Below are 55,785 nucleotides of genomic sequence, written 5' to 3'. Positions count from 1 at the left end.
GGGTGGCGGGGACGAAGCTCGCGGTCACGGCCAGCGGCGGCAGCACCACGCGCAGCACCAGCACCAGCCACCCGACGACCAGCGCGGCGCCGGTGTACCCGGTGCCGTCGCGCACCGCGACGACCAGGTGGACCACGGCGAGGGCCTCCGCGAGGAACGCGCCGCCGCACAGCGCGACGCGCGCCGCGTGCCTGCCGAACAGGAACGAGAGCGCGCCCCACAGGACCAGCACCACGAAGCACAGCATCAGGAACAGGTCGAACGCGGACCAGCCGGCGTCGGCCTCGCCCGCGACGAGGTCGCGGGCCAGCGTGCCCACCGGCCAGGTCAGCGAGGCGAGCAGCCACAGGACGAACGCGACGACCACCGCCCCGGGACGGCCGGCGCCCGTGACGGTCGTCTGCACCGGGTTCATCGGCGCCGGGTACGGCATCGCGCCGGGCGGGTGCGGGCCGCGCCCGCCGGCCGGGTGGTCGACCGGGCGCAGCGGGTTCTGGCCGTACGGGTCGAACGGGGGTCGTGTCACCTGCTGCCTCCCGCGGCGACGTACCGGTTGGCCGCGGGCAGGAACATCAGCACGACGGCGGCGAGGGTGAGCAGCACCGTCAGCACCACGGCGAACAGGCCGACACCGCGAACGCCGCCCCAGAGGTCGTCCGTCGCGAACACGGAGAACCAGACGAGGCAGTACAGGGCGGCCGGCGCGGTGAGCAGGGTCAGGAAGATCCGCGCCCAGGCCCGGCCCAGCCGCAGGTTGAGGGCGCCGACGAGGTAGGGCGCGGCGGCCACGACGAAGCCGACGACCGTCATCGCCACCGTGATGCGGAACAGCAGACCGGCCGCGGCCACCTCCTCCGGCGTGAGCCCCTCACCGGCCTGCACGGCGGTCGTGAACGCGTCGTCGCGCAGCAGCATCATCACCGGCACGGTCAGCACGCTCAGGACGAGGGCGGCGATCCAGCACCAGAACGAGGCGACGAGCTCGGCCGGGCGAGCGGGGGGCGGCCCGCCGGACCACGCGTCGCCCGGCATGGGGGCGTGCCAGCCCAGCGGGGTGCTCACCGGCACGACGTCGTACTGCTGACCGTGCGGGTGGTACTGCGACATGCCGGTCTCCCAGGTCGTGGTTCAGGAGTCTCGTCGGTGGAGGTCGTGATCGGCGTGGTTCCCGGCGCGGCCAGCACGAGCACGGACTCCTGGAGCACGACCTCTTCGTGATGAGCTGGCACCACTGTGCCGCACTCGACCCCGTGCGCGGCGCGGATCGACGCACGTCGCGTCCGGCGCACCGCGCGCGGCGGGGGCGCGGTGCGGGGAACGGGCGTCAGTCTCGGCGCTGAGCCGCGGTGAAGTACTGGTTGGCGCCGGGGAGGAACAGCAGCACGGTCGCGACGATCCCGACGAGGGCCACGAGCAGTCCGAGGATCGACACGCCGACGAGCTGGAACAGCAGGCTCGCACCGGTGAGCAAGGCCAGGACGACGCGGGCCCAGTTGCGTCCGGCGCGGGCCTTGAACGCGAACAGCACGTACAGGGCCGCCACGACGAGGCTGACCGCGACGGCGGCGAGCAGCGTCGTCAGCACCAGCGAGTCGACGTGCTCCTGGCCGAGCGAGGCGCCCTCCGGGGTGGAGCGCACCTGGTCCACGACGGCGTCCCGCTGGGTCAGGACCAGCAGCGCGCTGATGGTGGAGAGCACGGCGCCGGCGATCCACAGCCAGAACGACGCCCGCACCTCCTTCGGCGGCGGCCCGGCGGGGCCGTCGCCCGAGGCGCGCAGCTCCGACTCGTTCAGCGGGGGCGCGGCGAACGGTCCGGCGTCGGAGGGCGGCGGCGGAGGCGCCGGGGGGAAGGACCGCTGCGGCTGGTCCGGTTCAGGAGGTGTGGTCATCCCCCGCACGCTAGAACCGGGCACCGGGGCTGTCCACCGCGAACCGGACGCCGGTGCCACGTCCCGGTGGTGGACGGAGCCGCCCACCACCGGTCGCGATCAGCTGGCCTTGAAGAACCTGCTGGACTCCGGCTTGAACATGAACACGATCGCGCCGACGATCACGACGGCGCCCGCGAGACCCAGCAGCGCCTGGAGCACACCCAGGAAGCCGATGCTCAGCAGCACCGAGATGCCCAGCACGCTGAACAGGACGGACAGCGCGCCGAGGACGGTCAGCACGATGCGGGCCCAGTTCGCCCCCTTGCGCATCTGGAGCACGACCACGACCCAGAGGGCCACGATCACGAGGGAGAAGATGATGCTGCCGTAGCCGGGGGCCGCGCTCTCGGCGATCTCGGGCGGGAGGCCGCTGTCCTTGACGTACTGGTCGACGACCGCCTGCTGGGTGACGAAGCCGAGGAGGTTCGCCACGACGCTGAGGCCCGCCGCGATCAGCCACAGCAGGTACGCCGTGTCCACCGCCTTGGGCCGCTCGGCGGAGCGCAGTTCGCTCTCGTTCAGCGGGGGTGCCTGGTTGTAGTGGGGTTCGTTCGGGTTGCTCATGCGCGGAACGTAAACAGCCGAGGTCAGGCTGTCGACCGAGTTACACGATCCGTTAGCTACCGTTGGCTACGACGCGATCACCGAGAGACGGATCACGAAAGTGACCGTTGACGGAAGGGGTGAACAGCAGCGTCAGCGCGGTGGCGTCGACGAGTGCCGTGACGACCAGAAAGGCCAGGTCCACGCGGTTGACGACCAGTCCGGCCGCTGCGGAGAGCCCGGCCGCCAGCAGTACGAAACGGGTCAGGGTGAACAGCAGGCCAACTCCGCCCACGACGGCCAGCACGACCCGCGCCCACCGCCGTCCGCGCACGGCGAACGCGCCCGGCACCGCGTAGAGCGCGACGAGCCCGGCGGCGAGGACGAGCCCGAACAGCACGCTCGCCGACACCGCCGAGTCCACCTCGGCCTGCCCCAGCCACGGCTGCACCTCGCGCACCCGCTCCGCCAGCATCCGCCGGTCCGCGAGCTGGAGCACGAACCGCGTCGCCCCCAGCACCGCGCCGGCGGTCCACAGCCACCGCGACAGCACCAGCGGCCGGGGCGGGGCGCTCAGTCCCGGTCGAGCCACCCGGCGACCTCGGTCGCCCAGTACGTCAGCACGACGTCGGCACCCGCGCGGCGGATCGAGGTGAGCGTCTCCAGGATCGCGCGGTCCCGGTCGATCCAGCCGTTGCGGGCCGCCGCCTCGACCATCGAGTACTCGCCGGACACCTGGTAGGCCGCGACGGGCACGTCGGAGATCTCGGCGACCGCGCGCAGCACGTCGAGGTAGGCCAGGGCGGGCTTCACCATCACGGCGTCGGCGCCCTCGGCGAGGTCGAGCACGACCTCCCGCAGCGCCTCGCGGCCGTTGCCCGGGTCCTGCTGGTAGGTCTTGCGGTCACCGCTGAGCTGGGACTCGACGGCGTCGCGGAACGGGCCGAAGAACGCGGAGGCGTACTTCGCCGAGTAGGCGATCAGCGAGGTGTCGGTGAACCCGGCCTCGTCCAGCGCGGAGCGCAGGACGCCGATCTGGCCGTCCATCATGCCGCTGGGGCCGAGCGCGTGGGCTCCGGCGCGGGCCTGCGCCACCGCCATCTCCGCGTAGACCTCCAGCGTGGCGTCGTTGTCGACGGTGCCGTCGGCCGCCAGCACGCCGCAGTGGCCGTGGTCGGTGAACTCGTCGAGGCACGTGTCGGCCATCAGGACGGTGCTGTCGCCCAGCTCGGAGCGCAGGTCGGCCAGCGCGGCGTTGAGGACGCCGTCGGGGTCGACCGCGCCGGAGCCGACCGCGTCGCGCCGCTGGGGCACGCCGAAGAGCATCAGACCGCCCACACCGGCCCGCACGGCCTCCTCGGCCGCCCTGCGCAGGGAGTCGCGGGTGTGGTGGTGCACGCCCGGCATGGAGGAGATCTCCACGGGGGACGTCGCGCCCTCCTTGACGAACACCGGCAGCACGAGCTGACGCGGGCGGATGGTGGTCTCGCTCACCAGCCTGCGCATCGCGGGGGTGGTGCGCAGCCGCCGGGGGCGGTGGGACGGGAACACGGCGTGCTCTCCTCTGCAGAAGAAGAAACCCCCGTTCACGGGTGCGGTCGGCGTACGACCGCACCCGTGGACGGGGGTACCGACATCAGGACCGGCGCAGGCGCTTCGTCTTGCGCGGCGGCGGCAGCGCACCCTCGGCGCGCAGGCGGGCCGCGTGCTGGGCGAGCGCGTCCACCAGGGCGGGCACGTTGGCGTCCTCCGGCTGCACGTCCACGCGCAGGCCGAACTCGCGCGCGGTCTCCGCGGTCTGCGGGCCGATGCAGGCGACCAGCGTGCGGGCGTGCGGCTTGCCGGCGATGCCGACGAGGTTCCGCACGGTCGACGACGAGGTGAAGCACACCGCGTCGAAACCGCCCGACTTGATCATCTCGCGGGTGTCGGCGGGCGGCGGCGCGGCCCGCACGGTGCGGTACGCCGTCACGTCGTCGATCTCCCAGCCCCGGTCGCGCAGACCGGCGGCGAGGGTCTCCGTGGCGATGTCCGCCCGCGGGAGCAGGACGCGGTCGACCGGGTCGAGGATGTCGTCGTAGGGCGGGAAGTCCGCGAGGAGACCCTCGCTGGACTGCTCGCCGGACGGCACCAGCTCGGGGATGATCCCGAACGAGCGGACCTTGGCCGCCGTGCTCTCGCCGACGCAGGCGATCTTCACGCCGGAGAACGCGCGGGCGTCCAGGCCGAACTCGCGGAACTTCTCCCACACGGCGCGCACCGCGTTGGTGGAGGTGAACACCACCCACTGGTAGCGGCCGTCGACCAGGCCCTTGACCGAGCGCTCCATCTGCGCGGGGCTGCGGGGCGGCTCGACCGAGATGGTCGGGACCTCCACCGGGATCGCCCCGTGCGAGTGCAGGCGGTCGCTCATCGCGCCGGCCTGCTCCTTGGTGCGCGGCACCAGGACCCGCCAGCCGTAGAGCGCCCGCGACTCCCACCAGGAGAGCTTCGAGCGACCGGCCACGGCCGCGCCCACGGTGACGACGAGCGGGCCCGACAGCTCGCCCGCGTCGGCCGCCAGCGACGCGAGCGTCGTGTCGATCGTGCGCTGGCTGAAGCCGGTGCCGTCCGCGGTCACCGCGACGGGCGTCTGCGGTGCGAGGCCGTGCTCGACGAGCGAGGACGCCGCCTCGGCGAGGTGGCTGCCGGACGCGTGCAGCACCAGCGTGCCGGGCGCGGCGGCGAGGCCGGCCCAGTCCACGGTGCCGCGGACGTCGACCTCGGTGTGCACGGCGCCGAGCGCGACGCCCGCGTAGGCGGGCACCGCCGTTCCGGCGGGTACTCCCGGGACGACGTCGAACGCGATGCTGGTGCGGGAGACGGCCTGCGCCTCCTTCACCACCGCGTCCAGCGTCAGCGGGTCTCCGGCGACGAGTCTGACCACGGTGTGGCCGTTCTTCGCCTCGGCGACCAGGTCCTTGGCGACGTCGGCGGGTTCGCCGACGGCCGGGCGGATCTCGACGCCCTCGGGGACCGTGGCGACGACGTCGGCCGGTACGTCCGGGTCCGTCACCACGAGTTCAGCCCTGGAGAGCAAGTCGTGGGCCCGGACTGTGAGAAGCCCGGTGTCGCCGGGGCCGGAGCCCACGAAGGCGATGCGTCCGGGGGTCTTGCGTGCGCGGGTCATCAGGGCACTCCCCATCACTTACGCCTCTGGGCCGCTGAGCACGGCGGCCCCGAGGTCGAGCAACTCGGCGGCCAGCGCGCGACCGAGTTGCTCTGCTGCGGTCAAGTCACCGGTGGCGGACGCTCGGAGAATCGCGTTCTCCGGAGTCGCCGCGACCCCGCGCAACGACAGTCGGAACACGACGTCGTCTCCGTCGAGGTCTTCCACCACATCGGCCAGCGCGCCGACCGGCGCGCTGCAACCAGCTTCGAGCGCGGCCAGCATCGCTCGTTCGGCGGTCACGGCGGCCCTGCTGGCCGAATCGTCCAGTGTGGACTGAAGAAGGTGCTCGGTGTCGACGTCGTCGACCCGGCACTCGATTGCGAGCGCGCCCTGGGCGGGCGCGGGGAGCATCTGGATGGGGTCGATGGTCTCGGTGATCTCCGAGACCCTGCCCAGTCGTGCGATGCCCGCACGGGCCAGCACGACGGCGTCCAGCTCGCCGTCGGCCACCTTGCGGATGCGGGAGTCCACGTTGCCGCGCAGCGGCACGATCGTCAGGCCCAGCCCCAGCGCCTCCAGCTGCGCCGCACGCCGGGGCGACCCGGTGCCGACGGTCGAGCCGGAGGGCAGCTCGCCCAGCGTGAGGCCGTCGCGCGCCACGAGCGCGTCGCGCGGGTCCTCCCGCTGCGGCACGGCGGCCAGCACGAGGCGCGGGTCGGGCGCGGTGGGCAGGTCCTTGTAGGAGTGCACCGCCACGTCCACCTCGCCGTCGGCCAGCGCGTCGCGCAGCGCGGAGGTGAAGACCCCGACACCGATCTCCGCGATGGGCGCCGACGAGCGGTCACCCGGCGTGGACACCGTGACGATCTCCACCCGGGCGCCCGCGCGTTCCAGCGCGTCGGCGATCAACCCCGTCTGAGCGAGCGCCAGCGCGCTGCCCCTCGTACCGATCCTCAGGATGCGGTTCACCGCTTCTCACCGTCCACAACGGACTTGTCGTCGCGCGCCGACGGCGCGCGACCGGGTTGGCTGACCGCGGACGGTGCCTGCGGGTCGAGCCCGAACAGCTCGCGGAGGGCCTCCGCGTAGCCGGAACCACCGGGGGAGGACGCCAGCTCCTTCACCCGCACGGTGGGCGTGTGCAGCAGCTTGTCCACCACCCGGCGAACGGTCTTGGCGAGCTCGCCGCGCACGGCGCCGTCGAGCTCGGGCAGCCGGGAGTCCAGGCGCAGCAGCTCGGCGTCGACCACCTCGGCGGCGCGCTTGCGCAGCGCGGTCACGGTGGGCGTCACCTCGGCGGAGCGCTGGCTCGCCAGGTACTCGCGGACCTCCTCGGCCACGATCTCGGCGGCGCGCGCGGCGTCCTGGCCGGTCGGGGCGTCGGTGAGGCGCTGCTGGAGGGTCTCCAGGTCCACGACCCGCACGCCGGGCAGCTCGGCCGCGGCGGGGTCGACGTCCTTGGGCAGACCCAGGTCGCACACGACGAGCGGGCGGCCGGGGTCGCGGTCGGCCAGCGCGGAGGTGAGCAGGTCAGCGCCGACGACGGTGTCGACCGAGCCGGTGCACGCGAACACCACGTCGGCGTCGGCCAGCTCGGAGCGCAGCTCCACGAGGGCGACGGAGGACGCGGACACGCCCTCGGCGCGCAGCGCGGCGGCCAGCCGCTCGCCGTTGGCCGCGGTGCGGTTGGCGATCACGACCTCGCCGATGCCCGCGCGGCGCAGGTGGGCGGCGGCGAGGCCGCCCATCGACCCGGCGCCGACCAGCAGCGCGCGGCGACCGGCGAGGCCGCCCAGCGCCTGCTCGGCGTCGGCCAGCGCCTCGGACACGACGGACGCGCCGGCGTGGTCGATGCCGGTGTCGGTGTGCACGCGCTTGCCGACGCGCAGCGCGTTCTGCGCCAGCTCGTGCAGCGTGCGGCCCGCGGTGCCCGCCTCGTCGGCGGTGCCGTAGGCCGACCGGAGCTGGCCGAGGATCTGGGACTCGCCGACGACCATCGAGTCCAGGCCGCCGGCGACGGAGAACAGGTGCTCCACGGCCGCGGCGGCGTAGTGCACGTACAGGTGGTCGAAGAGGTCGGCGGGCTCGACGCCGGCGTGCTCGGCGAGCACGTCCACCACCTCGTTCACCCCGCCGTGGAACGTCTCGACGACGGCGTAGACCTCGACCCGGTTGCAGGTCGACAGGACCAGGGCCTCGGAGACGCCGTCGGAACCCAGGAGGCGGTCGAGCACCTTGCCGAGCTGGGACTCGGCGACGGTCACCCGTTCGAGGACGGGGACGGGTGTGGTTCGGTGGGAGAGGCCGACCGCGAGCACGCTCATGCCGTCACCACGTCTCCGCGAACCGTCCGGTTCGCGGTCCGTTCGATCCGCGCACTCACGGGCGAATCACCACGCCTTCCACGCCCACTCCGTTGACCATGCCGTTGGCGGCCTGCTCGGCAGATGCCTCGTCAGCCCTGCGGGCGACGTGGAAGGACAAGATCTGCATCTCGACCGCCAAGTCGACCTTGCGCACCTCGACGTGGTCCGGAACCTGGAGCACGACGGGTGCGAAGTTCAGAATGCACTGGACTCCGGCGGATACCAAACGGTCGCAGACGGCCTGCGCCGCGGGCGGCGGTGTCGCGATGACGCCGATCGACACCTCGCGCGAGGCGCAGACCTGCTCGATCTCGTCGATGTGGCTGACGGGAATGCCTCCCACGGGCACTCCGGTGAGGTCGTCGTCCACGTCGAACAGGGCGACGACCGGAAAGCCGCGGCTCGGAAAACCGCCGTAGTTGGCCAGCGCGTGACCAAGATTACCGATTCCGACGACCGCGACGCTGTGCTTGCGGGTCAGGCCGAGGATGCGCTCGATGTGGCTCACGAGCACCTCGACGTCGTAGCCGACGCCGCGCGTGCCGTAGGAGCCGATGTAGGAGAGGTCCTTGCGGAGCTTCGCCGAGTTGACCCCGGCGGCGGCGGACAGCTCCTCGCTGGAGATGGTGGTCACGCCCCCGTCGACCATGCCGGAGAGGACCCGCAGGTAGACGGCGAGCCGTGCGACGGCGGCCTCGGGGATGGCGCGGGCCCGCTCGCGCACCGCGGGGCCGTCGAGGTCCGGCGCGGCAGTCGCCGGGGTGGTGGTCACGACCTCGTCACCCGCGCCCCGCTTGACCGCCACGCTGGTACTCCTCACCGACCACGAGATGCGAGCGCTGGACCGCCGGGTGGTGCACCCCGTTCCCGGGGTGGAGCACGTCCGCTTCCGGCGCAGTGACGATTCCACCGTACCGCTTGTGAACGTGTGCACAAAGTCGGAAGACGACGACGCGGGACCGCGCGGCGAGGTGACCTGGTCACCTCGCCGCGCGGTGGTCCTCGCGGTCGTTCGGAGCGCGGAAGGTCAGGCAGCGGGCGGCGTCAGCACCGTGTCCAGCACGAACACGGTCGCGTTCTTGGTCGGGACGTTGCCGCAGAGCACCTTCGCGCCGTTGACCGTCATGTTCTCGCCGGAGCCCTCGATCGTGAGGTCCTGGTCGGTCAGCGACTTCACGGTTCCGGCGGACTCCAGGCCCGCGGCGTCGTAGCGCTTGCCCACGACGTGGTACTGCAGGATCGGGCCGAGGGTGGCCGCGTCACCGGCCAGCTCGGCGAACTTCGCCTCGCCGAGCGCCTCGAACGCCGGGTCGGCGGGGGCGAAGACGGTGATGGCGGGCGCGGAGTTCAGGGTGTCGCCCAGGTTCGCGGCGCCGACGGCGGCCGTGAGCTTGGTGAGCAGGGGGTTGTTGCTCGCGGCGGTGGCCACCGGGTCGGTGACCATGCCCTGCAGGGAGCCCTTGTCGCTCGGGTCCTGCGGGACGGAGGCGCAGCCGGAGCCGAAGACGTCGGTCGTCTGGGTCACGCCGTCGCTCGCGCCGCTGCTGCTGGGCGCGGCGGAGGTCGAGGAGCCGGTCGTCGGAGCGGAGGCCATCATCGACGAGGCGACGCCCGACGCGGCGGTCGATGCCGTGTCACCGCCGCCGCAGGCGCTGAGCGACAGGGTGGCGGCGGCGAGTGCACCGATGGTGGCGATCTGGGTCTTCCTCACGCGGATCACTCCTCTGCGTTCCCGGTGGGGCCGGGTCCTTCGATTGCTTCGTCTTACACTGAGACCTTCGAAGGCGGCCGGTTCGCGGTTCGCATTTCACGCGATCGAGTTGCTCACTTCTTCGTGAAGAAGATCGAGTGCCAGCCGGTGGCGCCGTCCGGGACCGGGTCGAGGCGCTCCTGCGGCTGGGTGAACCCGGTCTTGTCCGTCGCGCGGCACTCCACGGTGTGCCCACCGGGCGCCAGGTCCAGCTCGACGCGCCACATGCGCCAGGTGGAGTCGTTCACCTCGGCGGAGAGCCGCGCGTCCTGCCACGGACCGCCGTCGACGCGCACCTCGACCTTCGCGATCCCGCGCGGCTGGGCGTAGGCCGTGCCGGTGACGACCGTCCTGCCCGGTCCGACCGTGGACAGTCCGATCGGCGAGTCGACGCGGGACTGCGTCTTGATCGGCCCGCGCACGCCCCAGCCGCGCTCGATCCAGTACGGCCTCCTCGCGGCGAAGGTCGTCAGTTCGAGGTCGACGACCCACTTCGTCGCCGAGACGTAGCCGAACTGACCGGGCACGACCATCCGCACCGGGAAGCCGTGCTCGACCGGCAGCGGCTCGCCGTTCATGCCCAGGGCGAGCAGCGCGCCGGTGTCCTCGGCCAGCACCACGTCGGTGGGCGTGCCGGCGGTCCAGCCGTCGACGCTGGTGCTGAAGAGCTGGTCGGCTCCCGGCCGGACCCCCGCCTCCATCAGCACGTCCCGCAGCGGCACGCCGACGAAGTTCGCGGTGGAGACGTACGGGCCGCCGACCTCGTTGGAGACGCAGGTCATGGTGATCGTGCGCTCCACGAGGTCGCGGTCGCGCAGGTCGGCGTAGCGCAGGGTCAGCTCCCGGTCGACCATGCCGTGCACCCGCAGCGACCAGTCCTCGGCGCGCAGCCGGGGCACGGTGAGCGCGGTGTCCACGCGGTAGAAGTCCCGGTTCTGCGTGAGGAACGTCGGCGTGCCCTCGGCGGCGAAGTCGGCCCCGGCGGGCACGGCGGGCGCCCTCGTCGCGGGCGTCAGGTCGCCGACGGCCCGGCGCGAGCCCTCGACGTCCGCGCTGCCCGCCAGGAGCTGACCGGCTCCCCCGGCGATCCCGGCGCTCGCGGCGACCGCGCCGGAGGCGACGAGGAACGAGCGCCGCGACGGCCCGCCGGTGGGCGACGGCTCGTCCGCGCCGGCCGCCGCCAGCGCCTTCGCGTGCAGCAGGCGGAACACCGCGACCCCGACGACGAGGCTCACGACGGGCGCGAAGACCCCGAGACGGCCCACGTCGGGCCGGGCGAGCACCGCGGCCACGCCGACGAGGCCCAGCACGACGGCGAACGCGGAGCCGGGCAGCGCGCCGCGCCGCGACAGCACGCCGGCCAGCACGGCGAGCAGCAGCAGCACGACCGCCATGCCGCCGAGGAGGACCAGCTTGTCCGCGGTCCCGAACGTGCGGATCGCGAAGTCCTTCACCGGCGCAGGGGTGAGGTCGACCGCCGTGCTGCCGACTGCCAGGTACGGCGAGGCGGACGGTCCGACGACGCCGGCCACCAGGTGACCGGCCCCGAGCGCCGCCAGCACACCCAGCACACCGATCAGTCCCGCGACGGGCACGCTGATCGACGGTCGTCCCGGCTTCGTGGCGTCCATGCTCGGCATTCGGCTCCCAGCGCTCGGCGGTTCGCACCGCGGGTCCGAGTCAGGCGAGGGCGGCCCTCAGCCGGGGCTCCTCGACCTCCCAGTAGCCGTGCTCGGTCCCGTCGACCAGGATCACCGGGACCCGGTCGCCGTACTCGGCCCGCCACTCGGGATCGGTGTCGACGTCCTCGACGGACCAGGTCGCGCCCAGTTCTCCGCAGACGCGCTCCACGTCGGCCTCCGCCCGCTCGCAGGCGTGGCAGTCGACCCGGCTCATGACGGTCACGTGATGTCCCACCCGACCATCCTGCACCGGTCGCGCCGCGCTCTCAGGTCAGGGGGCCGCGCAGGCGGGAGCGGACCAGCTTGCCGGTCGGGGTGTGCGGCAGCGCGTCGGCGAACTCGACCACCGCGGGCACCTTGAAGCGGGCGAGGCGGGCGGCGCAGTGCCGCACGACCTCGTCGGGCGTCAGCTCCGCGCCCTCCGCGAGCACGAGCACCGCCTTCACGGTCTCGCCGGTGCGCTCGTCCGGCACGCCCACCGCGGCGGCCTCCGCGACCTCGTCCAGCTCGCAGAGCACCCGCTCGACCTCGTGCGGGTAGACGTTGAAGCCGTTGACGATGATCAGGTCGCCGGCCCGGTCGACCAGGTGCAGGTCGCCGTCCGCGTCGAGGTAGCCGACGTCGCCGGTGCGGAACCAGCCGTCGGCGGCCGGGCCGTGCGCTCCGTCGGGCCAGTAGCCGCTGAACAGGTTCGCCCCGCGCACGGAGACCAGGCCGGTGCCCGGCTCGTCCTCCTGCAGGTCCAGCGGCGACCCGTCGCTGTCCACGAGGCGCAGCTCGACGCCGGGCAGCGGGCTGCCGACCGATCCGGGCTTGGCCAGGCCGCCGACCAGGGTGGACGTCAGCACGGGGCCCGTCTCGGTGAGGCCGTAGCCCTCGTACACGGGCAGGCCGACGCCGCGCCGCACGCCGTCGAGCACACCGGCGGCGAGCGGGGCCGCGCCGGAGGTGAACAGCCGCACGCTGGCCAGCCCCTCGCGCAACCGGTCCTGCGGCAGGGCCAGCAGCGCCCGGTACACGGGCGGCACGCCGACGACCGTGGTCACCCGGTGCCGCCGCACGGCGGCCAGCGCCGTCTCGGCGTCGAAGCGCTCCAGCAGCACGCCGGTGGCCCCGGCCCCGGCGACCTGGAACAGGCCGGGCCCGAGGCCGTAGACGTGGAACAGCGGCAGGGCCAGCAGCACCCGGTCCCCCGCGGCGACCGGGGCGGGCCGCAGCGCGGCGCACTGGGCGACGTTGGCGAGCAGCGCCCGGTGCGACAGCATCGCGCCGCGCGGGACGCCGGACGTGCCGGAGGTGTAGCCGAGCACGGCGACGTCCTCGCCGGACCCGACGGCCGCGAACTCCCCGGCCGCGGTCGCGTCCGGGTCGGGGGCGTCCAGCACCCGCACGCCCGTCGCGCCCTCGCCGTCGCCGACGAGCAGCGTCGCGCCGCTGTCGCCGAGCACGCGCTCCAGCTCGCGCGGCGGCTGGCCGGGGCCGAGCGGCACGGCCACGGCGCCCGCGCGCAGCGCGCCGAACACCGCGACGCAGAAGGCCGCGCCGGTGGGCAGCCGCACGACGACCCGGTCGCCGCGGCTCAGCCCGGCGGCGACGAGCCGCGCCGCCTCCGCGTCCACGGCTCCGTCGACCTGCCGCCACGTCCAGGACGCGCCGGTGGCCGCGTCGATCAGGGCGACGTGCTGCGGATCTCCGGCCGCCGAGGTCCGCACGAGGTCGGCGACGTTGCGGGCGGGGGACTCGTGCACCGACACCGTGACCTCCTGGCAGCGACTGCGATCTTCCGGGCAGTCTGTCACGGCGAGGGTCCCCGCCCACAGGGGTCCGCCCGCGCGGCGCGCACTACCTACTACGGAGTAACAACACGTATGCTGCCCTTCCGGTGACTCTGTGGAGGTGCCGCCGCCCGATGACCGCCAGAGCACGCCCCAGCACCGCTCGGACGTTCCGCGTCGCGCGGGGCGGCGCGGACGCTCCCGCCGACGACCGACCCGTCGCCGAGCCGTGGGACCTGGTCCGAGCCGCCCAGGAGGGCGACTCGGACGCGTTCGGCGAGCTCTACGACCGCTACGTCGACGTGGTGTTCCGGTTCGTGCTGTTCCGCGTGAACGACCGCTCGCTCGCCGAGGACGTCACCAGCGAGACGTTCCTGCGGGCGCTGCGCGGCATCGGCTCCATCAGCTACCAGGGCCGCGACGTGGGCGCGTGGTTCGTGACGATCGCCCGCAACATCGTCTTCGACCACGTGAAGTCCAGCCGCTACCGCCTGGAGGTCACGACCCCCGAGCTGGCCGACAACCGCGAGGTGACCGACGGCCCCGAGCAGGAGGTCATGACCGAGGCGACGAACGCCGAGCTCATGCGCTGCATCCAGCAGCTCGGCGACGACCAGCGCGAGTGCATCGTCTTCCGCTTCCTCCAGGGCCTGTCCGTGGCGGAGACGGCCGCCCTCATGGGCCGCAACGAGGGAGCCGTGAAGGCCCTCCAGCACCGCGCGGTGCGCCGCCTGGGGCAGCTGCTGCCGAGCTGGCTGCGCTGAACTCACCCGGAATCACGTGCCACGCCGTAACCCGGCGGCCCCCGCGTTCGTTGACGTGGTCGAGAACCGGTCGAGGTTGGTAGTGGGACGGTGGACAGAGGCACCACGCCGAGAGGGCGTCAGAGGGAGCGCGAGGCGTTCGCCCGCGCGGTCGAGTCGCGCCAGGGAGGCGACTCGACCGACCCCGCGACGCCGGGCGGGCTGGCCGGCGACCTCGCCGTCGTGGCCCTGCTGCGGCGCGCGGCCCCCCTCAGCGGCCCCACCGGCGAGGAGCGCGACCGCATCCGCCAGCGCGTCCTGCACGCTCCGGGAGGCGGCACCACCCCGCCACCGGCGCGCACCAGCGCCCGCGGCCGCCTGCTCGTGGCGCTGGCCGCGGCACTGTGCCTGGTGTTCGCCCTCGCCGGGATGTCCCTGCTGCTCAGCCGCGGCGCGCTGCCGGGAGACGCGCTCTACGCGGTGAAGCGCAACGCCGAGTCGGCGTCCCTCGGCCTGACCTTCGGCGAGCGGGAGCGGGCGCTCAAGCACCTGGGGTTCGCGGCGGCGCGGCTGGCCGAGATGGAGACGATGACCGACCGCTTCCGCGAGTCCGGCGGAGGCCCGGCCGGCGGTTACCTCACCGCGCTCACCGACTTCGACGCCGACACCGCCGAGGGCGCGCGGCGGCTCGCGACGGTCGGCGTGAACTCCGACGCGGCGGCGCTGACGCTGCTCGCCGACTGGGCGCGGTCGCACGGGCAGCGGCTGTCCGCGCTGCGGCCCCGGACGCCGTCGCCGGTCGTCGAGCGCGCCGGGACGAGCCTGGACCTGCTGGACCGGGTCCGGCAGCGCGCCGACGAGCTGCTGGCGCGGTCCGCCTGCCTGCCCGTCACGTCCGGCTCGGCCGACGAGGTCGGTCCGGTGCCCGCGCGGGAGTGCGCGCGGGCACCGGTGGTGCCGAACTCCTCCACGGGCGCGCTGACGCCCGCCCCGACGGTGCTCCCCGGTCCGCCCGCACCCACCGACGAACCCACCGACGAGCCCGGCGGCGGGTCGGCGCGGCAGCTCCCGGCTCCCCCGGTCGCGCCGGTCCCCCCGGCGACGAGCGACCGGCCCTCCGCGCCGCCCCCGTCCGGCACGCCGGCCCCCGCGCCGCCGCCGCCGACGACCACCGCACCGCCCGTGCCGACCCCGCCGCTGCCCCTGCCGCTGCCGTTGCCGCTGCCCCTGCCGCTGCCCCTGCCCGGTGTCGAGGTGCCCGCACCGGCCCCCGCCCTGCCCGGCATCGGTACCGGTGGCTGATCGCTACCCTTGGGCCTCGGGCTCGTCGCGGATCGGGAGGGCTGGCGTGGCACGCAGGCGTGAGGTGGAGAGCTCCGCGGAGCGCGAGCGGCTCGCCGCACTCGCGGGCGAGGCGTCGGCCAGTGCCGCGCTCGCTCTCCCGCCCGGCCCCGAGCCGTCGGCCACCGTGGCGACGGACCTCACCGCCGCGGCGTTCTTCGACGTCGACAACACGATGATGATGGGCGCGTCGATCTTCCACTTCGCCCGCGGGCTCGCCGCGCGCAAGTACTTCAAGAACTCCGACCTCGCCGGGTTCGCCTGGCAGCAGATCAAGTTCCGAGTCGGCGGCCGGGAGGACCCGCAGAGCGTCGCGGCCAGCCGCGAGCAGGCCCTGTCGTTCGTCGCGGGCCGCAGCGTCGCCGAGATCATCACCCTGGGCGAGGAGATCTACGACGAGCTGATGGCCGACAAGATCTGGACGGGCACGCAGGCGCTGGCGCAGATGCACCTCGACGCCGGGCAGCGGGTGTGGCTGGTGACGGCCACGCCCGTGGAGCTGGCCCAGATCATCGCCCGCAGGCTCGGCCTCACCGGCGCGCTGGGCACCGTGTCCGAGAGCGTCGACGGCGTCTACACGGGCCGTCTCGTGGGCGACCTGCTGCACGGCAGGGCCAAGGCCCACGCGGTGCGCGCCCTGGCGGCCAAGGAGGGCCTCAACCTGCGGCGCTGCACGGCCTACTCGGACTCGGCGAACGACGTGCCGATGCTGTCGGTCGTCGGCACGGCGGTGGCCGTGAACCCCGACTCCGGGCTGCGCGAGACGGCCCGCAGGAAGGGCTGGGACGTGCGTGACTTCCGCACCGGCCGCAAGGCGGCCAGGATCGGCGTCCCCTCCGTGCTCGGCGCGGGCGCGGTGGCCGGGGCCGTCGTGGCGGGCCTGCACCACCGCCGCCGCTCCTGACCACCCCCTAGCCCAGGAAGACGTTCTTCCGCTGCGTCAGCAGCCGGTAGAGGGTCTGCTGGACGGTCTCCCGCACCTGGTCGGTCAGGTTGAACACCAGCATCGGGTCGTCCGCGGCGTGCTCGCCGTGCACGTCGGTGCGGATCGGCTCGCCGAACTCGATGTACCACTTCGACGGCAGCGGCACCGCGCCGAGCGGCCCCAGCAGCGGGAAGAACGGCGTCACCGGGAAGTACGGGAACCCGAACAGCCGGGCGAGCGCCTTCACGTCGCCGATCATCGGGTAGATCTCCTCCGCCCCGACGATCGAGCACGGGACGATCGGCACACCGGTGTTCAGCGCGGCCGAGACGAAGCCGCCGCGGCCGAAGCGCTGGAGCTTGTAGCGGTCCTTGAACGGCTTGCCGACGCCCTTGAAGCCCTCCGGCCACACCCCGACCAGCTCACCGGAGCGCAGCAGCCGCTCGGCGTCGGGGTTGCAGGCGAGCGTCTGCCCCGACTTGCGGGCCAGCGCGCCCAGCACGGGCGTGCGGAACACCAGGTCGGCGCCGAGCATCCGCAGGTGCCGCTGCGCCGGGTGCTCGTTGCGCACGGCGTAGGCGGTCATCACGGCGTCCAGGGGCAGCGTCCCCGAGTGGTTGGCCACCAGCAGCGCGCCGCCCTCGGCCGGGATGTTGTGCATCCCGATCGTCTCGACCCTGAACCACTTCTCGTAGAGGGCGCGGAACGGCGGCATGAGGACGTGATCGGTCAGGTCCTCGTCGAAGCCGAACTCGTCGACCCGGTAGTCACCGGCGATCCTGCGGCGCAGGAACGCCGTGAAGTCCGCGAGGCGCCGCTCCCGGTCCGACTCGTGCTCCGCCTCCCCGGCGTCCGGCACGGCGGCCAGGTCCTCCGCCTCCGCGGCGGGACGGGTCGTGCGCTCACGGCCCGCGCCGTGCAGCGGGATCACACGTGCTCCTGCCAAGTCGTCCATCTCCCGGGGGTCAGCGGAACCTGGCGGCGACGTCGAGGACTCCCCGCTCGACGGCGGCCACCCGCTCCGGGTCGACGAGCGGGCGCAGCCCGCGACCGCTCACGTAGTCGTCGAACGCCTGCTGGGTGGTCCAGCGGGGCGTGAAACCGAACTCGCGCTTGAGCAGGGTCGTGTCGACCACCCTGCCCCAGTTCAGAAATCTCATCTGATCGGGTGAGAAGTCGACGAGCCGCGCGCCGCGGAAGAGCCGCCCGACCGTCGGCACGGCCTGGCTGGGCACCGGCAGCACCAACCGGCCCGCGCGGCGGATCGCCTGCGACAGCAGCAGCACCCCGTCACCGCCGACGTTGAACACGCCGGGCAGGTCGTGGGTGGCCGCGCGCTCCAGGACCGCCAGCGCGTCCTCGGAGTGCAGGAGCTGCACGCGGGCGTCGTAGCCGAGCACGGTGGGCACGACCGGCAGGGCGAAGTACCTGGTCAGCACGGTGTCGATGCGCGGACCGATGAAGTTCGTGAACCGCAGCGTCGTCACGGCGACGTCCGGGCGGCGACGGCCGAACCCGCGCACGTAGCCCTCGACCTCGACGGCGTCCTTCGCGTAGCCGCTCGACGGCAGGTCCTTCGGGCCCATGTCCTCGGTGAACACCGCGGGGTCGCGCGAGCTGGACCCGTACACGGCGCTGGTGGACTTCACGACGAGCTTGCGCACCCGCGGCGACTTCTGGCACGCGGCCAGCAGCTGCATCGTGCCGATGACGTTCATCTCCTTCATCGCCGTCCTGCCGGTGGGACCGGGCGGGTTGGCGGTGACGGAGGCGTGCACGACGGTGTCGACTCCCGCGCCGCTGATGATCTTCGCGATGAGCGGGTTGCGGATGTCCGCGCGGACGAACTCCGCCCGGCCCATGCGCCGCAGCAGGTCGCGCGACGGCGGCACCGTGTCGACGCCGAGCACGCGCTCGACGTTCGGGTCGGCGGCGAAGCGAGCGGCGAGGTGACCGCCGAGGAAGCGGCTCACCCCGGTGACGAGAACGACCTCGGGCGCCATGCGACTCCACATCCGAACCAGCGGGCGAATCCGACGATGCTACAAGCCGGACCGTGGGCGCGATCACCTCGGAACGCGGCCCCGACGCAGGTCACGCGGACACCGGCGGGTTGTCACCCGTTCAGCCCCGCGAGATCTCGCCGTCTGCGAACGTACTCCCGGGGAGCGGGGTGCCGCTCGACGAGCGGCCCCCGCAACCGCGACCGCCGCCGTCCCGGCGGACCGGGGCGGCGGCGGTGCAGCGCGTGTGAGAACCCGCGTGGTTACTTGCCGCGCTTGCGACGCTGCACGCGGGTCTTGCGCAGCAGCTTGCGGTGCTTCTTCTTCGACATGCGCTTGCGGCGCTTCTTGATGACCGAGCCCATGCGGGTTCCTTAGCTCTAGACGTTGGTGGTTCACGCTCTCGTGCGGCGGCACCGGCAGAGTCGCGAACCCCCTGGCTGCAGGGCGCGCGGGTACCACGCACGAACGGCCTACGACTTTACCCCGCAGGCCGAGCGGAGCCGCCCCCGCCCCTCGCCACCGGCTCTAACCGGCGTCGAAGTAGGCGTTCTCCAGGTAGGCGTGCACGGCCTTCTCGGGCACCCGGAACGACTTGCCGACCCGCACCGCGGGCAGCTCGCCGGAGTGCACCAACCGGTACACCGTCATCTTCGACACGCGCATCATGGCCGCCACCTCGGCGACCGTCAGGAACTGCACCTGAGTGAGGCCCGTTCGATCGTTCTCCTTCGCAGACATGCATCACCGCGTCCTTCGACACGTGTCGTGCCGTCGGCTTCCCCACCGACGGTTCGACACGCACGTGCTACCTCTGAGAGTAGCGGGACAGGTGGTGCGACTGCGACGGCCGAGTTCGCCGGGTGCGCCTGATGGCCGTGCCGTATCACCCGATCGCGAGAGGCGGAGGAGGCGCTGCGTGATCAGTCCGTCCGGTGGGCCGCGCCCAGCTCCACCGAACGGTCCCGAGCCGCCTCGATCGCCGCGAGCAGGGCGGCGCGGACACCGTGCTTCTCCAGCTCGCGGATCGCCATGATCGTCGTCCCGGCGGGCGACGTGACGGCCTCGCGCAGGATCACCGGGTGCTGACCGCCCTCGTCGAGCATCGACGCGGCACCGACCGCGGACTGGATGATGAGCTGCCCCGCGAGGTCGCGCGGGATGCCGAGCAGGATGCCCGCGTCGATCATCGCCTCGACGAGGTAGAAGAAGTACGCGGGCCCGGAGCCGGAGAGCGCCGTGACGGCGTCCTGCTGCGACTCGGGCACCCGCGCCACCTTGCCGACGGTGGACAGCAGCTCCTCGACCAGCGCCAGGTGCTCGGCACCGGCGTGCGCGCCGGCGGAGATCGCGCTCATCGCCCTGCCGACGACCATCGGGGTGTTCGGCATGACCCGCACGACGGGCGTCCCCGGCGGCAACCGCCGCTCGAACAGCGCGGTGGGCAACCCGGCGCAGAGCGACACGACCAGCGTCCGGGACTCGATCACCGGAGCGAGCTGGTCGAGCACGGGCTCGATGTCCTGGGGCTTGACGGCGACGACGAGCACGTCGGCGAGGTGAGCGGCCTCGGCGACGTCGACCCCCCGCACCCCGTACCGGGCGGTCAGGGAAGCGGCGTGCTCGGGGTGCTTCTCGGTGAAGACGAGGTCGGAGGCGTCCCGCCCACCCTGCAACAGCCCGGAGAGCAGAGCCTCCCCGATCTTCCCGGCCCCGATGACAGCGATGGTCGTCATGGAGGAGATGAAAGCAGTGGCGCACGAGCTCAGCACGCCCACCCCGGTGCTGAGCCCCGCACCCGGCCCGCCGGGAGCCCGCCGGGGGGAGGGCTCAGCCCGCGCCCACCAGCGCCAGCTGACGGGCCTGGCACACCAGCCGTCCCGACGAGTCCATCACCACGGCGTCCTCGTCGAACCACTGGCCGTGCACCGCGCTGCACGTCACCCGCACGCGCAGCCAGCCGGGCGCCGGACGGGAGCGGAGCAGGGCGGTGAGCTGGACCGTGGGCGACCAGCCGAAGCGGCCCAGGTTGAACGTCACCGGCATGGAGATGTCCCCGGCCACCAGCGCGAAGTACGGGTCTGGGCGTTCGCCGTGCGGACGCGCCCACAGCCTCAGCACCAGCGGCTCGGTGGTGCTGCCGGTGAGGAACCCGGCGCCCGCGCGGTCGAGCCGCACCTCGCAGGCGGTGCCGATCTTGTAGATCACGTTGGAGCCGGACTGGAGCGACGCCAGGTCCACGGAGTCCGCCGGCGGCTCGGCCGGCATCTCGGGCAGGTCGGCGTAGTCGGCGGCCGCGTCCGGGATGCGTCCGGCGGTCACCGAGCCCTCCACGCAGACCTGGCCGCGCTGCTCGATGGTCACGGTCACGACGGTGGCGGTGCGTCCGGCCTTGCGGACGTCGGTGCGCAGCAGCACCGGCCCCACCTCGGGGGCGCGCAGGAACTGGGCGCTCACGGAGAGCGGGCCGAGCCCGTCACCGGCGGCCTGCGCGGCGGCGCGGGCCAGCAGCGCGATCAGGAATCCGCCGTGGGGCTTCGGACCGACGGTCCACGCGGCGGGCAGGGACGCGGTGAAGGTGCCGTCGCCGAGCGGGCGCACGGCGTTGGCCTGGGAGAAGGGCAGCAAGGGGTTCCTCTGACGTGCCGTCATGAGCGGGTGGCCAGTGCGCGGAGGAAGAACGCGGAGTTGGCCGGCCGCTCCGCGAGCCTCCGCATCAGGTAGCCGTACCACTGGCGTCCGTACGGGACGTACACGCGCACGACGTGCCCCTGCGCGGCGAGCCGGGTCTGCTCGACGGGCCTGATGCCGTACAGCATCTGGTGCTCGTAGGTGCCCGGTTCGCGGCCGTACCAGCGGGCGCGCTCGCCGACGATCTCGACGAGCCGGGGGTCGTGCGTGGCGAACATCGGGTAGCCGTCGCCCGCGAGCAGCGCGTTGACGCAGCGCACGTAGTTCAGGTCGACCTCGTGGGGACTCGCGAACGCGACGTCGGCCGGTTCGGCGTAGGCACCCTTGCACAGCCGAACCCGCGAACCCGGCCCGGCGAGGGCGAGGCAGTCGTCCCCGGTGCGCCGCAGGTACGCCTGGAGCACCGCGCCGACCGAGGGCCACGTGCGGCGCAGCTCGGCGAGGACGCGCAGCGTGGAGTCGGTGGTGGTGTGGTCCTCCATGTCGAGGGTGACCGTCGTGCCGCACTGCTCGGCGGCGGCGCAGATGCGGGAGGCGCCGGTGAGGGCGGCGTCCTCGCCGAGCGCCTGCCCCACGGCGGAGAGCTTCACGCTGACCTCGGCGTGCCGCGCCAGGCCCTCGGCGTGCAGCAGGTCCAGCAGTTCCAGGTAGGCGCCCACCGTGCGTTCCGCGGTGGCGCGGTCGCGGGTGTCCTCGCCCAGGTGGTCCAGGGTGACGCTCAGCCCGTCGGCGACGAGGGCGCGCGTCGCGCTGATCGCGTCGGCCGTCGTCTCCCCCGCCACGAACCGGCGCACGACGTCGCGGCTGACCGGCGCACCGGCGACCGCGCGGCGCACGGCGTCGTTGTCCGCCGCGGCGAGGATCAGCGAGCGCAACGGATTCACGATCCAGACTGTAGTGGTCCGGTGCCGGGTCACCACGTGACCGGCCGGTCCAGGTGCAGCCGGGCGAACACCAGGGACTGGGCGAGCATCTCGGCGCGTTCGTCCCTGGACCTCGCGCGCCTGGTGTTGACCTCCAGGACGACCTGACCGCCGAAGCCCGCGGTGGCGAGGTCCTCGCAGACCCGCGCGCACGGCTGCGAGCCGCGGCCGGGCACGAGGTGCTCGTCCTTCGGGCCGCCGGTGCCGTCGGCGAGGTGCACGTGGGCGAGGCCGTCGCCCATGCGGCGAGCCAGGTCCAGCGCGTCCACACCCGCCGCCGCGGTGTGCGACAGGTCGAGCGTGTAGTTCCGGTGGCCCACGTCGGTCGGGTCGATGGACGGCCGGAACGCGCTGACCTGCACCGAGCGTCCGCGTCCGACGCCGCGGCGGACCGGGAACATGTTCTCCACGGCCACGGCGACGCCGCTGCTGTCCTCCAGCTCCGCCACGAGGTCGGCGAAGCCGTCGGCGTAGGCGCGCTGCCAGCGGAACGGCGGGTGCACCACGACGGTGCGCGCGCCGAGGTCCCGCGCGGCGGCCACGCTGCGCCGCAGCCGCACCACCGGGTCGGGCGACCACACGCGCTGGGTGATCAGCAGGCACGGCGCGTGCACGGCCAGGACCGGCACGCCCGTCTTCTCCGACAGGCGCCCGAGCGCGCGCACGTCCTGGCTGACCGGATCGATCCAGATCATGGTCTCGACGCCGTCGTACCCGAGTTCCGCCGCCAGCTCGAACGCGGCGCCGGCCGGTTGCGGCCAGACCGCTGCCGTGGAGAGCCCGATCGGGATCGTCAAGACTTCACCAGCAGCATCGCCGCTGGTGAGACCGTGACGATGAGTCCGACCAGCACGGCCAGCACGGTGGTCTGGAGGTCGTCGGCCTTGCGGATCTTCCGCACGAGCATCACCAGTCCGACGGTGACCGCGAGGGCCACCACCAGCGCGGCGGGCGCGAGGGTGCGCCACAGGAAGTTGAACCCGAGCCACAGGCCCGCGCCGCCGACGACGCCCACGGCGAGCTGGCCCGCCATGACGGCCCACTCCTTCGCGGGCGACTGCTCCTCGTCCTCGACCACCTCGTCGACGTCGTCGAGCCCGGCCGGGCCCTCGTCGTCGACGTAGTCCTCGTCGGCGTAGTCGTCGAGGTCCGCGCTGCCGCGCCCGGCGGGGCGGCGCTCGGCGGGGCGGCGCTCGGCGACCTCGCGGTCCAGCGCGCCGCGGCCGTCGAGCGGGTCGCCGTCCTCGTCGTCGACGTAGGGCGCGGGGTGCGTCTGCGTCTGCTCCTGCGAGGCGAACGCCGGGTCGTGGCCGAACCAGTTCTCCGCGGTCTGCCCCGGCAGCGGGTCCGGCATCGTCGCCGGCGCGGGCGGCAGGAGCGGCACCGCCGCGGTGACCTGCGTCGCGTCGGCCGAGCGGGACGGCGGGAGCTTGTCCGCGATCCGGGGGATCTGCTCGGTGACCGGCTCGCGGGGCAGCTGCGGCGCGATCGGCGGCGGCGCGATCGGCTGGGGGGCGACCGGCAGCGACGCCACCGGCAGCGGCGGGCGCGCCGCGCCGGGCCGGACCGGCTGCTCCGGCGGGAGCTGGCCCGGTGGCGGCTTGGGGATGTTCGGCCGCGACAGCGGCTCCGGCGGCGCGTAGTCGTCGGTGATGGGCGGTACGAGCGCCGTCTCCTCCGCCGCGTCGACCGGCGGCACCGCTCTGCCCAGCGGCGCCTCGTGCGCGCCCTGGCCGGTCGCCGCGGGCCGGACCGGTGGCGTGTAGGTCGTGCGCGCCGCGGCGGAGGCCGCGACCGACGGCGGCACGGGCGGCGGCGGAGGCGCCTGCGGCGGCTCCACCTCGTCGACCGGGTCGTCCGTGACCCTCGCGATCGGTCCGCTGTCGGACAGCACGCGCTCGATGATCTGCTGCGGAGCGGTGTCGGACACGTCCTCGGCCCGTCGACGTCGTCGACGGGGCGCAGCGTCACCGCCGCTCGCGCCGTACTGGGCGAGCAACTCCGCGACGGTGCGCTGGGTCTGCTCCGAGCCGCTCTCTCGTGTCATCAACTCCACCGTGCCCCGTGCTGGCCAGTACGTCCAGTGCTGCCCGGCTGCTGGGCTCGCTCGCCCTCCGCAGCCGGGTCCGAGCCGTTAGTGTGATCCAGCCGTCGGAGGATGACACCTTCCCGCAGCGCCCAGGGGCATATCTCCAACTGCGGGAGTGACAGCGCACGCATGGCCGCCTCGGCCACGAGTGCTCCTGCGACGAGCTGGTGCGCCCGGCCCGAACTCACTCCTTCGAGTTCGGCGAGGTCCGCCGACGGCATCCGCGAGACGAACGCGATGAGCTGCCGCAGGCCGGCGTGCGTGAGCACCCTGGTGGCCCGCGGCCCCGCGGACGAGGGCGCCGCGCCGGTCAGCCGCGCGAGCGAGCGGAAGGTCTTCGACGTCGCGACGGCCCGGTCCGGCTCGCCGTCGTGGAGCAGCTTCTCCGCCACGGGCGCGAGCTGGTCCGCGAGCCAGTCGCTGGTCTCGCGGATCTCCTGACGGCTCGGCGGGTCGTTGTGGAACCTGGTCCTGGTGAGCCGGCCCGCGCCGAGCGGCACCGAGAACGCCTCGTCGGGGTCCTCGTCCCGCCCGGCGGCCAGCTCCAGCGACCCGCCGCCGATGTCCAGGCAGAGCAGACGCCCCGCGGACCACCCGTACCAGCGGCGGACCGCCAGGAACGTCAGCCTGGCCTCGTCCTCGCCGGAGAGCACCCGCAGGTCGACGCCCGTCTCCGAGCGGACCCTCCCGAGCACGTCGGAGGCGTTCGCCGCCTCCCGCACGGCCGAGGTCGCGAAGGCCATCAGGTCCTCGCAACCCTGGTCGAGGGCCGCGGCCTTCATGGCCGCGACCGCGCGGACGAGCTGGTCGGCGCCCGTTCTGCTCAGCTCGCCCGAGGGGGTGAGCTGCTCGGCCAGGCGCAGCACGGTCTTCTCCGAACTCATCGGCGTCGGGTGGGCACCACGATGCGCGTCCACCACCAAGAGGTGGACGGTGTTGGACCCCACATCGAGAACGCCGAGGCGCACGGCGTGCACCGTACCCGGTCGCGTACCTCAGGACTCGAACTTGTAACCCAGACCGCGCACCGTCACGAGGTGGCGAGGAGCCGACGGATCGGGCTCGATCTTCGACCGCAAGCGCTTGACGTGCACGTCCAGGGTTTTCGTGTCCCCCACGTAGTCGGCGCCCCACACCCGATCGATGAGCTGGCCCCTGGTGAGCACGCGACCCACGTTCCGGAGCAGGTACTCCAGCAGGTCGAACTCCTTCAGCGGCAGCGCGACCTCGGTTCCGGAGACCGCGACGACGTGCCGCTCGACGTCCATCCGCACCGGTCCCGCCTCCAGGACCTGCGGCAACAGCTCGTCGGGCTCGCCGCCGCGGCGCAGCACCGCGCGGATGCGGGCGATCAGCTCGCGGGCCGAGTAGGGCTTCGTGACGTAGTCGTCGGCACCCAGTTCGAGCCCCACGACCTTGTCGATCTCGCTGTCGCGGGCAGTGACCATGATCACCGGCACGGCCGAGCGCGTGCGGAGCTGCTTGCACACGTCCGTCCCGCTCATCCCCGGCAGCATGAGGTCCAGCAGGACGATGTCCGCGCCGTTGCGGTCGAACTCCTCCAGCGCCTCCTGGCCGGTCGCGGCGAGCGCCGCCGTGAAGCCCTCCTTGCGGAGCAGGAACGCCAGCGGGTCGGCGAAGGACTCCTCGTCCTCCACGATGAGCACCCTGGTCACAGGTCTCCTCCATGATCAGCGACGACCGGTGTCGCCGGTCGCACGCCGCTGCCGTTCGTCCCGGACGGGACGTACGTGGTGATCCCGCCGCCCACCTGCGCGTCCTCGCGGACGGGGATGCGCAGCGTGAACGTCGAGCCGGTGCCCGGAAGGCTCCACAGCCGGACCTCGCCGCCGTGGTTGGCGGCGACGTGCTTGACGATGGCGAGCCCCAGACCCGTGCCACCGGTCACCCTGGACCGGGCCTTGTCGACCCGGTAGAAGCGCTCGAAGACCCGTTGCTGCTGGTCCTCGGCGATGCCGATGCCGCGGTCGGTGACCGCGATCTCCACGAACCCGTCGACCACCCGGCGGCTGACCGAGACGGGGCTGCCCGGCGGCGAGTAGGCGACGGCGTTGTCCAGCAGGTTGCTCAGTGCGGTGACGAGCAGCGTCCGGTCTCCCTCGACCAGCAGGCCGCTCTCGGGGTCCGTGGCGATGGTGATGTCGGCGGACTCGGCCGCCAGGCGGGAGCGTCCCAGCGCCTCGCTGACCACGACGTCGACCTCGACGGTGTTCAGCTCCGGCAGCTTCTCCGCGCCCTGCAACCGCGACAGCGCGATCAGCTCGGTCACGAGCCTGCCGAGGCGGGTCGCCTCCTGCATTATCTTCGCGCTGAAGCGGCGCACCTCCTCGGTGTCGTCCGCCGCGTCCAGCACGGCCTCGGCGAGCAGCGCGAGCGCGCCCACCGGCGTCTTCAGCTCGTGGCTCACGTTCGCCACGAAGTCGCGCCTGGTGGCCTCCAGGCGCACCGACTCCGACTCGTCGGACGCGTCCACGACCGTGAAGTCGTGGGCCAGCATCCGCACCTCGGCGTGCACGGCCTCCGGCTGGCGGCCCTTGACCTCCAGCGGGGACAGGTCGACCTGCACGACGGGGCGCCCGCCGCGGACGATCTCCGCCGCGCGGCGGGCGCGCTCGTCGACCCGGTTGTTGCGCACGACGCCGAGCTCCTCGGCGCGCGGGTTGTGCAGCACGACGTCGCCGAAGACGTTGAGCACGGCGATGCCGTCGTGGGAGGACTGGACGATCTGCCCCATCAGGTCGGCGACCGTGAGGTCGGCCGGGCGGCGGGCCTGCGCGCGCGCCGTCCGGCGGCCGAGGACAAAGGCTCCACCGCCGATGAGCACGAAGCCGATCGACAGGGCCAGCCATCCCGCAGCGGTCACGCTCGAATGGTAAGCAGGTGACGGGCGTTCCGGCCTAGAGCGCGACGGCCAACCGTGACGCCTGCGACACCTCGGGGCCACCTTGTTCTTCCCACGTCAAGACACAGTTCACCCGGCCGTGTCATTCAGCGTGCGCAGGTCCTCTTCGGACAGCGTCAGACCACCGGCGGCGACGTTCTCCTCCAGGTGCGCGATCGACGACGTGCCGGGGATGACCAGGACGTTCGGCGACCGGTGCAGCAACCACGCCAGGGCGATCTGGTGGACGGTCGCGCCGTGACCGTCGGCCACGGCCCGCACCCGGGAGAGGTCCAGCGGCTGGAAACCGCCGAGCGGGAAGAACGGCACGAACGCGATGCCCTGCGCGGCCGTGGAGTCCACGAGCGCGTCGGCGGCGCGGTTGGTGATGTTGTACTCGTTCTGCACGCAGGCGACCGGCGCGATCGACTGCGCGGTGGCGAGCTGTCCCGCGTCGACGTTGCTGACGCCCAGCTCGCCGATCAGGCCCTCCTGCTGGAGCTCGGCCAGCACGGTGAACTGCGGCTCCAGCTCCTCGTCGGCGCTCATGATCCGGAGGTTCACCGCGCCGATCCGCTCGACGCGCAGGCGGCGCAGGTTGTCGTGCACGGCGTCGCGGATCTCCTGCGGCGACCAGGCGGGCAGCCACTGGCCCCGGTCGTCGCGGCGCGCGCCGACCTTCGTGACCAGCAGCAGGTCGTCGGAGTAGGGGTGCAGGGCCTCGCGGATCAGGTCGTTGACGACGTGCGGGCCGTAGTAGTCGCTGGTGTCGACGTGGTTCACGCCCAGCTCGACGGCACGGCGCAGGACCGCCTTCGCCGCCTCGGGGTCGGCGGGCGGGCCGAAGACGTGGGGGCCGGCCAGCTTCATCGCGCCGTAGCCGATGCGGCGCACGTCAGAGAACTTGGTCATGCGGCTCACCCTGCTCGCCGGCGAGGGCGAACGCCCGCGAGTGGCAGCAAACTGCCAGCCGTTGCCGCCGCGATCCGATCGGCGGAGACTCGACACGTGCACCAGGTCGACCAGATCGTCGTCGTCCGGGGCGAGCGGGAACTCCACGAGCGCGCCGGTCACCTGTTCGGAACAGCTCGCGAGGAGATCGCCTGCATCGCCAACTCGCTGTTCACCTGGCAGGCGACCCACCCGTCCGGACCCCTCGGCGCGTCGGCGCCCGTGCCGAAGCGCAAGGTGTTCCGGCGCAGCGCGATGCTCGACCCGTCCTGGGCGCAGCACGCCCGCGCGATGGCCGACAACGGCGCCGAGGTGCGGATCACCTCGCACGAGGCGAACGAGACCGTCCTGCTCGACCGGCGGCTGGCGATCCTCGCCGGTGACGTGGTCGACGGCGTGCGGTCGTTCACCGTGGTGACCTCGCCCGACCTGGTGCGCGGGATCGCGTCGCTGTTCGAGGTGGCGTGGCGGGCGGCCGTGGAGCTGGACGCGCACGACCGGCAGATGGCCGAGCTGCGCCCCCTGGCCCCGCGGATCATCAGCGCGCTGAACGCGGGCTGGAAGGACGAGACCGCCGCCCGCGCCCTGGGCCTGTCCCTGCGCACCTACCGCCGCCGCGTGGCCGAGCTGATGGAGGCCCTGGGCGCGACGTCCCGCTTCCAGGCGGGCGCGAGGGCGAAGGACCTGGGCCTGGTCTGACCGCGAGTTGAGCGCTCACGCACCGCGAGTTGAGCGTTCACGCACGGCGAGTTGAGCGTTCGGGCACGGCGAGTTGAGCGCCTGGTGCGCCAACGCTCAACTCGGTGGTCGCGAACGCTCAACTCGCGGGTCGCGAACGCTCAACTCGCGGGTCAGCGGCCCTGGTTCGCCACGGCCTTGATGGCGTTCGCCGCGGCGTCCGGGTCCAGGTACTCGCCGCCGGGGTTCAGGGGGCGCAGCTCCTCGTCCAGGTCGTAGCGCAGCGGGATGCCGGTGGGGATGTTCAGGCCCGCGATGGTGTCGTCGTCGACGCCGTCGAGGTGCTTGACGAGGGCGCGCAGCGAGTTGCCGTGCGCCGCGACCAGCACCGTCCTGCCCGCGCGCAGGTCCGGCACGACGTCGGACTCCCAGTAGGGGATCATCCGCTTCACGACGTCGAGCAGGCACTCCGTCAGCGGCAGGTCGGGGCCGAGGGCCGCGTAGCGCGGGTCGGCGTCCTGGCTGAACTCCGTCCCCGGCTCGATCGGCGGCGGCGGGGTGTCGTAGGAGCGGCGCCAGAGCATGAACTGCTCCTCGCCGAACTCCTCCAGCGTCTGCTTCTTGTTCTTGCCCTGGAGCGCGCCGTAGTGCCGCTCGTTGAGACGCCAGTCGCGCTTGACCGGAATCCAGTGCCGGTCGGCCGCGTCGAGGGCGATGTTCGCCGTCGAGATGGCCCTGCGCAGCAGCGAGGTGTGCACGACCTCGGGCAGCAGCCCGGACGCGCGCAGCAGCTCGCCACCGCGCCTCGCCTCGGCCACCCCCTTCTCCGACAGGGGCACGTCCACCCACCCGGTGAACAGGTTCTCCGCGTTCCACGTGCTCTCGCCGTGGCGCAGCAGCACAAGAGTTCCGACAGCCATGTGCCCAGCCTAGGAGGTTCCCGGCGGTCGCGGTGGTCAGGACGACCACGACCGCCGGGAACGCGTCGGTCAGACGGCCTCGCGGGCGCGGAGGTCCTTGCGGAGGATCTTGCCCGCCGACGACTTCGGGATCGCCTCGATGAACTCGACGACGCGCACCTTCTTGTGCGGCGCGACCCGCTCGGCCACGAACGCCATCACGCCGGTGCCGTCGAGATCGTCCGCGCCGGGCTGGCGCACCACCCACGCCTTGGGGACCTCCTCGCCGTCCTCGTCGCGCACGCCGACGACCGCGGCGTCCGCGATCTGCGGGTGGGTCAGCAGGACGGCCTCCAGCTCGGCCGGGGGCACCTGGTAGCCCTTGTACTTGATCAGCTCCTTGACCCGGTCGACGATCGTGACCACGCCGTCGGCGTCGATCACGGCCACGTCGCCGGTGTGCAGGAAGCCGTCGGCGTCGAGGGTCGCCGCCGTCGCGTCGGGGTTGTTGAGGTAGCCCTTCATCACGTTCGGGCCGCGGCACCACAGCTCGCCGCGCTCGCCCACGCCCACGTCCTCGCCGGTCGCCGGGTCGACGAAGCGGCACTCGACGTTGGGGACGGTCAGGCCGACCGTGCCCACGGAGATGTCGTCCCTGGTGTCCGGGATGGTGTGGCTGACCGGGCTCATCTCCGTCATGCCGTAGCCCTGCCGCACCCGGCACCCCAGCCGCGCGGACACGGCCGCCGCGAGGTCGACGTCCAGGGGCGCCGCGCCGGAGAAGATCGTGTCCAGCGGGGACAGGTCGTACTGGTCGACGAGCGGGTGCTTCGCGAGCGCCACGGCGATGGGCGGCGCGATGTAGACGCGGTCGGTGCGGTGCTCGGCGATGACGCGCAGGAACTCCGCCAGGTCGAAGCGGGGCAGCGTGACCACGGTGCCGCCCACGTACAGGCCGTGGTTCATCAGCACCTGCATCCCGTAGATGTGGAAGAACGGGAGCACGGCGAGGACGCGGGTCTCCTCGCCGACGGTCATGATCGACGCGCACTGCACCAGGTTGGCCACGAGGTTGGTGTGCGTGAGCATCACGCCCTTGGCCCTGCCCGTGGTGCCCGAGGAGTACGGCAGCACGGCGAGGTCCTCCGACGGCGTGATCGTCACCTCCGGCACGGGGGCCGTCGTGGCGAGCAGCTCCGGCAGCGACGTGAAGCCCTCGGCTCCGTCGAGGACGACGACCTCGATGCCGCCGGCCCTCTCCGCGGCCGGGGCGGCGCTGCCGAGCAGCGCCGACACGGTGAACAGCATCTTCGCCCCGGCGTCGGCGAGCTGGTGGGCCACCTCGTCGGCCGTGTAGAGCGCGTTGACCGTCGTGGCCGTCGCGCCCGCGCGCAGGACGCCGTGGAAGACGACGGCGTAGTACGGGGTGTTGGGGCTGAGGATTCCGACGACGTCGCCCTTGCCGATGCCGCGCTCGGCGAGCGCGGCGGCGAGGCGGTCGATCGCCCCGACGAGCTGGCCGTAGGTCATGGACGCACCGGAGGCGCCGTCGACGAGAGCGGTCTTGTCCGCCCTCCCACCGAGGTCGCCGAACAGGAGCTCGTGCAGGGTCACGTCCGGGACCTCGACGTCGGGGAACGGACTGCGAAAGATCATGCGGCTGCCTCACTCACCAGTCGTGCTGCGTCATCCGGCCAGAACCGGTCGGCTCATCGTGATTCACACCACAGGAGGAGGTCAAGCACCTCCGCAGGACCACTCAGGCGTTACGCAGCGCTCGCAATAACACTCGAATGGACTAATCACTGCTCTTGTGGACAGCTGACCCGATCTGCGAAGTTGACAGGGCTTCACGAGCCGACTCCCACGCACTCCTCGGCTCGTGCGGCGACAGAGCGCGGTTCGTCCCCCCGTCGGACCGCGTGCCCGCTCGGTTCCTCCGGCTCCCCCCGTCCGAGGAACCGTCGCAGCGGGGACCTGACGCGGGGCGGTTCGAGCTCGTGACTCCCCCTCTCTCCCGAACCGCCCCGCGCTCCTCCCGCACTACTGCCAGTAGAACCCCTGGCCGATCTTCACTCGATCGGACCAGTGGTCTTGCGCCGACGGCGCACCCGCAGGACCACCGCTGCCGGAACCCCCAGCAGGACCAGGAACGGCAGCGACGCGCCGAGCGCCACGGACAGCCACCTCAGCACGTCCAGGAACGCGCCCCAGCCGTCGCCCAGCGCGCTGAAGAACCCGGCCCGCTCCGGCACGGCGACCACGCTCTCCCCCCGCACCTCGACGGTCAGCGTCGACATCGCCACCCGGTCGCGCAGGCCGTCGTAGCGGCGCTGCAACGACTCCAGCGCGGCCTGCCTGGTCGTCAGCTCGCCCTCGATCGCGGTGATCTCGGAGGTGGTGGTCGCCCGCTCGAACAGGGCGCGCACCCGCTCGACGCTCGCGCGCTGCGACTCCAGCCGCGCCTGGACGTCCACGACCTCGTCGGTCACGTCCTCGGTGCGGATCGTGCGGCTGGTGACGTCGGCGCCCTCGATCGCGTCGATGCCCGCCAGCACCGCGTCGAGCCGCGCGGCGGGCACCATCAGCACGACGCGGGAGCTGCGCCGGGTGGCCGACTCCTCGCCGGAGAACCCGCCCTCCCCCAGCACGACGTCCTTCACCCGCGCCGTCGTGCCCTCGACGTCCTCGCCGACGACCTCCAGCTCGGCCGTCCGCACGAGCTGTCTGTCCTGCTGGACCGCGTCGGTGGACACCGACTCGGACTCGGACCGCGGCTCCTCCGCCCTCTGCGGCGCCCCGGCGGTCCCCTGCCCGGCACCGCCCACGGCCGGTGCGGGCGCCGCCGCGTCCCGAGCCGCACCCGTCTCGCCCGACCCGCACCCGGCGATCAGCCCCAGCGCGAGCACCGCCACCACCAGACCGCCGCACCGACGTCTCATCACGTTCCCCCACCTCCGTCGTCCCGTGCCCGTCTGACGGAGGGGGAGGCCGCCGCAGTTGCGCGGCGGCGGTCACGATCAGGCGTCGGCCGAGGGTCCCGTCGCCGAGGGCGCCCCCACGAGGTGCTGGAACGCCTCCAGGTTCTTGAGGGACTCGCCGCGCGACACGCGCCAGTCCCACTCGCGGCGGATCGCGCTGGCGAACCCGATCTCCAGCAGCGTGTTGAAGTCCCCGTCCGCCGCCTCGACGACCTGGCCGAGCAGGCGGTCCAGCTCGTCGGCGGTCACGGCGTGCAGCGACACCCGGCCCACCAGGTGCACGTCACCGCGGTCGTCGACGGTGTAGTGCACGCCGTAGAGCCTGGCGTTGCGCCGCAGCAGGAACCGGTAGACGTCCTCGTGCGCCTCGTCCGGCTGGCGGCACACGAACGCCTCGACCAGCAGCGAGTGGCGGCCGACGACGAGCCAGCAGTTCGTCTGGAGCTTCTTGGTGCCCGGCAGGGTCACGAAGAAGGCCCCCGGCCCCTTGCGGTCGTAGCGCAGCTCGCGCTCGTCCAGCGCGGCCGCGATCACCGCGTCCAGCTCGGCGACCCGGCCGGTGTGAGCCTCCTCCGGGTGCGTCCCCTCTGGATGCGTCCGCTCCGGACGCGTCCCCTCCGGGTGCGTCCCCTCTGGATGCGTCCGCTCAGCGCTCAACTCGGATCTCCTCCTCCACCGTCGCCCGGAACGCCTCGCGGGCCTCCGCGTAGCCGTCCAGCAGCGAGTCCGTCGTGCGGTCCCAGGAGAACCTTCTCGCGTGGCCGACGGCGTTGCTCGCCAGGTGCTCGCGCCGTGCCGGATCGAGAGCCGCGTCGGCGAGGGCGCGCGCCCACCGCGCCGGGTCGTGCCCGTCGACCAGCGTGCCGGACACGCCGTCCGCCACGGCCACCGGCAGTCCGCCGACGCACGCGGCCACGACCGGTGTGCCGCACGCCTGCGCCTCCAGCGCCACCAGGCCGAACGACTCGTTGTAGCTGGGCACGGCCACCAGGTCCGCCGCGCGGTAGACCTGCGCCAGCGCGTCGCCCGACTGCGGCGGCAGGAAGCGCACGACGTCGGTGATGCCCAGCGCTGCGGCCAGCTCCTGGAGCGCCTTCGGCTGCTCCAGGCCGTTGCCGGAGGGGCCGCCCACGACGAGCACCACGAGCCGCGAGCGCAGCCCCGGATCGCGGGCCAGCAGCTCGGCGGCGGCGCGCAGCAGCACGTCGGGGGCCTTCAGCGGCTGGATGCGGCCCGCGAACGCGAGGACCACCGCGTCCTGCGGCAGGCCCAGTTCGACGCGCGCGAAGGCGGAGCTGCCCGGCGTGAAGCGCTCCAGGTCCACGCCGGGCGGCACGACCAGCACCTTGGCCGGGTCGGCGTCGTAGAGGTCGACGAGCTCGGCCGCCTCGACGTCGGTGTTGGCGATCATCCGGTCGGCCTCGGCGACCACCTGCTCCTCGCCGATGACGCGCCCGCGCGGCTCCGGGACGTCGCCCTGCGCCAGCGAGGCGTTCTTCACCTTGGCCAGGGTGTGCGCGCTGTGCACGAGCGGCACGCCGAACCGGTCGCGGGCGAGCCAGCCGACCTGGCCGGACAACCAGTAGTGGGAGTGCACGACGTCGTAGTAGCCGGGCTCGTGCCGGGCCTCGGCCCGCAGCACGCCCGCGGTGAACGCGCACAGCTGACCGGGCAGCTCGTCCTTGCCGAGCCCCTCGAACGGCCCGGCGACGACGTGGCGGACCTTCACGCCCGGCGCGAGCTCGGCGACCGGCGGCAGGTCGGACGAGGTGGCCCTGGTGAAGATCTCCACCTCGACGCCGCGCCGCGCCATCCTCGTCGCGGTCTGCACGATGTAGACGTTCATGCCGCCCGCGTCACCGGTGCCCGGCTGCTCCAGCGGCGAGGTGTGCACGGACAGCACCGCGACGCGCCTCACGCGAGCGCTCCCGCGAACGCGGCCAGCTCGGCGGCGAACCGCTCCGGGTGCTCGGCGAAGGGGGCGTGGCCGGTGCCTGCGTAGCGGCTCAGCACGGCTCCGGGGATCTGAGCGGCGGCGTGCTCGGCCGCGCCGGGCGCGACCACGCGGTCGGAGTCGCCGTGCACGACCAGCGTCGGCACGTCCAGGCCCTTCAGCACGGCCGAGCTGTCGACGTCGCGCCGGAAGAGAGCGCCGCGGACGTGCGGCGGCACGCGCAGCGCGGTGCCCAGCCAGCGCTGGACCACCTCGCCGGGCAGACCGGGCGAGACGGCCGCGCAGAACCGCGACAGCGCGGGCACGGCCACCCCGGGGTCGTCGGCCAGGGCGTCGGGCAGCGCGGCGCGCATCACGTCGCCGATCTCGCCTCCCGGTCTGCCCCGGCCGATCTCGGTGATCGCGCCGACCAGCACCAGACCGGCCACCCGGTCCGCTCCCCGCTCGCGCAGGAGGTCGGTGATCACCAGGCCGCCGTAGGACCAGCCGACGAGGACGGCCGGCACGCCCACGTGGTCGAGCACCGCGTCGACGTCGTCCGCCCAGGCGGCCGGGTCGTCGTAGCCGTCGGCGGGGACGTCGGACTCGCCGTGCCCGCGCAGGTCCGGCGCCACGACCCGGTGGCGGCCGGTCAGCGCCGGGTCGCCGAGCAGCGGAGCCCACACCTCGCCGCTCTGCGCCCAGCCGTGCAGCAGGACCAGCGGCGGGCCGTCCCCGCCCCCGGCCTCCCGCAGCGAGAGTCCAACACCGCGCGCCGTCGTCACCCGTGTCTTCCGCACACCCGGTGTCAACGCGACCGGCCGGGCGGGTTCTTCCCGCCCGGCCGGTGAATCGCGCACGGGTGCTGCCGCGCGGCCGGTCAGAGGGCCGACTTGGCCTTCCACTGGTCCCAGGTGAGCTGCCAGTCGTACCAGTCGTTCACCGGCTCCAGCGTGGTGATGGAGTTGACGACCTCCACGGGATCGCCGATCAGCGCGCTGTCGAAGTACGCCTTCGCGTCGGCCTCCAGCAGGTTCGCGCAGCCGTGCGAGGTGTTGTTCTTGCCGATGTTCGCGGCGTTGTCGTTGTTCTCGTGGATGAACTCGCCGTGGTTGGAGAACCGGACGGCCCACTTCTTCACGACGTTGGTGTAGCCGTAGCGGGGGTTGTCGAAGCTCCACGTGTCGTGCTTGCTCATCACGACGAACGTGCCGTTCGGGGTGGTCAGCTCGCTGTCGTCGTCCTTCCCGAAGCTCGCCGGGTAGGTGGCGACGGTCTGGCCGTCGCGCTGCACGACCAGCTGGTGCGTCGGGTTGTCGATCTTGACGACCTGGTTGCGGCCGATGGTGAAGTCGCTGGTCACGTCCGCCTTGCCGTACACGCCGTCGCCGTAGGGGACGCCGTAGAGCTTCGCCTCGACGTGCACCCGCGTGTTCGCCGGCCAGTACTTCTCCGGCCGGTAGTGGATCTCCTGGTCGCTCAGCCACGCCCAGGAACCACCGGGGTCGCCGGCCGAACTGGTCACCGAGAGCGCCTTCTGGGCGCTGGCCCTGTCGGTGACGGGGGCGTCGAACTTGACGATGATCGGGACGGCCACGCCCACGGTCTGGTCGTCGCCGGGGTAGAGCGTGGCGCGGTTCTGCGCGCCCTCGGGGAGCGTGGAGAACGTCCCCGTCAGCCGCACCTCCGCGCCGTCGCCGCCCGAGGCGGTCCCCGCGTAGGTGTAGCTGCGGCCGAAGCCCAGCGGCTCGGCGCTCTTCCAGGACGTCCTGTCCTCGGCGAGCTGCCCCCGGACCTGCTCGCCCCGGTCGTTCGTGAGGGTCACCTCGTCGATCGTGCCGTCGGTCACGGTCACCTCGACCGGCACGTTCACCACCACGTCCACGGCTCCGTCACCGGGGACGGTGGTGAACTCCGCCGCCGGAGCCGCGTCCTGCGGGGTGGTCGCCGCGCCGCTCACCGGATCGGCGCCGCCACAGCCCGCGAGCAGGAGTGCGCTCGCCACCAGCGTCGCGCAGAACTTCCTGCGTCCCATCACCACCACAGACCTCCTGAACTCCACACGGCTCCCAACGCTTGGAAGGACGCGCGCACCACCCCGAAGTGCTGCTCGCCACGGCGTGACACCGGTCATAGTCCCCGCGGCGGTTCCTCCCCCGAGGGGGCAGGATCACCGGGTGACCAGCCATCGACCCACAGCAGTCGTCACCGGCGCCAGCGCCGGAATCGGAGAGGCGACGGCCCGCAGGCTCGCCGCCGAGGGGTTCCACGTCGTGCTCGGCGCCCGTCGCCTGGAGCGTCTCGGCACCATCGCGGAGGAGATCGACGGGACGGCCCTGCCCCTGGACGTCACCGACGCCGCCTCCGTCGCGGAGTTCGCCGCACGGGTGGAGAACGCGCGGGTGCTCGTGAACAACGCGGGCGGCGCCAGGGGCCTGGCCCCCGTGGCCGCGGCGGACGAGGACCACTGGCGCTGGATGTGGGAGACCAACGTCCTGGGCACGCTGCGCGTGACGAAGGCCCTGCTCCCCGCGCTGATCGCCTCAGGAGACGGGCACGTCGTGACCGTCACCTCCATCGCCGCGCAGGAGGTCTACGACAACGGCGCCGGGTACACGTCGGCGAAGCACGCCCAGTCGGCGCTGCACCGCACGCTGCGCGGTGAGCTGCTCGGCCAGCCCGTGCGGTTCACCGAGGTGCTGCCCGGCATGGTCGAGACGGAGTTCTCCCTCGTCCGCTTCGACGGCGACGCCGAGCGGGCCAGGGGCGTCTACGCGGGCCTGGAGCCGCTGACCTCCGACGACGTGGCCGACGTGATCTCGTTCGCGGTGACGCGCCCGTCGCACGTGAACCTGGACCAGATCGTCCTGAAGCCCCGAGCGCAGGCGAGCGCCACCCGCGCTCACCGCGAGTCCTGAGCCGGCCCCGTCCCCGGTCCCGCGCCGCTGACGAGCAGGTCGACGTCCAGCGCGCGCAGGACCGGGGCGATCGGGTTCGCGAACCCGGCGAGCCCGGTGGTCGACCCGGCCACGTGCAGGCCGACGACGTGCCCGGCGTCGTCCACGAGGACCGCGCCGGAGTCGCCGAAGTCGGTGAAGCGCTCGGCCGAGGCCACGCGCACCTGGTCGCGCAGCACGCGCATCCCGAGACCCTCGCCGAAGTCGACCAGCACCGACGCGTCGGTGGACACGACGACACCGCTGGTCAGCGCGGTCGTGCGGCCCCGCTTGCGCACCCGCGCGCCCACCACGGGCTCGGCGGTGCCGCGCACCGGTCCGACGTCGACGACCTCGGCGCGGTGCCCCCGGACCGGCAGCAGCGACAGGGCCGCCGCGGCGACCCCGTGCGACAGCGCGGCCCTGGACAGCACCGCAACGGTGTCGCTGCACGGGCAGCCGCCGTCGGGGCGGGACGGGTGCACCACCGGGTCGCCCACGGCCCACGCGTCGTCCACGCACGCCACGTGGAAGGACGTCAGCCCCATGACCCGCTCCGGAGCCCCGCGCGGCGCCAGCAGCGCGCCCAGGGTGCCCACGACGACGTAGTCACCGGCCACCGCCACGTCGGGCGGCACGAGCCGCACGGTGCGGCCCGGTCCGACGCCGATGCCGCCGACGACCGTCGTGTGCCGCTCGGCTCCCAGCACCGGCGTGGAGTTGCCCTCGGGCGACAGCAGCGCCCGGTGGAGCACGATCGTCTCCTCCACGACGTCCGTGGGCACGCCGTCGACCAGCGCCGGGATGCCGCCCGCGGGCCGCGCGTGCTTCTGCCGGACGGAGACGACGACGGCGGCCTCGCCCGTGGGGCGACCGCGGCGGGTCTTCTCCCCGACGTCGACGGCCGTCACACCGGGCCTGGAGAGGAAGTCGTCCTCCACACGCCGCTTGACCAGTCTGATCGCGGAGCGCTGGTACTCGTGCAGGCAGGCCATGATGACCCCCTCGTGTTGGACCATCACCACCCATGAAACACGTGTAGTGAGGCTCCCGTCACACAGCGTCACCCGTTCGGCCGTTCACGACCGAACTAGAGCGAGCAGCCGACCAGCACCGGTTCGGGGTGCAGCTCGACGCCGAATGCCAGCCGGACACCGTCGCGGACCTCGCGCGCGAGGTCCAGCAGGTCCAGCGTGGACGCACCGCCGCGGTTGGTCAGGGCGAGGGTGTGCTTGGTCGACAACCCGACCCGGCCACCCGGTCCGCGGTGCCCCTTCGTGAACCCGGCGCGCTCGATGAGCCACGCCGCGGACAGCTTCTGCCGTCCCGGACCCGCCGCGAACGCGGGCACGGCCACGTCGGACCCCAGCCGCTCGGCGATGCGGATCAGCACACCGGCCAGCGTCGAGTCGTCGAGCACGGGGTTCGTGAAGAACGACCCGGCGCTCCACGTGTCGTGGTCGGCGGCGTCGAGGACCATGCCCTTGCCGCGGCGCAGTTCCAGCACGGCCGAGCGCGCGGCGTCGACCGGCACGCGGTCGCCCTGCTCCACGCCGAGCACGCGGGCCAGCTCGGCGTAGCGGATCGGCGCCGACTGCCCGCCCGCGGTGAGCTGGAAGCGCGCCCGCAGCACCACGGCGTGATCGGTGCCCTTGAGGACGCTGGTGCGGTAGTCGAGCCCGAGGGAGTCGGCGGAGCGCTGGTGCACCCGGCCGCTGCGGCGGTCCAGCAGGTCGACCGAGGTCAGCACCTGGGAGATCTCCACGCCGTACGCGCCGACGTTCTGCACCGGCGTCGCGCCGACCAGGCCGGGCACGCCGGAGAGGCACTCCAGGCCGCCGAGCCCCTGGCTCACGGCCTCGGCCACGACGTCGTCCCAGTCCTCGCCCGCCTCCACGGTGAACTGCACGAGACCGTCGCCGAGCGGGTCGGCCCTGCGGCCGGTGGTGGCGATCTGCACGACCGTCCCGGCGAAGCCCTCGTCGGAGATCACCAGGTTGGAGCCCCCGCCGAGCAGCAGCAGCGGCTCGGCGTCGGCGTCGGCGGCACGCACGGCGTCCACGAGGTCGGACGCGCTGGTGGCGCGGAAGAACCGCGCCGCGGGGCCGCCGAGCCGCAGCGTGGTGCGGTCGGCGAGCGGCACAGCGGCGCGCGCCTGGGCACTGGACAGCGGGGTGGTCACGACCGTCAACGGTAGCCTCCGCGCCATGGCACGCCGCATCGAGCACCTGACCACGTACCCGTGGACCGCGCGGGACGTCTTCGGCGCCCTCACCTCAGAGGACCACGTGCGCGACCGGTTGGCCGCCCTGGGCGGCAACGGCGCCGAGCTGATCTCGTTCTCCGGGGGGAACGGCGAGACCCGCTTCGAGCTGAAGCAGGGCGTGTCGGCGGAGCACCTGCCGCCGGTGGCGCGCAACGTCCTCGGCGGCGACCTGGTGATCCAGCGCACCGAGACCTGGCGCGCGGACGACCTCGCCGGGGCCGTCGAGGTCACCCTCGGCGGGGTGCCCGGCAGGCTCGACGGCTCGTCCAGGCTCGCCGACACCGGCGAGCGGGCCAGCGCGATGACCCTGTCCGGCCAGGTCAGGGTCAGCATCCCGCTGGTCGGCGGCAAGGTCGAGGGACTGATCGTCGAGCAGGTCGTGGAGCTGCTCGACGCCGAGGCGCGGTTCACCTCCGAATGGCTCGCGCGCCGCGCCTAGCGGCGGGCCGGGCCCGCGCGCTCGGCCTGCCGACGAGGGGCACGACGAACCCCAACCGCCTGCGCCGCGTCGACCGCTGGATGGCGGGCACCCCGCGCGTCGCCGACGCGCTGCGCGCCGCGGCCGACCCGCTGGTGGTGGACCTGGGCTACGGCGCGTCGCCCGTCACGACCGTGGAGATGGCGCAGCGGTTGCGCGCCGTGCGCCCGGACGTGCGGGTGCTGGGGCTGGAGCTGGACGCCGAGCGGGTCGCCGCCGGTGAGGCCGTCGCCGACCCGCCGCGCCTGGAGTTCCGGCGCGGCGGGTTCGAGCTGGCCGGACGCCGTCCGGTGCTGCTGCGCGCGTTCAACGTGCTGCGCCAGTACACCGAGGAGCAGGCCGTGCAGGCCTGGTCGACGATGACGGCCCGCCTCGCGCCGGGCGGCCTGCTGGTGGAGGGCACGTGCGACGAGATCGGCCGGCGCAACTGCTGGGTGACGCTGTCCGCGGACGGCCCGCTGACGTTCACCCTCGCGTGCCTGCCCGCCGACCTGGAGACGCCCGGCGACCTCGCCGAGCGGCTGCCGAAGACGCTGATCCACCGCAACGTGCCCGGTGAGCGGGTGCACGCCCTGCTGAGCGAGCTGGACGCGTGCTGGGCCGCCGCGGCCCCGTTCGCGCCCTTCGGACCGCGGGCGCGGTGGGTGGAGGCCGTGGGGGCGCTGCGGGAGCGGGGCTGGCCGGTGCTCGACGGGCGCCGCCGCTGGCGCCTGGGCGAGCTGACGCTGCCCTGGGAGTCCGTGGCTCCGGCGGAAGCACCGGCCGCCGGGCCCGGCACGCCCTAGAGTCGCCGTGTGGACTTCGTCGAGCAGATCGAGATCCAGAGCGCGGCGCTGCGCGGGGTGGCGGTGGCCGCCGGGCCGGACGCGCCGGTGCCCACGTGCCCGGGCTGGACCGTGTTCGCGCTGGTGACCCACGTGGGCCGCGCGCAGACGCTGGCCGGAGCCGCGCTGCGCAGCGCTCCCGACGAGCCGCCCGCGCCGGTGCGCGAGTCGCCCGAGGACTTCGACGAGCTGCTGACCTGGTGGGACGAGCGGCGGGCGACCCTGGTGGACCGGCTGCGCGACACCTCCCCCGACGCGGTGCTGTGGGGGTTCGCCGGTCCGGTGGACGTCGCCTGGTGGGCGCGACGGCAGGCCCACGAGATCGCGATCCACCGCCTCGACGGCGAGCACGCGGCGGAGCACGCCGTCGCCCCGCTGCTGTACGACCCCGAGTTCGCCGCCGACGGCGTGGACGAGTACCTGGACCTGGTGCTCCGGCACGCGGCGCACCGCGCGCCGGTCGAGGTGACCGGCCGGCTGCTGCTGCACGCGGCCGACGCCGAGCGGGCGTGGGAGGTGACGCTGACCGCGGGCGAGCCGCCGGTCGTCGGCGGCGTCTCCGGGGCGGCCACCGACACCGACTGCGTCGTGGCGGGCACCGCGGACTCCGTGTACCGGGCGGTGTGGCGCAGGCCCAGCGGCGCCGTCGTGTCGGGTGACGCGACGCTGCTGAGCGCACTGCCCGCCCCCTGATCCTGAATACTGGTCAGCCGTGTCACTCCCCGAACGCCGGTACGTCATCACCTTCGGCTGCCCCGACCGCACCGGGATCGTCGCCAGGATCTCCTCGTTCCTCGCCGAGAACGGCGGCTGGATCGTGGAGGCGGCCTACCACACGGACCCGGACACCGGCTGGTTCTTCACCCGGCAGGAGGTGCGCGCCGACTCGCTGCCGTTCGACGTCACCGAGCTGCGCGCCCGCTTCGCCGCCATCGCGCGCGAGCTGGGCACGGTGAGCTGGCAGGTGACCGACAGCGGTGAGCGGCGGCGCGTGGTGATCCTCGTGTCCAAGGAGGGCCACTGCCTGTACGACCTGCTCGGCCGGGTCGCGGCGGGCGAGCTGGACGTCGACGTGCGGGCCGTGATCGCCAACCACCCCGACCTGGGCGACATCACCAGGGCGCACGGCATCCCGTTCCACCACGTGCCGTTCCCGGTGGGCGACGCGGAGGGCAAGCAGGCGGCGTTCGCGCAGCTGCGCCAGCTCGTGGAGGCCAACGACCCGCACGCCGTGGTGCTGGCGCGGTTCATGCAGGTCCTGCCGCCGGAGCTGTGCGCGGCGTGGTCGGGACGCGCGCTGAACATCCACCACAGCTTCCTGCCGTCGTTCGTCGGTGCCCGGCCGTACCACCAGGCACGCCGCCGCGGCGTGAAGCTCGTCGGCGCGACGTGCCACTACGTGACCGCCGAGCTGGACGCGGGCCCGATCGTCGAGCAGGACGTGATCCGCGTCGACCACGCCGACTCGGTGGCCGACATGGTCCGCAAGGGCCGCGACATCGAGAAGGTCGTGCTGGCCCGCGGCCTGCGCTGGCACCTGGAGGACCGCGTCCTGGTCCACGGCAACCAGACGGTCATCTTCTGACCGCGAGTTGAGCGTTCAGGCACCGCGAGTTGAGCGTTCGGGCACCGCGGGTCGAGCGTTCAGGTGCCGAACGCTCAACCCGGCGTGCCCGGACGCTCAACTCACCCTGCCGGAGTGCTCAACTCACCCTCTAGGCTGCGTCGGTGCGTGTCGAGATCAGGTCGCTGGACGAGTTGCGGGACCACCGGGCCGGCGGGGGTGATCTGCGGCGGGCCGTGCTCGTCGGGCTGGACCTGAGCGACGACGACGAGCTGCTGCGGGCTCCGCTGGACGGAGCGCTGCTGCTCGGCTGCGTGCTCGCGCCGGCCACGCGGCGTCGGGCCGACGCGGCGGGCGCGCTGCTGTTCCCCGTCATCCCCGAGCTGCCGTACGACGTCTACCGCTCGCGGCTCTACACCCCGGCCGAGCTGTTCGCCGGGTTCGACCCCGCGCGGCCGGAGTCCTACGCCGACACCCCCGACGCGCGGATCTACCGGCACTCCCGCCAGCAGGGCCACCACCCCGACCCGCTGCACGCGCTGGCCGAGCGGCTGCACGACCACGCCATCACCGAGGCGCTGGACGAGGCGCTCACCGGCACACCCGTCGCGGTGATGGGCGGGCACGCGCTGGCCCGCGGCTCCTCCGGGTACCGGGACGCCGCTGAGCTGGGCGTCGCGCTCGGCGAGGCCGGGTTCACGGTGCTCACCGGCGGTGGGCCGGGCGCGATGGAGGCCGTGCCGCTGGGCGTGCGGCTCGGCGCGAAGGGTGACCTGGACGAGGTGCTGGACGCGCTCGCGGCGGTGCCGTCGTTCGGCGCGGACGCCGAGGGCATCGGTCGCTGGCTCGCCGCGTTCCCCGCCGACCTGCCCGCGTTCGAGATCCCGCGCACCATCGGCATCCCGACCTGGTTCTACGGCCACGAGCCGCCCAACCCGGCGTGCGAGCTGCACGCCAAGTACTTCGCGAACTCGGTCCGCGAGGAGGGCCTGCTGACCGTCGCGACCGGCGGCATCGTCTACACGCCAGGCAGCGCGGGCACCGTGCAGGAGGTGTTCCAGGACTACACCCAGAACCACTACGGCTCGGTGGGCCCCGCCGCGCCGATGGTGTTCCTGGGACGGCGGTTCTGGACGGAGGAGGTCCCGGCCGCTCCGCTCGTGCAGCGCCTGGCGCGCGGCCGGGAGGCGGAGCGGTGGATCCTCGTCACCGACGACGCGCAGGAGGCCGTCGAGTTCCTCGGTTCCTACCAGCCGGACCGGTGAGCCTCAGGAGGCCAGACCCTCCACGACCTCCGCGTTCGGGAGCTCGACCAGCACGTCGCCGGGCACCAGGAGCTTCGAGCGCCGGACGCCGCTGCCGATCACCAGTTCCGGCGCGGCGGCGACCTCGGGGGCCAGCAGCAGCGGCCAGTCGGCGGGCAGGCCCACCGGGGTGATGCCGCCGTGGGCCATGCCGGTCAGCGACACGGCGTCGTCCATCGGCGCGAACGACGCCTTGCGCGCGTCGAGCCGCCTGCGCACCACGCCGTTGACGTCGGCGCGGGTCGTGGCGAGCACCAGGCAGGCCGCGTACCGCACCGCGGCGCCGCGCTTGCCCGCCACGACCACGCAGTTGGCCGAGGCGGACAGCGGCGAGCCGTAGGTGGCGCAGAACTCGGCCGTGTCGGCGAGCGAGGGGTCGATCTCGACGACCGCGCAGCGGTCGGCGTCGGCGGCGTCCAGCGCGCGCAGCGCCTCGACGACGGGGCCGGCCAGCAGGTCGGGCGCGGAGAGCGCGGGAACGGGGGTGAGAGATCCGGTGATGGTCCACACACCCCGCACGCTAGCCCAGGCCGAACGCCGTGAGCGCCTCGCGGTTGAAGGCGGGCAGGTCGTCGGGGGTGCGGCTGGTCACCAGCGTCCAGCCGTTCGCCGTGCAGACCCGCACCTCCAGGTCGTCCCACCGGCCACCGGCGTTGCGGACGTCGGTCTTCAGGCTGGCGAACGAGGTGAGCGACTTGCCGCGCACGACGTCGGCCTCGACCAGCAGCCACGGGCCGTGGCAGATGGACGCGACCGGCTTGCCCGCCTTCACGTGCTCCTGCACGAACCGCACGGCGTCGGCGTCCATGCGCAGGAAGTCGGCGTTGGCGACACCACCGGGGATCACCACGGCGTCGTAGTCGTCCGGCGACGCGTCGGCGAAGGTCGTGTCGACCTCGAACGCGTCGGCCGGGGTGAGGTGGTGGAACCCCCGCACCTCGCCGAGCTTCGGCGAGATCAGCCGGGGCGTGCCGCCGGCTCCCTCCACAGCGGCCCACGGGTCGGTGAGCTCGACCTGCTCGATGCCCTCCGAGTCGACCAGGAACGCGATCTTCTTGTCAGCCATGCCCCCCGGCTACCCGGCGGCCGGGCGGTCACACACCCGTGAAGAACGCCACGAGCCGCTCGCGCACGGCCGGGCGGTGCGTGAGCAGGGGCGCGGCGGAGGGCACGAGATCCAGTTCACCCCGCGGGAACGCCGCGGCCACGGCCCGTGCGACACCCTCGGGGTGCACCGGGTCGGCGGTCGCTCCGACGACCAGGACCGGCGCGGCGACCCGGCTCAGGACGGCCGGGTCGGGCACGGGGACGTCGCCGGGCAGCGCCACGAGCGCGTCGCGCAGCCGGGTCAGCGCGGCGGCCCTGGCGCGCGGGTGATCACCGGCGTCGACGCCGCCGGGCAGGTCGGCGGCGACCAGCGCCTCCAGGGCGCCGGGGTCGTCGAGGACCGCGAGCAGCCGCGAGTGGACGGACCCGTCGCGGGGCCGGTCGAGCGCGGCGGGCAGCAGCAGGGCCAGGCGCTCGAAGGCGTCGGGGACGTCGGCGACGAGCGCGGTGAGCGCGCCCGCGCCGAGGGAGACGCCGATCGCACGGGTCGCGCCGACCTCCTGCGCCACGTGGCGCAGATCGGCGGCGATCCCGCGGTAGGACCAGTAGTCCGGCGGCGCGTCGGGCGCGTCGCCGTGGGAGGGCAGGGTCACCACGACCCGCGTGCCGGGCAGCCCGGACGCGGGCAGCCGCGCCTCACCGGGCGTGGCGCCGAGCCCGTGGGCGACCAGGGTGACCGGCGTGCCCCGCCCGTGGGCCCGCCAGAGCAGACCGGAGGCGAGCGCGGTCACCAGCGCGGGCCGCGCTGCACCTCGATCAGCTTCGGGCGCACGTCGACGAGGTAGACCAGCACGGCCACCAGGCCGACGATCCAGAACATCATGCCGACGCCACCGGGGCCGAAGATCAGCAGCGCCGCGGCGCCACCGCCGGAGATGCCCAGCCACGCGGGCTTGGTGAGACGTTCAGCGGCCGTGTAGGCGTCGGCACGCTGCATCAGCGCGTGCACGAAGGCGAACACGCCCGCGAACAGCGCGACCCAGTAGATCGCGAAGAGGATCCACTGGTCCAGGTACAGGACGTTCGCCGAGGGGAACAACACGCGTCCCAGAGTACGGGGACACGGCGGTCGGGGTGAGGGCGACGAGGGGCACCTTCCGCCGGAAGGTGCCCCTCGTCGCTCCAGAGCGGGTGACCTGCGTCACTCCCCCGCGGTGGAGGTGTTCTTCTTCGTCGCGGTCGCCTTGCGGGGCGCGGCCCTGCGGGCCGTGCTGCGCACCTCGTGCGCCACGTCGCCGCCGACCTCCTCGACGGTCACCGCGAGCTTCTCGGTGACGTCGTCGGTCGCGTCCGCGACCTTCTCGCCGACCGCGCGGGTCCGGCGGGTGACCTTGCCCAGCACGTCGTCGGCCAGCTCGCGGGCGTCGTCGGCGGCCTTCTTGACCTGCTGCTGCGAGCGGAGCTTGTCCAGCGTCTGCTCACCCTGCTCGGCGAGGTAGCCGTAGAGCTGCATCGCGGACTGCGTGTAGGCGTCGACGAGCTTGCGCAGCTCGGCGGGGTCCAGCCGGTCGCGCAGACCGGCGAACTCGTTCGGCGCGTTCTTCGCGGCCTCGCTGCGCTCCTCGAAGCGGCTCTTGGCCTTGTTCAGCGCCTCGACGACGGCCTTGGCCGCCAGGTCACCGGCGCCGAGCGCGGCGAGCAGCGGGGTGCGCGCGGCGGCAGCGGCCTGCTCACCGGCCTTGCGCAGCTCTTCCTGACTGGGGACGTTCGGCATCGGGTCTTCACTCCTCTGGTCGTGTGGCGTCGTGCTTGGCGGCGTTCTCCCGCCGGAAGGACTCGTAGACGTCGAGCAGCACCTGCTTCTGCCGCTCGGTCAGCTCGGTCGCCGCCGCGATGGCGTCGGCCAGCGCACCGCCCTCGCGCTGCTGGAGGATTCCGGCCTCGACGTAGAGGGCCTCGGCCGAGATCTTCAGGCCCCTGGCGATCTGCTGGAGGATCTCCGCGCTCGGCCGGCGCAGCCCCCGCTCGATCTGGCTCAGGTACGGGTTGGAGACGCCGGCGAGCTTCGAGAGCTGGCGCAGCGAGATCTTCGCGTTGCTGCGCTGCTGCCTGATGTACTCGCCGATGTCGCGGCCGAGTCCGGCGACGGCCTCGTCGATGGACTTCTCCACGGGGCACCTCGCTTCCTCTCGGCCTTCTTCGACCGTACGCGGAAGTGCTAGCAGTTGCAAGCAGGGTGCTAGCAGGGGGAGACATGACCTCCGACACAGGTCTACCGTGGGAGACGATGCCCCGGTGGAGCGGTCTCGACGCTCGCGCGGGCCGCCTGCGCAAGCGCCTGGCGTCCGCGCTGCTGGCCGACGGGGCGGTGCGGGACCCGCGCTGGCTCGACGCCTTCCGGACCGTGCCGCGCCACGTCTTCCTGCGCCGCTTCCTGCTCCAGCGCCCCGACGGCCTGTGGGAGGCGGCCGACTCCAGCCGCCCGGACTGGCTGGAACTGGTCTACGACGACCAGGTGCGGGTCACCCAGCTCGACGGCGACCCGGAGTCGTGGGAGAGGGCCCGCGCGCACGGCGGCGTGCCCGGCGAGGCGACCTGCTCGTCCAGCATGCCCGCGATCATGGCGATCATGCTGGAGGCCCTGCGGGTCCGCGACGGGCACGACGTGCTGGAGATCGGCACCGGCACCGGCTACAACGCCGCGCTGCTCGGGCACGTCCTGGGCGACGAGCACGTGACCACCGTCGACGTGGACCGCTCGATCGCGGCGCTGGCCGGGGAGAACCTGGCCGCGGCGGGGCACGCGCCCACCGTCGTCACGGGCGACGGGCTGCTCGGCGTGCCGGGCCGCGCGCCGTTCGACCGGGTGCTGGGGACCTGCGCGGTGACGCGCGTGCCGCTGCCGTGGCTGGAGCAGACCACACCGGGCGGCCTGGTCGTCACGACGCTGAACCGGCTGATCGGCGCCGGGCTGGTGCGGATCACCGCTGGTGACGGCCCGTGCGGCGAGGGGCGGGTGCTGCGGGAGGACGGCCGGTTCATGCCGCTGCGCGCGCACGCCAGGCACTGGACGGCGGCCGCGCTGGAGCACGCCGGCACGGCCGAAGCGGTGTCGCGCCGCGAGACGGACCTGCCGGTGAACGCGGTGCTCGCCGCGTCGCACCCGTTCGAGTTCTTCGCCGGTCTGGTGCTCGCCGACGTGGCCGGGTGCCGCGTCGAGCGCGGCGGGGCCCGCTTCGCGCACGAGGACGGCTCGTGGGTGCGGCACACCACCCGCGACGGGACGTCACGGGTCGAGCAGGGCGGGCCCCGCGCGCTGTGGGACCTGGCCGAGGCCGCGCACGAGCACTGGCTCGCGCTGGGCTCTCCGCGCCGCGACCGCTTCGGCGTCACCGTCGGACCGGACGGTCAGCGCTTCTGGCTCGACGCCCCGACCAGCGAGCACTCCTGGCCGCTGTGAGCGGGCGGCCTCACCCGCGGGCCAGCGTCGCCAGACGGCGCAGCGCCTCGTCGATGACCTCGTCCCTCTTGCAGAACGCGAACCGCACGAGGTGCCGCCACCGGTCCGGGTCGTCGGTGAACACCTGCACCGGCACCGCGGCCACGCCGATCCGCTCCGGCAGCGCGCGGCACAGCTCGGCGCCGTCGGTGAAGCCGAGCGGGCGGACGTCGGCGCACACGAAGTAGGTGCCCTCCGACCTGCGCACGGCGAACCCGGCGTCGGCGAGCCCCGCCGACAGCCGGGACCGCTTCGCCTGGAGGTCGTCGCGCAGCCCGTCGACCCACGGCAGCTCGTGGCGCAGCGCGTGCGCCACGGCCGGCTGGAACGGCGCACCGCCCACGAACGTCAGGAACTGCTTGGCCGCCCGCACCGCGGCCACCAGCTCGGCCGGCCCGCACACCCAGCCGATCTTCCAGCCCGTGCAGTTGAACGTCTTGCCCGCGCCGGAGATGGTCAACGTGCGCTCGGCCATGCCGGGCAACGACGCGAGCGCCACGTGCTCGCTCCCGTCGAACACCAGGTGCTCGTACACCTCGTCGGTGATGGCGATCAGGTCGTGCTCGACGCACAGCTCCGCGATCGACGTCAGCTCGGCGCGGGTCAGGACGGTGCCGGTCGGGTTGTGCGGGGTGTTGACCAGCACGGCGCGGGTGCGCGGGCCGATCGCCGCGCGCAGCGCCGCCGCGTCCAGCCCCAGCCGTCCGGTCTCCGGGTCCTCGACCAGGCCCACGGTGCGCCGCACGGCTCCGGCCAGCGCCACCGACGCCGCGTAGGAGTCGTAGTAGGGCTCGATCAGCACGACCTCGTCGCCCTGCTCGACCAGCGCGAGCAGCGACGCGGCGACGGCCTCGGTCGCGCCGACCGTCACCAGGACCTCGGTGTCCGGGTCGTAGGACGTGCCGAGGCGGACGCGGTGCTCGGCGACCGCCTCGCGCAGCGCCGGGACGCCGGGGCCGGGCGGGTACTGGTTGAGTCCCGCGTCGATGGCGTCCTTGGCCGCCGCGAGCATCCCGGCGGGGCCGTCGGTGTCGGGGAAGCCCTGACCGAGGTTGACCGCGCCGGTCCGCAGCGCGAGCGCGGTCATCTCCGCGAAGATCGTCGAGGTGAACGGCCGCAACCGGGGAACTAGCGCTGGTACCCGCACAGCGTCCGATCATCACGGACAATGGTGCCGTGGAGCAACTGACAGCGGCTGACGAGAGCAAGCAGCGCGAGCTGCGCCGGATGAAGCTCGTCGCGACGGGGTTCCTCGTGGTGGCCACGGTGATCTTCTTCGCGGCACGCTCCCAGGAGGCCGGGGGCCCGGCGTGGGTGGGCTACGTGCGCGCCGCGGCCGAGGCGGGCATGGTCGGCGCGCTCGCCGACTGGTTCGCCGTGACGGCGCTGTTCCGCAGGCCGCTGGGGCTCCCCATCCCGCACACGGCGATCATCCCCACCCGCAAGGACACGTTCGGCAACGCGCTGGGCGACTTCGTCGGGCAGAACTTCCTCGCCGAGACCGTGGTGCGCGAGAAGCTGCGCCGGGCGGAGATCAGCCGCCGCGCGGGCGAGTGGATCTCGCGGGAGGAGAACGCCGAGCGCGTCACGTCCGAGCTGGCCAGCGTCGTGCGGGGCGCGGTGACGGTGCTGCGCGACGAGGACGTGCAGGCGATCGTCGAGCAGGCGATCGTGACCAGGGTGACGGCGAAGCCGTGGGGCCCGCCGCTGGGCAGGCTGCTGGAGCAGGTCCTCACCGACGGCGCGCACCACAAGCTGGTCGACCTGCTGTGCGACCGCGCCTACGACTGGGTCCGCGACAACCACGAGTCGGTCATGCGGGTCGTGTCGAACCGGGCCCCCACGTGGTCGCCGAAGTTCGTCGACTCGATGCTCGCCGACAAGGTCTACACGGAGCTGGTGAACTTCGCCTGGGCGGTGAAGACCGACGTCAACCACCCCATGCGGCGGGCGGTGGACACGTTCCTCGTCGAGTTCTCCGGCGACCTCCAGGACGACCCCCTCACGGTGGAGCGCGCCGAGCAGGTCAAGCAGCAGATCATCGGCCACCCCGACGTGCAGCGGCTCATCGACTCCGCGTGGGGCACGGCGAAGAAGATGCTGCTCGACGCGGCCGAGGACCCGTCGAGCGAGCTGCGCAAGCGCGTCCGCGAGGGTCTCGTCTCCTTCGGCCGGCGGCTGGTCGAGGACGAGTCGATGCGCGACAAGGTCGAGGGCTGGATCGAGGGCGCGGCGGCGTACGTGGTGAACAACTACCGCGCCGAGATCACCACGCTGATCACGGACACGGTCGAGCGCTGGGACGCGGCGGAGACCTCGCGCAAGATCGAGCTCCAGGTCGGCAAGGACCTCCAGTTCATCCGCATCAACGGCACGGTCGTGGGCGCGCTCGCGGGTCTGCTGATCCACACGATCGCGTCGATCTTCTTCGCCTGACCGGCCGGACGCGGACTAGGAGGCGGCCACCGAGCGGGCCCGCTCGCGCCAGTTGCGGGCCTTCTCCCGGTTGCCGCACACCTGCATCGAGCACCAGGTGCGCGAGCGGTTGCGCGAGCGGTCGAAGAACGCGCGTCCGCAGCCCTCGGCGGAGCAGACCTTCACCCGTTCCCACGAGCCGAGCACGGCGAGGCGGGCCGAGGCGGCCAGCACGGCACCGAGCGCGTCACCGGTGGCCAGCAGGGGCACGCCGCTGCTGAGGTCGACGCGGATGAGGCCCAGCGTTCCCGGCCGCCCGCTCTCGTGCTCGTCGCCCAGGACGCAGCGCAGGGCGGCGCGGACCTCGCGGGCCTGCTCCGGGTTCCCCCAGCGGCCCAGTCCGCGCTCGCTGACCCAGGCCCGCCACGTGGCTTCGCCGTCCAGCACGTCGGTGCCGAGTTCCAGGTCTCTGGTGTTGAGGAACGCGAGCAGCAGTTCGACATCGTGCTCTGTGTCGCCGGCGTGATCCTGGAGCCTGGTTCGATGGTCCCAGCCGGCTGCCAGACCAGTCACGACACCACTGTAGGCGTCACCCGCTCCGCGATGTGGCGGAGTAACCGGTCATCCGCGATGACCGGTTGCCCCGAGCGCGGGCGAACGGCCCTGGTGAGCGGCGCGGGCACGCTCAGACGGAGGTCGTCGCCCTCTCCCGCGCGGACGGCTGGTCGGCCAGCCGGTCCTGGACCAGGGCGTGCCTGAACTGGTAGCACGCGCCCGCCTGGCGCAGGACGCCCAGCGCCCTGGCGTCCTCCAGGAACTGCATCAGCTCCCACGGCAGCTTCCCGCGCAGCGCGAGCCACACCCGCGCCACCGTGAACCACCACCAGCGCAGGTGCAGCACGGCCAGCGCGAAGCCCAGCATCAGCCCGGAGGCCAGGCCGAGACCGACCATGCCGGTCTGGTTCGGCCCGAACACCAGGGCCGCCGCCGCGCCGAACACCACCCCCAGCACCAGCGATCCGGCCCACACCGCCGTCCGGTCGCGCGACATCGTCCACTTCGGACTGGACGCGGTGCTCAGCTCGGCGGAGCTGGACAGCGCGAAGCGCAGCGCCGTGGCCACCGCGAGCCCCAGGCCGACGACCAGGCCCGCCTCCGCGCCGTAGAGGGCCCAGAAGACCAGGCCCACCGCCGTGCCGAGGACGGCGCTGGACAGCAGCAGGCTGCGCCAGAGCCCGAGGTGCTGTCGGGCGGTGCGCTCGCGGACGGTCCGGTTGGACGCGGCGAGCGCGGCGGCGGCCACGGCGACGCCCGCGCCCAGACCGGTGATCGGCGCGAGGTCCGGCGTGCTGGCGTAGGCCATCAGCCACCCCACGCCGAACCCGCCGATCGTGCCGAGGGTGATCGCGCCCAGCAGCGCGAGCCACGTGCTGCCCACCGAGCGGCGCAGCTCCCACCAGGCCAGCTCCCGGATGCCCCGGTCGCGCATCTCGTGCGCGAGGAACCCCAGCCACCGCCGGGCGTGCGCCGTCCGCCACACCTGGCTGACCCGCGCCCGGTGCGCGGCGTCCCTGCTGCCGAACGAGCGGTCGACGAGGCTGTCCACGAGGTGGTCCTCGATGGAGCGCCGGTCCGGGAACCGGCCCCGGTCGAGCAGTTCGCTCGGCTCGGCGTCGCCCGTGCTGTAGACGACGTCGGCCAGCCACACCGCCAGCGGCGTGGACAGCGCGTCGGCCAACCGCCCCTCCGGCTCGGCGCGCAGGTGCAGGAAGATCGGCTCCCACCCCGCGGCCGTCACCGGGTCCGCGCCGGCGCGCAGGTAGCGGGCCACGTCCTCCAGGTCCAGCGGGTGCAGTTCCACGACGTCGGCCCCCGGCACCGGCCCGGCGCGGTTCACGGCGCGCGCGAACTCCGCCGTGCGGCAGGTGAGCAGCATCGGCGTGGTCGGGAAGGCGCGGTTGATGCTGGCCAGGGCGTCGCCGCGCTTCGCGTCGGGCAGCTCGTCGAGGCCGTCCAGGATCGGGATCAGCCGCCGCTGCTCCACGAGCAGGTCCGCCGCGTAGCTGCCGTACAGCTCGGTGTTGCGCAGCGCGGGGTGGTCCTCGTGCAGCCGCCGGGTGAACCAGGTCCGCACGTCCTCCGCGGCCGGGTCCCAGGTGGACAGCGGCAGCAGCAGCGGCACGCCCTCGCCGGAGCCGCGGTCGAGCAGCCCGACGGCGAGCAGCATCGCGACGGTGCTCTTGCCCGTGCCGGGCGCGCCGATCACGACGACGCGGTGGTTCGGCTGGCGCTCGAAGGCGCCCACCACCGCGTCGACCCGGCCCGGCGGCGCGGACGGGAGGTCGCTCACGTCGAGCTGGGTCGCCGTCCAGCGCACGTCGAGCGCGTCGGCGTCGAGGCCGCGGGCCCGGCACTCGTCCTGCCACTGCTTCTTCAGCGCCACCGACAGCGCGGCGCACGCGGCGTCGAGGTCGGCGTCGGTGCTGGGCCCGGCGGCGCGACGCCGGTGCAGCCACGGGTCGAGCACGGCGAGGAACAGCAGGAAACCCAGCACCAGCCCGATCAGCCAGGTCTGCGGGTCGATGCCGTACTCGGTGACGAACAGTCCGGCCGTCGCGAGCAGCGCGGCCAGGACGCATCCCGTGAGCAGGGTCTGCTGGCGGAGTCTGGACACCGCTGCATCATGGCCCACCGGCGTCGCGGGGCGAGACGTCGGTGTGCACGGCGGTGTCGCGCGGCGGCGCGGCGGCGGGCTTCCTGCGTACGCTGGTCGTGTGATCTGTCCCAAGTGTCAGAACCTCCTGCGGACGCTGGAGCGCAACGGCGTGCACGTCGAGCAGTGCGAGCAGTGCGGGGGCGTCTTCCTCGACCGCGGTGAGCTCGAACAGATCGTCGCCGCCGAGCAGAACCACTACGCGCAGGCCGAGCCGGCGCACCAGCCGACCACGGCCCTCCAGCCCCCCACGGCCCCCTACCCGACGCCGGCGGGCCAGCAGCCGCCCGCCCAGCCGGGGTACGCGCCGCCACCGGCTCAGCCGGGGTACGCGCCGCCGCCCGCGCAACCGGGCTACGCGCCGCCACCGGCTCAGCCGGGATACGCGTCGCCACCTCCCGCGCAGCCGGGCTACGCGCCGGGTCCGCCGCCGCCCTACCAGCCCCCGCCCGGCCAGCAGCCGCCCGCGCACCCCGGCTACGGCCAGGTCCACGGGCACCCGCAGCGCCGGCGCCGCAGCTTCCTGGAGGAGCTGTTCGACTGACCGTCCCCCGGCGCCGTTCCGGAAACCACTCCTTCGGGGGGCACCGGCAACCGGCGCGCCGGTGACGGCTTCCAAGCCGTCGTGCACGAACACACGACAGCTCACCTGGTCCTCCTGGCCCGGCACGGCGACGAGTCGGCCTGGCGCGCGCTGGTCCACCGGCACGCGCCGGCCGTCTGGTCGGTCGCTCGCTCGTTCCGGCTGGCGGAGGCGGACGCGGCCGACGTCTGCCAGGCGACGTGGCTCGCGTTCGCCGAGCACCTGCACCGCGTGCGCGAGCCGGAGCGGATCGCGGGCTGGCTGATCACCACGGCGCGGCGCGAGTCGCTGCGCCTGGTCAGGGTGCGGGGCCGCGAGGAGCCGATCGACCTGTGGCACCCCGCCGGTACCGGTCCGGGGCCGGAGGACGTGGTGCTGGGCGACGCCCTGGCCACCGCGCTGTGGCGGGCGTTCGCGGAGCTCAGCGAGCAGTGCCAGCGCGTGCTGCGCCTCGTCGCGTGCGCCCCCGAGCTGACGTACGCGCAGGTGGCGGAGGCGCTCGGCCTGCGGGTGGGCAGCGTCGGGCCGACCCGCAGCCGCTGCGTCGAGCGCCTGCGCCGCCGTGCCGTGTCGGCCGGGCTGGTCAGCGGGGTGACGCGGTGATCCTCGACGACCTCGCCGACGCGCTGCACGCCGCCGACCCCGTGCCGGCGGGTGTCGTCGCGGCGGCGGCGCTGGCGTTCGACGCGCGTCGCGAGGACGCCGACGCGCTGGAGCGGCTGCCCGAGCCGGCCGGGGTGCGCGGGTGCACCTCGCGACTGGCGTTCGGCGGTCCGGGAGTGCGGGTGGACCTGGAGTTCAGCGGCTCGCTGGACGTGCTGGGCCTCGTCCACCCGCCGTGCGCGGGCACGGCCCTGGTGCGCTGGCCCGGCGGATCGCGCGAGGTGGTGGTGGACGGCGGCTGGTTCCGCGCCGACGGCGTCCCGCCCGGTCCGCTGCGCGTCGTGGTGCGCGCACCCGGTCGCGGGGCCGTCTCGACGGGGTGGTTCGTCGGATGACCGCCGACGAGCGGCACGCCGCCGCCCTCGCGCTGATCGAGCGGGGCCGACCGGCCGAGGCGCGGCGGCACGCCACCGCGGGCCTGCGGACCCGCGATCCGGCGCAGGCCGCCCGGTTCCGGCTCGTCCTCGCCTGGATCGACCTGGACCGGGGGTCGTCGGAGGCGAGCCTGCGGCACCTCGACGCCGCCGCACCGCTGCTGCGCGGCCCCGACCTGGCGAGAGCGCGCTGCCTGCGCGGGCTGAACCTCTGCCAGACGGCCGACCCGCGCGAGGCCGCCGCCGCGCTGACCGCAGCGATCCGGGACCTGCGGCGGCACGGCGAGCACCGCTGGCTGGCCAACGCCCTGATCGGCAGGGGCGTGGCCCGCGCCCACGCGCTGCTGCTGCGGGCGGCGGACGCGGACTTCGTCGCCGCGCACGAGGTGCTGGAACGCATCGGCCAGCACGAGCGCGCGGTGGCCTGCCTGCACAACCGGGGCTTCGTGGCGACGCTCGCCGGGCACCTGCCGGTCGCGCTGGACCGCTTCGAGCGCGCCGCGGCGGCCGGACTGGACGCGACGCGGCAGCCGGAGGCGCTGCTCGACCGGGCGGAGGCGCTGCTGGCGGCGGGACTCGTCGGCGACGCGCGGCGCGTGCTGGACCCGGCCGTGCGGATGCTCGACCGGGTGGGACGCGGTTCCCGGCTGCCGGACGCCGTGCTGCTGGCGGCGCGGTGCGCGTGGTCCGAGGGCGACCTCCCCGCGGCGGGGCTCCTCGCCGACCGCGCCGCGACGCTGTTCCGCGCGCAGCGGCGGCACACCTGGACGCCGGTCGCGACCGCGCTCGGCCTGCGCGCCCGGCTCGCCGCGGGGGACCGCACGGCGCTGGCGGCGGTGCGGCGCACCGCGCTGGCGTGC

General features: G+C 73.7%; 60 protein-coding genes and 1 pseudogene (1 of these 61 only partly in view). 16 read left to right on the top strand and 45 right to left on the bottom strand.

Going from position 1 to position 55,785, the window contains the following annotated elements:
- The 14 genes from IMZ35_RS14680 to IMZ35_RS14615 all read right to left on the bottom strand — a co-directional run.
- Positions 1-526 carry the 5' portion of a hypothetical protein gene (locus IMZ35_RS14680; RefSeq protein ID WP_199441638.1) on the bottom strand. It extends 29 nt beyond the left edge of the window, so only the first 526 of its 555 coding nucleotides appear in the window; its start codon is at positions 524-526; its stop codon lies beyond the left edge, outside the window.
- On the bottom strand, positions 523-1,107 hold the full coding sequence (locus tag IMZ35_RS14675; protein WP_199441637.1) for a hypothetical protein: 585 nt from the start codon (positions 1,105-1,107) through the stop codon (positions 523-525). Before IMZ35_RS14675 ends, IMZ35_RS14680 begins: the two co-directional genes overlap by 4 nt.
- Positions 1,108-1,324: 217 nt before the next feature.
- Positions 1,325-1,891, bottom strand: a complete 567-nt coding sequence (locus tag IMZ35_RS14670) for a hypothetical protein (protein WP_199441636.1) — start codon at positions 1,889-1,891, stop codon at positions 1,325-1,327.
- 99 nt (positions 1,892-1,990) lie between these two features.
- On the bottom strand, positions 1,991-2,497 hold the full coding sequence (locus IMZ35_RS14665) for a hypothetical protein (RefSeq protein WP_199441635.1): 507 nt from the start codon (positions 2,495-2,497) through the stop codon (positions 1,991-1,993).
- Positions 2,498-2,549: 52 nt separating this feature from the next.
- Positions 2,550-3,068 (bottom strand): hypothetical protein, encoded by a 519-nt coding sequence (locus IMZ35_RS14660; protein WP_199441634.1) that lies wholly within the window; start codon positions 3,066-3,068, stop codon positions 2,550-2,552.
- Entirely contained in the window at positions 3,050-4,027 is a 978-nt protein-coding gene (gene hemB, locus IMZ35_RS14655; protein ID WP_199441633.1) for a porphobilinogen synthase, read from the bottom strand. Before hemB ends, IMZ35_RS14660 begins: the two co-directional genes overlap by 19 nt.
- A gap of 85 nt (positions 4,028-4,112) precedes the next feature.
- Positions 4,113-5,645: a bifunctional uroporphyrinogen-III C-methyltransferase/uroporphyrinogen-III synthase gene (locus IMZ35_RS14650; RefSeq protein ID WP_199441632.1), complete on the bottom strand. Its 1,533-nt coding sequence runs from the start codon at positions 5,643-5,645 to the stop codon at positions 4,113-4,115.
- A gap of 18 nt (positions 5,646-5,663) precedes the next feature.
- Complete coding sequence (hemC, locus tag IMZ35_RS14645) at positions 5,664-6,596, bottom strand: hydroxymethylbilane synthase (protein ID WP_199441631.1); 933 nt, start codon at positions 6,594-6,596, stop codon at positions 5,664-5,666.
- Positions 6,593-7,951, bottom strand: a complete 1,359-nt coding sequence (locus tag IMZ35_RS14640; protein ID WP_199441630.1) for a glutamyl-tRNA reductase — start codon at positions 7,949-7,951, stop codon at positions 6,593-6,595. The genes hemC and IMZ35_RS14640 overlap by 4 nt, the downstream gene beginning before the upstream one ends.
- Positions 7,952-8,006: 55 nt before the next feature.
- On the bottom strand, positions 8,007-8,798 hold the full coding sequence (locus tag IMZ35_RS14635; RefSeq protein WP_438816872.1) for a redox-sensing transcriptional repressor Rex: 792 nt from the start codon (positions 8,796-8,798) through the stop codon (positions 8,007-8,009).
- 222 nt (positions 8,799-9,020) lie between these two features.
- Complete coding sequence (locus tag IMZ35_RS14630) at positions 9,021-9,704, bottom strand: fasciclin domain-containing protein (protein ID WP_199441629.1); 684 nt, start codon at positions 9,702-9,704, stop codon at positions 9,021-9,023.
- A 113-nt stretch (positions 9,705-9,817) separates the two neighbouring features.
- Positions 9,818-11,374: a molybdopterin-dependent oxidoreductase gene (locus IMZ35_RS14625; protein WP_199441628.1), complete on the bottom strand. Its 1,557-nt coding sequence runs from the start codon at positions 11,372-11,374 to the stop codon at positions 9,818-9,820.
- 49 nt (positions 11,375-11,423) lie between these two features.
- A complete protein-coding gene (locus IMZ35_RS14620; RefSeq protein WP_199441627.1) occupies positions 11,424-11,660 on the bottom strand; it encodes a glutaredoxin family protein in 237 nt (78 codons plus the stop codon).
- 31 nt (positions 11,661-11,691) lie between these two features.
- Positions 11,692-13,179: an AMP-binding protein gene (locus IMZ35_RS14615; protein ID WP_307868138.1), complete on the bottom strand. Its 1,488-nt coding sequence runs from the start codon at positions 13,177-13,179 to the stop codon at positions 11,692-11,694.
- Positions 13,180-13,334: 155 nt separating this feature from the next.
- On the opposite strand from IMZ35_RS14615, the gene IMZ35_RS14610 reads away from it, so the two are divergent.
- From IMZ35_RS14610 to IMZ35_RS14600, 3 genes are all read left to right on the top strand, one after another.
- A complete protein-coding gene (locus tag IMZ35_RS14610; protein ID WP_199441626.1) occupies positions 13,335-13,964 on the top strand; it encodes a sigma-70 family RNA polymerase sigma factor in 630 nt (209 codons plus the stop codon).
- Positions 13,965-14,054: 90 nt separating this feature from the next.
- Positions 14,055-15,245 (top strand): DUF5667 domain-containing protein, encoded by a 1,191-nt coding sequence (locus IMZ35_RS31425; protein WP_199441625.1) that lies wholly within the window; start codon positions 14,055-14,057, stop codon positions 15,243-15,245.
- A gap of 46 nt (positions 15,246-15,291) precedes the next feature.
- The gene (locus IMZ35_RS14600) at positions 15,292-16,188 is read left to right on the top strand and encodes an HAD family hydrolase (RefSeq protein ID WP_199441624.1); all 897 of its coding nucleotides are present in this window, start codon (positions 15,292-15,294) and stop codon (positions 16,186-16,188) included.
- A gap of 7 nt (positions 16,189-16,195) precedes the next feature.
- On the opposite strand, the gene IMZ35_RS14595 is transcribed toward IMZ35_RS14600, so the two are convergent.
- The 13 genes from IMZ35_RS14595 to IMZ35_RS14535 all read right to left on the bottom strand — a co-directional run bounded on the left by IMZ35_RS14595 (position 16,196) and on the right by IMZ35_RS14535 (position 27,729).
- On the bottom strand, positions 16,196-17,164 hold the full coding sequence (locus IMZ35_RS14595) for a lysophospholipid acyltransferase family protein (protein WP_199441623.1): 969 nt from the start codon (positions 17,162-17,164) through the stop codon (positions 16,196-16,198).
- A gap of 10 nt (positions 17,165-17,174) precedes the next feature.
- On the bottom strand, positions 17,175-18,212 hold the full coding sequence (locus IMZ35_RS14590; RefSeq protein WP_199441622.1) for an NAD-dependent epimerase/dehydratase family protein: 1,038 nt from the start codon (positions 18,210-18,212) through the stop codon (positions 17,175-17,177).
- Positions 18,213-18,475: 263 nt separating this feature from the next.
- Positions 18,476-18,577, bottom strand: a complete 102-nt coding sequence (locus IMZ35_RS14585) for a 30S ribosomal protein bS22 (RefSeq protein WP_015105422.1) — start codon at positions 18,575-18,577, stop codon at positions 18,476-18,478.
- 163 nt (positions 18,578-18,740) lie between these two features.
- A complete protein-coding gene (locus IMZ35_RS14580; protein WP_199441621.1) occupies positions 18,741-18,953 on the bottom strand; it encodes a helix-turn-helix domain-containing protein in 213 nt (70 codons plus the stop codon).
- Positions 18,954-19,135: 182 nt separating this feature from the next.
- Complete coding sequence (gene proC / locus IMZ35_RS14575) at positions 19,136-19,948, bottom strand: pyrroline-5-carboxylate reductase (protein ID WP_199441620.1); 813 nt, start codon at positions 19,946-19,948, stop codon at positions 19,136-19,138.
- Between the two features lie 94 nt (positions 19,949-20,042).
- Positions 20,043-20,864, bottom strand: a complete 822-nt coding sequence (locus IMZ35_RS14570) for a thioesterase family protein (protein WP_199441619.1) — start codon at positions 20,862-20,864, stop codon at positions 20,043-20,045.
- Positions 20,861-21,787, bottom strand: a complete 927-nt coding sequence (locus IMZ35_RS14565; protein WP_199441618.1) for a proline dehydrogenase family protein — start codon at positions 21,785-21,787, stop codon at positions 20,861-20,863. The genes IMZ35_RS14570 and IMZ35_RS14565 overlap by 4 nt, the downstream gene beginning before the upstream one ends.
- Positions 21,788-21,816: 29 nt before the next feature.
- Entirely contained in the window at positions 21,817-22,623 is an 807-nt protein-coding gene (locus tag IMZ35_RS14560; RefSeq protein ID WP_199441617.1) for a sugar phosphate isomerase/epimerase family protein, read from the bottom strand.
- Entirely contained in the window at positions 22,620-23,873 is a 1,254-nt protein-coding gene (locus IMZ35_RS14555; protein WP_199441616.1) for an Rv0497 family membrane protein, read from the bottom strand. The genes IMZ35_RS14560 and IMZ35_RS14555 overlap by 4 nt, the downstream gene beginning before the upstream one ends.
- The gene (locus IMZ35_RS14550; protein ID WP_199441615.1) at positions 23,873-24,883 is read right to left on the bottom strand and encodes a Ppx/GppA family phosphatase; all 1,011 of its coding nucleotides are present in this window, start codon (positions 24,881-24,883) and stop codon (positions 23,873-23,875) included. Before IMZ35_RS14550 ends, IMZ35_RS14555 begins: the two co-directional genes overlap by 1 nt.
- A 27-nt stretch (positions 24,884-24,910) precedes the next feature.
- Positions 24,911-25,591, bottom strand: a complete 681-nt coding sequence (locus tag IMZ35_RS14545; protein WP_199441614.1) for a response regulator — start codon at positions 25,589-25,591, stop codon at positions 24,911-24,913.
- Positions 25,588-26,799, bottom strand: a complete 1,212-nt coding sequence (locus IMZ35_RS14540; RefSeq protein WP_307868134.1) for a sensor histidine kinase — start codon at positions 26,797-26,799, stop codon at positions 25,588-25,590. The genes IMZ35_RS14545 and IMZ35_RS14540 overlap by 4 nt, the downstream gene beginning before the upstream one ends.
- A 108-nt stretch (positions 26,800-26,907) precedes the next feature.
- Entirely contained in the window at positions 26,908-27,729 is an 822-nt protein-coding gene (locus IMZ35_RS14535) for an oxidoreductase (protein ID WP_199441613.1), read from the bottom strand.
- A 96-nt stretch (positions 27,730-27,825) separates the two neighbouring features.
- Here IMZ35_RS14535 and IMZ35_RS14530 point away from each other — a divergent pair, with 96 nt between their 5' ends.
- Positions 27,826-28,467 carry a DNA-binding response regulator gene (locus IMZ35_RS14530; protein ID WP_199441612.1) on the top strand — a complete coding sequence of 214 codons (642 nt, stop codon included), beginning with the start codon at positions 27,826-27,828 and terminating at the stop codon, positions 28,465-28,467.
- A gap of 152 nt (positions 28,468-28,619) precedes the next feature.
- Here IMZ35_RS14530 and IMZ35_RS14525 read toward each other — a convergent pair whose 3' ends face one another.
- From IMZ35_RS14525 to IMZ35_RS14495, 7 genes are all read right to left on the bottom strand, one after another.
- Entirely contained in the window at positions 28,620-29,366 is a 747-nt protein-coding gene (locus IMZ35_RS14525) for a phosphoglyceromutase (RefSeq protein WP_199441611.1), read from the bottom strand.
- 69 nt (positions 29,367-29,435) lie between these two features.
- Entirely contained in the window at positions 29,436-31,001 is a 1,566-nt protein-coding gene (locus IMZ35_RS14520; RefSeq protein WP_199441610.1) for an AMP-binding protein, read from the bottom strand.
- A gap of 416 nt (positions 31,002-31,417) precedes the next feature.
- Entirely contained in the window at positions 31,418-32,287 is an 870-nt protein-coding gene (locus IMZ35_RS14515; protein ID WP_229372053.1) for a DUF4349 domain-containing protein, read from the bottom strand.
- A gap of 78 nt (positions 32,288-32,365) precedes the next feature.
- Complete coding sequence (locus IMZ35_RS14510; protein ID WP_199441889.1) at positions 32,366-32,869, bottom strand: type III secretion system chaperone family protein; 504 nt, start codon at positions 32,867-32,869, stop codon at positions 32,366-32,368.
- A 103-nt stretch (positions 32,870-32,972) separates the two neighbouring features.
- On the bottom strand, positions 32,973-34,244 hold the full coding sequence (mshA, locus tag IMZ35_RS14505; RefSeq protein ID WP_199441608.1) for a D-inositol-3-phosphate glycosyltransferase: 1,272 nt from the start codon (positions 34,242-34,244) through the stop codon (positions 32,973-32,975).
- Positions 34,241-35,044, bottom strand: a complete 804-nt coding sequence (locus IMZ35_RS14500; protein WP_199441607.1) for an alpha/beta fold hydrolase — start codon at positions 35,042-35,044, stop codon at positions 34,241-34,243. Before IMZ35_RS14500 ends, mshA begins: the two co-directional genes overlap by 4 nt.
- A 95-nt stretch (positions 35,045-35,139) precedes the next feature.
- Entirely contained in the window at positions 35,140-36,300 is a 1,161-nt protein-coding gene (locus IMZ35_RS14495) for a L,D-transpeptidase (protein ID WP_438816871.1), read from the bottom strand.
- Between the two features lie 136 nt (positions 36,301-36,436).
- On the opposite strand from IMZ35_RS14495, the gene IMZ35_RS14490 reads away from it, so the two are divergent.
- Positions 36,437-37,177 carry an SDR family NAD(P)-dependent oxidoreductase gene (locus IMZ35_RS14490; protein ID WP_199441605.1) on the top strand — a complete coding sequence of 247 codons (741 nt, stop codon included), beginning with the start codon at positions 36,437-36,439 and terminating at the stop codon, positions 37,175-37,177.
- On the opposite strand, the gene IMZ35_RS14485 is transcribed toward IMZ35_RS14490, so the two are convergent.
- Both IMZ35_RS14485 and IMZ35_RS14480 read right to left on the bottom strand, forming a co-directional pair.
- On the bottom strand, positions 37,162-38,214 hold the full coding sequence (locus IMZ35_RS14485) for a chymotrypsin family serine protease (RefSeq protein WP_229372007.1): 1,053 nt from the start codon (positions 38,212-38,214) through the stop codon (positions 37,162-37,164). The genes IMZ35_RS14490 and IMZ35_RS14485 overlap by 16 nt on opposite strands.
- 71 nt (positions 38,215-38,285) lie before the next feature.
- Entirely contained in the window at positions 38,286-39,416 is a 1,131-nt protein-coding gene (locus IMZ35_RS14480) for a UDP-N-acetylmuramate dehydrogenase (RefSeq protein WP_199441604.1), read from the bottom strand.
- Between IMZ35_RS14480 and IMZ35_RS14475 the strand changes: the two genes are divergently transcribed.
- The 5 genes from IMZ35_RS14475 to IMZ35_RS14455 all read left to right on the top strand — a co-directional run bounded on the left by IMZ35_RS14475 (position 39,403) and on the right by IMZ35_RS14455 (position 43,592).
- Complete coding sequence (locus IMZ35_RS14475; protein WP_199441603.1) at positions 39,403-39,900, top strand: DUF2505 domain-containing protein; 498 nt, start codon at positions 39,403-39,405, stop codon at positions 39,898-39,900. The genes IMZ35_RS14480 and IMZ35_RS14475 overlap by 14 nt on opposite strands.
- Entirely contained in the window at positions 39,879-40,724 is an 846-nt protein-coding gene (locus IMZ35_RS14470) for a class I SAM-dependent methyltransferase (protein WP_199441602.1), read from the top strand. The genes IMZ35_RS14475 and IMZ35_RS14470 overlap by 22 nt, the downstream gene beginning before the upstream one ends.
- A gap of 9 nt (positions 40,725-40,733) precedes the next feature.
- A complete protein-coding gene (locus tag IMZ35_RS14465) occupies positions 40,734-41,456 on the top strand; it encodes a maleylpyruvate isomerase N-terminal domain-containing protein (RefSeq protein ID WP_199441601.1) in 723 nt (240 codons plus the stop codon).
- Between the two features lie 19 nt (positions 41,457-41,475).
- A complete protein-coding gene (purU, locus tag IMZ35_RS14460; RefSeq protein WP_199441600.1) occupies positions 41,476-42,348 on the top strand; it encodes a formyltetrahydrofolate deformylase in 873 nt (290 codons plus the stop codon).
- Between the two features lie 143 nt (positions 42,349-42,491).
- On the top strand, positions 42,492-43,592 hold the full coding sequence (locus tag IMZ35_RS14455) for an LOG family protein (RefSeq protein ID WP_199441599.1): 1,101 nt from the start codon (positions 42,492-42,494) through the stop codon (positions 43,590-43,592).
- Between the two features lie 3 nt (positions 43,593-43,595).
- On the opposite strand, the gene IMZ35_RS14450 is transcribed toward IMZ35_RS14455, so the two are convergent.
- From IMZ35_RS14450 to IMZ35_RS14425, 6 genes are all read right to left on the bottom strand, one after another.
- On the bottom strand, positions 43,596-44,141 hold the full coding sequence (locus IMZ35_RS14450) for a YbaK/EbsC family protein (protein WP_438816870.1): 546 nt from the start codon (positions 44,139-44,141) through the stop codon (positions 43,596-43,598).
- Positions 44,142-44,151: 10 nt separating this feature from the next.
- Entirely contained in the window at positions 44,152-44,697 is a 546-nt protein-coding gene (locus IMZ35_RS14445; protein WP_199441597.1) for a type 1 glutamine amidotransferase domain-containing protein, read from the bottom strand.
- Positions 44,698-44,725: 28 nt separating this feature from the next.
- Entirely contained in the window at positions 44,726-45,469 is a 744-nt protein-coding gene (locus tag IMZ35_RS14440; protein WP_307868132.1) for an alpha/beta fold hydrolase, read from the bottom strand.
- Positions 45,466-45,756, bottom strand: a complete 291-nt coding sequence (locus tag IMZ35_RS14435; RefSeq protein WP_199441886.1) for a DUF2516 family protein — start codon at positions 45,754-45,756, stop codon at positions 45,466-45,468. Before IMZ35_RS14435 ends, IMZ35_RS14440 begins: the two co-directional genes overlap by 4 nt.
- 123 nt (positions 45,757-45,879) lie before the next feature.
- Entirely contained in the window at positions 45,880-46,452 is a 573-nt protein-coding gene (locus IMZ35_RS14430) for a hypothetical protein (protein ID WP_199441596.1), read from the bottom strand.
- A gap of 7 nt (positions 46,453-46,459) precedes the next feature.
- Entirely contained in the window at positions 46,460-46,849 is a 390-nt protein-coding gene (locus IMZ35_RS14425) for a helix-turn-helix domain-containing protein (protein WP_199441595.1), read from the bottom strand.
- A gap of 116 nt (positions 46,850-46,965) precedes the next feature.
- On the opposite strand from IMZ35_RS14425, the gene IMZ35_RS14420 reads away from it, so the two are divergent.
- Entirely contained in the window at positions 46,966-48,138 is a 1,173-nt protein-coding gene (locus tag IMZ35_RS14420) for a methyltransferase domain-containing protein (RefSeq protein ID WP_199441594.1), read from the top strand.
- 10 nt (positions 48,139-48,148) lie between these two features.
- Here the strand turns inward: IMZ35_RS14420 and IMZ35_RS14415 are convergent, their stop codons facing one another.
- Positions 48,149-49,324 carry a pyridoxal phosphate-dependent aminotransferase gene (locus IMZ35_RS14415; protein ID WP_199441593.1) on the bottom strand — a complete coding sequence of 392 codons (1,176 nt, stop codon included), beginning with the start codon at positions 49,322-49,324 and terminating at the stop codon, positions 48,149-48,151.
- A gap of 80 nt (positions 49,325-49,404) precedes the next feature.
- Here IMZ35_RS14415 and IMZ35_RS14410 point away from each other — a divergent pair, with 80 nt between their 5' ends.
- Entirely contained in the window at positions 49,405-50,613 is a 1,209-nt protein-coding gene (locus IMZ35_RS14410) for a DUF445 domain-containing protein (RefSeq protein WP_199441885.1), read from the top strand.
- A gap of 15 nt (positions 50,614-50,628) precedes the next feature.
- Here the strand turns inward: IMZ35_RS14410 and IMZ35_RS14405 are convergent, their stop codons facing one another.
- The gene (locus IMZ35_RS14405) at positions 50,629-51,156 is read right to left on the bottom strand and encodes a CGNR zinc finger domain-containing protein (protein WP_229372035.1); all 528 of its coding nucleotides are present in this window, start codon (positions 51,154-51,156) and stop codon (positions 50,629-50,631) included.
- Positions 51,157-51,277: 121 nt separating this feature from the next.
- On the bottom strand, positions 51,278-53,266 hold the full coding sequence (locus IMZ35_RS14400; RefSeq protein ID WP_307868131.1) for an NACHT domain-containing protein: 1,989 nt from the start codon (positions 53,264-53,266) through the stop codon (positions 51,278-51,280).
- Between the two features lie 100 nt (positions 53,267-53,366).
- Here IMZ35_RS14400 and IMZ35_RS14395 point away from each other — a divergent pair, with 100 nt between their 5' ends.
- The 4 genes and pseudogenes from IMZ35_RS14395 to IMZ35_RS14380 form a co-directional block, all read left to right on the top strand.
- Positions 53,367-53,849 (top strand): TFIIB-type zinc ribbon-containing protein, encoded by a 483-nt coding sequence (locus tag IMZ35_RS14395; protein WP_307868130.1) that lies wholly within the window; start codon positions 53,367-53,369, stop codon positions 53,847-53,849.
- Between the two features lie 81 nt (positions 53,850-53,930).
- On the top strand, positions 53,931-54,491 hold the full coding sequence (locus IMZ35_RS14390; RefSeq protein ID WP_199441589.1) for an RNA polymerase sigma factor: 561 nt from the start codon (positions 53,931-53,933) through the stop codon (positions 54,489-54,491).
- Positions 54,488-54,886 carry a hypothetical protein gene (locus IMZ35_RS14385; RefSeq protein WP_199441588.1) on the top strand — a complete coding sequence of 133 codons (399 nt, stop codon included), beginning with the start codon at positions 54,488-54,490 and terminating at the stop codon, positions 54,884-54,886. The genes IMZ35_RS14390 and IMZ35_RS14385 overlap by 4 nt, the downstream gene beginning before the upstream one ends.
- Positions 54,883-55,785: pseudogene (locus IMZ35_RS14380) on the top strand (CHAT domain-containing protein); the annotation flags it as partial. The gene IMZ35_RS14385 and the pseudogene IMZ35_RS14380, both read left to right, overlap by 4 nt.

It is taken from the genome of Umezawaea beigongshangensis (assembly GCF_016464305.1).
Classification (GTDB): domain Bacteria; phylum Actinomycetota; class Actinomycetes; order Mycobacteriales; family Pseudonocardiaceae; genus Umezawaea_A; species Umezawaea_A beigongshangensis.
Note: the sequence above shows the minus strand (reverse complement) of the source record. Positions and strands in the feature narration are given on the sequence as shown.

Coding starts and splice junctions, on each gene's coding strand:
- IMZ35_RS14675 (WP_199441637.1), bottom strand. CDS start 1,107: ATGTCGCAGTACCACCCGCACGGTCAGCAGTACGACGTCGTGCCGGTG.
- IMZ35_RS14670 (WP_199441636.1), bottom strand. CDS start 1,891: ATGACCACACCTCCTGAACCGGACCAGCCGCAGCGGTCCTTCCCCCCG.
- IMZ35_RS14665 (WP_199441635.1), bottom strand. CDS start 2,497: ATGAGCAACCCGAACGAACCCCACTACAACCAGGCACCCCCGCTGAAC.
- IMZ35_RS14650 (WP_199441632.1), bottom strand. CDS start 5,645: ATGACCCGCGCACGCAAGACCCCCGGACGCATCGCCTTCGTGGGCTCC.
- IMZ35_RS14640 (WP_199441630.1), bottom strand. CDS start 7,951: ATGAGCGTGCTCGCGGTCGGCCTCTCCCACCGAACCACACCCGTCCCC.
- IMZ35_RS14625 (WP_199441628.1), bottom strand. CDS start 11,374: ATGGACGCCACGAAGCCGGGACGACCGTCGATCAGCGTGCCCGTCGCG.
- IMZ35_RS14610 (WP_199441626.1), top strand. CDS start 13,335: ATGACCGCCAGAGCACGCCCCAGCACCGCTCGGACGTTCCGCGTCGCG.
- IMZ35_RS14595 (WP_199441623.1), bottom strand. CDS start 17,164: ATGGACGACTTGGCAGGAGCACGTGTGATCCCGCTGCACGGCGCGGGC.
- IMZ35_RS14590 (WP_199441622.1), bottom strand. CDS start 18,212: ATGGCGCCCGAGGTCGTTCTCGTCACCGGGGTGAGCCGCTTCCTCGGC.
- IMZ35_RS14585 (WP_015105422.1), bottom strand. CDS start 18,577: ATGGGCTCGGTCATCAAGAAGCGCCGCAAGCGCATGTCGAAGAAGAAG.
- IMZ35_RS14580 (WP_199441621.1), bottom strand. CDS start 18,953: ATGTCTGCGAAGGAGAACGATCGAACGGGCCTCACTCAGGTGCAGTTC.
- proC (WP_199441620.1), bottom strand. CDS start 19,948: ATGACGACCATCGCTGTCATCGGGGCCGGGAAGATCGGGGAGGCTCTG.
- IMZ35_RS14570 (WP_199441619.1), bottom strand. CDS start 20,864: ATGACGGCACGTCAGAGGAACCCCTTGCTGCCCTTCTCCCAGGCCAAC.
- IMZ35_RS14555 (WP_199441616.1), bottom strand. CDS start 23,873: ATGACACGAGAGAGCGGCTCGGAGCAGACCCAGCGCACCGTCGCGGAG.
- IMZ35_RS14535 (WP_199441613.1), bottom strand. CDS start 27,729: ATGACCAAGTTCTCTGACGTGCGCCGCATCGGCTACGGCGCGATGAAG.
- IMZ35_RS14525 (WP_199441611.1), bottom strand. CDS start 29,366: ATGGCTGTCGGAACTCTTGTGCTGCTGCGCCACGGCGAGAGCACGTGG.
- IMZ35_RS14520 (WP_199441610.1), bottom strand. CDS start 31,001: ATGATCTTTCGCAGTCCGTTCCCCGACGTCGAGGTCCCGGACGTGACC.
- IMZ35_RS14515 (WP_229372053.1), bottom strand. CDS start 32,287: ATGAGACGTCGGTGCGGCGGTCTGGTGGTGGCGGTGCTCGCGCTGGGG.
- IMZ35_RS14485 (WP_229372007.1), bottom strand. CDS start 38,214: ATGGTCCAACACGAGGGGGTCATCATGGCCTGCCTGCACGAGTACCAG.
- IMZ35_RS14475 (WP_199441603.1), top strand. CDS start 39,403: ATGGCACGCCGCATCGAGCACCTGACCACGTACCCGTGGACCGCGCGG.
- IMZ35_RS14480 (WP_199441604.1), bottom strand. CDS start 39,416: ATGCGGCGTGCCATGGCGCGGAGGCTACCGTTGACGGTCGTGACCACC.
- IMZ35_RS14470 (WP_199441602.1), top strand. CDS start 39,879: ATGGCTCGCGCGCCGCGCCTAGCGGCGGGCCGGGCCCGCGCGCTCGGC.
- IMZ35_RS14445 (WP_199441597.1), bottom strand. CDS start 44,697: ATGGCTGACAAGAAGATCGCGTTCCTGGTCGACTCGGAGGGCATCGAG.
- IMZ35_RS14430 (WP_199441596.1), bottom strand. CDS start 46,452: ATGCCGAACGTCCCCAGTCAGGAAGAGCTGCGCAAGGCCGGTGAGCAG.
- IMZ35_RS14420 (WP_199441594.1), top strand. CDS start 46,966: ATGCCCCGGTGGAGCGGTCTCGACGCTCGCGCGGGCCGCCTGCGCAAG.
- IMZ35_RS14410 (WP_199441885.1), top strand. CDS start 49,405: ATGAAGCTCGTCGCGACGGGGTTCCTCGTGGTGGCCACGGTGATCTTC.